This window comes from Nonomuraea sp. NPDC001831 (genome assembly GCF_042892035.1).
Classification (GTDB): Bacteria; Actinomycetota; Actinomycetes; order Streptosporangiales; family Streptosporangiaceae; genus Nonomuraea.
The window spans coordinates 115344-172080 of sequence record NZ_JBIATU010000002.1; the positions used below are offsets into that span (position 1 = coordinate 115344).

Genomic DNA, 56737 nt, shown 5'->3' on the forward strand with positions numbered 1-56737 from the left:
TCCTGATCAACACCCTGTACGGCATGCAGGACGTGGACCCGCTGGCCAAGGAGTCCCTGCGCAGCTTCGGCTTCGGCCGCCTGGCCGTGCTGGCCCGGGTCAGCCTGCCGAGCGCCGCCCCGTTCGTCGCGACCGGCATCAGGATCGCGGCCGGCATCGCGCTCGTGCTCGCGGTCAGCGCCGAGCTGCTGGCCGGCGGCACGGCCGGGATCGGCGTCTACACGATCCAGGCGGGCAGCGGCAACCGGATGGACCTGATCATGGCGGCGACGTTCTGGGCCGGGGCGTTCGGGGTGTTCGCGAACCTCGTCCTGCTGGCCGGCGAGCGGCGGCTGTTCCGCTGGCACCGCGTCCGGATGGGGGCGTCGGAGTCGTGAGGCGGCTGTCCAGGCTGTGGGTGGTGCCGGTCGTGCTGGTCGTCTGGGAGCTGCTCGGGCGGCTCATCGACGACAGCGACTTCCCGCCGCCGCTCACCATCGTCACCAGCATGTACCAGATGTGGTTCTCCGGACCCGTCTCCCACCTGTTCCTCACCGAGGACGCGATCGGCAACATCCTGCCCAGCCTCGGCCGCATGTTCAGCGGCTGGATCCTGGCCTCGCTGCTCGGGGTGCTGCTCGGCGTGGCGCTCGGCCGTTCCAAGGCGGCCACCGACTACGTGGACGCGCTGTTCGAGTTCGGCCGGGCGATCCCGCCGCCGCTGCTGCTGCCGCTGTTCGTCGCGCTGTTCGCGCGCACCGAGCACGCGCAGCTCAGCATGCAGCTCGCCACGATCGTGTTCGGCGTGATCTGGCCGGTGCTGCTCAACACGATCGAGGGCGTCCGGGCCGTGGACCGCACCTACACCGAGACCGCCACCGTGTTCGGCCTGTCCAAGGCACAGCGCCTGCGCGTGGTCGTGCTCCCCGCCGCCTCGCCGAAGATCTTCGCCGGGCTGCGGCTGAGCCTGTCGCTGGCGCTGATCCTCATGGTGATCTCCGAGCTGTTCGGCAGCACGGACGGCATCGGCTACCAGCTCCTGCAGGCCCAGCGCAGCTTCGACGGGCCGGGCGTGTGGGCCGCGATCGCCCTGCTCGGCATCCTCGGCTACCTGGTGAACTCGCTGTTCGTGCTGGCCGAGCGCCGCCTGCTGGTGTGGCACCGGCAGGCCAACCGCAACGTCTGACTTCTGGAAGGACCCCATGCCGCACTCGGATGACCTCCTCTGGGGGGCCGTGGCCGACATCTCGCGCTTCGCCGCTCTGCTGACCATGGCGGAGCTCGGCCTGGCCGACCATCTCGCCCACGGTCCGCTCACCACCGCCGACCTGGCCGCCCGCTGCGAGGCCGACGCCCCCAGGCTGCGCCGCGTGCTGCGCGAGCTGGCCGGGATGGGCGTGGTCCGCGGCGCCGGGCCGGACACCTTCGACCTGACCGAGCGCGGCACGGCGCTGCGGTCGGACGTGCCCGACTCGGTGCGCTCGTCGATCCGGATGCTCGGCGAGGAGGGCTTCTGGCACGCCATGGGCAACCTGCCCGCGACCGTCCGCGACGGCGGCTCGGCCTTCGCCGCCCGCTACGGCCACCTGTACGACTACCTGGCGGCCAACCCGGGGGCGGGCAAGCTGTTCGACGACTACATGACCGCCCGCGCGATCCCCTTCACCGAGGGCCTGGCCAAGCGGTACGACTTCCCGGCCACCGCGACCATGGTGGACGTGGCCGGCGGCAAGGGCCACATCCTGGCCACGGTCCTGCACGCCAACCCGGACATGCGCGGCATCCTGTTCGACCTGGAGCACGTGGCCGACCGGGCCAGGGAGCTGCTGGCCGCCGAGGGGCTGGGCGAGCGGAGCGAGGTCGTCACCGGCGACTTCTTCACCGAGGTGCCGGCGGGCGGCGACGTCTACCTGCTGGCCAGCGTCCTGCACAACTGGGACGACGAGGACGCCGTCACGATCCTGCGCAACGTCCGCCGGGCGATGAACCCCGGCGGCCGCGTCCTGGTGCTGGAGGTGGTGCTGCCCGACGACGAGGCGCCGCACCTGGGCAAGGACATCGACATGCGGATGCTGGCGATCTTCGACGGCGGCGCCGAGCGCAGCCGGGAGGAGTACACGGCACTGCTCGACCGGGCGGACCTGCGCCTGGCCGAGGTCGTCGAGCTGGGCTCGGGAGCCAGCCTCATCGAGGCCCGGCCGCGCTGAGCACGAGGGGCGGCGGCGGGCCGGATCAGCCGCCGCCGCTCCAGCCCGGCACCGCCATCCTGATCGACAGGGCGTGCTCGACCAGGTGGATCAGAGCGCTCTTGACCGAGTCCTTGGAGCGGGCGTCCAGCCGGACGAGCGGGATGTGGGGGGCTAGCGTGAGGGCGTCGCGGACCTCGGCGTCGCTGTGCGGGTACTGGCCGTCCCAGCCGTTGACGCCCACCACGAACGGCAGCTGCGCCTCCTCGAAATAGTCGATCGCGGGGAAACTGTCGGCCAGGCGGCGGGTGTCGACCAGCACGACCGCGCCGATCGCGCCGCGGACCAGGTCGTCCCACATGAACCAGAACCGGTGCTGGCCCGGCGTGCCGAACAGATAGAGGATCAGGTCACGGTCGAGCGAGACGCGGCCGAAGTCCATCGCGACGGTCGTGGTCGACTTCAGGGGCGTCATGCCCAGGTCGTCGATCCCCGCGGAGGCGTCGGTCATCACCGCCTCGGTGGTCAACGGCATGATCTCCGAGACCGCGCCGACGAACGTCGTCTTGCCCACCCCGAAACCGCCGGCCACCACGATCTTCGTTGAAGTCAAGCCGGGGCTAGAGCCTGCGAAGTCCACTGAGCACCCTTTCGAGCAGATTAACGTCCGGCCTGCCGGCGTCCAGCTGTGGCTGATGCACGCGGACCAGGCCCTCGGCCGCCATGTCGGCGATCAGAACACGCACCACGCCCAGCGGGATCCGCAGCAGCGCCGACACCTCGGCCACGGACCTGACCTGCCTGCACAGCTGGCTGATCGCCTGGTACTCCGGCGTGATGTGGGAGAACTCCCGGTGCTCGGCGGTCGCCGACGACACCAGGGCCTCCATCGCCAGCTTGACCCTGGGCGCCGTCCGCCCACCCGTCACCGCGTACGGGCGGACGGGTGAGGCGGGGTCGGGGTGCAGCTGCGACTGGGGCTGTGGCTTGGGCGGAGGCGCCCAGCCGCCGCTGTTCCATCTCTGGTCCGTCACCTACATCACCTGGTCTGGCTGGCGCGCAACTCGGCCCGCACCGCCGGAGTGAGCACCTGACCGGCGCGATCGACCATCAGGGTCATCTGGTACGCCACCAGCCCCATGTCGCAGTCGGGAGCCGCCAGGACCGCCAGACACGAGCCGTCGCTGATCGACATGATCAGCATCAGCCCGCGCTGCATCTCCACGATCGTCTGGTTGACCGCACCGCCTTCGAAGACCCTGGCCGCACCCTGCGTGAGACTCACCAGTCCCGACGCGATGGCGGCCAGCTGGTCGGCCCGGTCAGCCGGGAAACCCGACGAGGCCGCAAGCGGCAACCCGTCGGACGAGACGACCACCGCATGTGCCACACCGGGGACCGTGCTGACGAAGTCGGTGATCAACCAGTCGACTCCGCGCGCCGCGTGGCTCAGGTCGTTCATGCGCCCTCCTCTCTGTCACTGTTGTGGGCTTCACCGTTGTAGGAGCCGCGAGGGCCCGGCTGGAACGCCCTGCCCTCGGTGATGTCGTCGCGGGCCGCCCGGAAGCCCTGCTGGAAGCTGGACAACCTGTTCCGCACCCGGTCCGGCGAGACCGAGGGCATCGGGGACACGCCCTTGGGTGAGGCGGAGGTGTCGGCCGAGCCCGGCACCAGGTTCGCCTTGGGCACCCGTTTGGGCAGGCCGGCCGCGGTCGTGCCGTCGCGGGCCGGCTCGGTCACCGCCTGAGCCGCGCTCCAGCCGGCGTCGGCCTTCGTGGAGCCCCAGCCGCCCTCGTCGCGCCCGAACCAGGCCGACTCGACGGCGGCGAAGATCGGCAGGTAGTCGTCCCCGGCGGAGGCGGGCGGCACGGGCGGGATCGGGCCGGTGGCCGCCGCCTCGGTCTCGGGGAAGTCGGGCCGCGGGCGCTGGAGGCCGTCCTGCTTCCAGGGCGGCGGGGGCTCGGCCGCGGGACGCCTGGGCAGCCCGCGATCGCCGTTGTTGCGCGGCGGCGACCAGATGTCGTGGCTGTCGAAGCCGCCGCCGTGCGGGTCGGCGGGCCAGCCGTCGGACGACGGCCACTGCGGCCAGTTGCCCCCCGCCTCCGGGTTCGACGGGTACGACGGGTGCGCGGGGCCCATCTGGTAGGTGGGCCGCGGCCAGTCCTGTCCGGCGGCCGGGGGCGCCTGCGGCCAGTCGGCCGCCGGTGTGAGCGGCGCCTGCGGCCAGTCGGCTCCCGGCGCGGGCGGCGCGGGCGGCCAGTCGGCGCCGGCGGAGGCGGCCGCGGGCCAGTCGGCCTCGGGCGGAGCCGAGACCGGCGGCCAGTCGGTGGCCGGTGGCGCCGCGTGCGGCCCCACGTACGGCTCGCTCCCGGACGTGCTCTCGGCCGCCGCCGGCTGCATGCCCGCGAACCCGGGCGGCTGCGTGCCGAGCATGTTCTCCGGGACGAGCACCATGGCGGTCAGCCCGCCCGAGCTGTGCGGACGGAGCTGCACCCTGATGCCGTGCCGGTGGGCGAGCCTGGCGACCACGAACAGGCCCATCCGCCGCGAGACCGACACGTCGACGCTGGGCGAGTCGGTGAGGCGGTCGTTGGCCTGGGCCAGTTCCTCGGGGGTCATGCCGATGCCGGAGTCGGTGATCGACAACATCACGCCGCCGCCGTCGATCCTGCTGCCCGACACCGCCACCCGGGTCTCGCGCGGCGAGAACGACAGCGCGTTCTCCACCAGCTCGGCCAGCAGGTGGATGACGTCGTTGACGGCCTGGCCGGCCACCGAGACGCCGTCGGGCACCTGGAGCACGACGCGCTCGTAGCTCTCGACCTCCGACAGGGAGGCGCGGGCCACGTCGACCAGCTTGACCGGCTGGCTCCAGCGCCGCGGCGGGTCCTGACCGGCCAGCACCAGCAGGTTCTCGCTGTTGCGCCGCATACGCGTGGCCAGGTGGTCCAGCTTGAACAGGTTGCCGAGCCGCTGCTCGTCCTGCTCGCCCTGCTCCAGGCCGTCGATCAGGGTGATCTGCCGCTCCACCAGCGTCTGACTGCGCCGCGACAGGTTCACGAACATCGCGTTGACGTTCGAGCGCAGCCGCGCCTCCTCGCCGGCCAGCCGGACCGCCTCGCGGTGGACCTCGTCGAAGGCGCGGGCCACCTCGCCGATCTCGTCGTGGGTGTCCACCCCGATCGGCGGGACGGGCCCGACCTTGCCGTCCCCCGCCTCGCGGAGCGCCCGCACGGTCTCCGGCAGGCGTTTGCCGGCGATGTCCAGGGCCTCGCCGCGCAGCCGGCGCAGCGGCCGGATGAGCGAGCGGGCGATGAAGGTGATGATGATCAGCACCACGATCAGCAGGATCATGATGAGCACGCCGGAGATCAGCGCCGACCGGTTGGCCGCCTCCTCCAGGGCGCGGGCCCGCAGGATGACCGAGGAGGCCAGCGACTTCTCCACGCTGCGCAGGGCGTCGATCTTGCCGGTGCTGACGTCGAACCAGGTGCCGACGTCCTTGTCCGGCCGTACGCCGATGCTCAGGGGCTTGGCCTCGACGGACTGGGCCATGGCCCGCAGCCGGAACAGGTCGGTCTGGTCGACGTCCCTGCCCACCACGGTGTCCCGGTAGAGCTCCAGCTGGTCGATGCTGGCGAGGGTGGCGAACAGGGTCTCCTCGCTCTCCTCGCGCGCCTTGGCGTCGGAGAGCGCGTCGAGCTCGCCGCTGTCGAAGCTCTTCTTGTCCAGGGCGCTGGCCAGGATGCCCCGCTGCTTGGACGCCTGCTCCTTCGCGCGCGCGATGGCCGCCATGGAGCTGGCGCTGTGGGAGATGTCGTCGTCCACCGCGACCTGTCCCACCTGGTCGTGGAACTGCAGGAGGGTGGAGATGATCTGGGAGTACTTCTGGATCATCGGCAGCGGCTGGATCTTGCCCTTGACGGCGGTGTCGCGCAGGGTCTGGATCTCCTCCAGGCGGCGCAGCACCGGGCGTACGGAGTCGGCGTGGGTGTCGGTGAGGGCGCCGGCCCGCACCTTGGCCTCGTCGATGAGGTTGTCGACCCCGCTGTAGGTGGTGCGGAGCTGGGCCGCGCGGCTCTCCGGACGACCTTGGGCGATGTAGAGAGCGGTCTCGTCCCGTTCGAAGGCCAGTTCGTGCGTGACGGCGCCGAGCTGCTCGCTGAGCTCGGCCACCTCTCTCAGTGTCTGGTAGGTGTTGGCGTCCCTGAGGGAGGTGATCACGTTCAGCCCGCCCAGGCCCACCGCGACAGCCGTGGGCACGACGATCAACGCCACGAGGCGCGATCGTACGTGCCAATTGCCCAATCCGAACCTGTTAGAAGCAGGTTTGGGCAGCCGTCGCTTCTGGTGCCCGTGCGGCTCGCGGTCAGCGGAAGCTTCAGCGCTCTGCGTTCTCACTTGCCTCGCAACCTCTCGCCCCGGAGGGGAATTCTCGAAGACCATGCAGGTAAATGCACGTGGGGCAATATGTACAATCGAGATGAGGGCCATTTGAGCACAGGTGCCGGTCAGGACCAACCACCTATAGTGCCCCTCTGAGGCTTATATCCCGGATTGTCCAAAAATTGTGACAAAATTGGTAGACCGCCGTTTACCTGCAAAAACGGGCAGCCGAAACGTGTTCCGCAAGCCCCCTTCCGCCCGCGGAACGATCCACATCAGCTAGTCCCACCAGTAACAGACGCCCCGGTCGCCACCCTCTTTCCCAAAACGGACAAAGACATCTCACGCCTCTATTTACGATAGAGCGGCAAACGGACATTGCAACCACAAGAGTCATTTTCTTGATAATGACTGCCAATGTGGTGCTACGGTCGATTCCTGCTTGTTCGTCAGGCACTCAGCCCCGGGGGCAGTTCAGCCACCCGGTCCCCCCGGCTCCACGTCTTGAAGGGAGTCCCTGACATGAGGCTTGGCCGCTCCGCCAAGGCCGCCATCATCGGGTTCGCTGTGACTTTAGGCGCCGTAGCGTGCAGCACCGGCGGCTCAACCACCGCCAGCGCACCACCCTCCGCCTCCGCGAACGGCGGCGGCGGCGCCTTGGAGAAGACGAAGCTCAAGATCGCCACCCTGCCCGCCATCGACAGTGCCGCCATCTACGTCGCCATCGACCAGAAGCTCTTCGAGCAGGAGGGTCTCGACGTCACCCCGCAGGTCGTCCAGGCCGCCCCCGAGGCGATCCCCATGCTGGTCAACGGCGAGATCGACGCCATGTTCGGCAACTACGTGTCGATGTTCCAGGCGCACGACAAGGGGGCGATCAAGATCCACGTGCTCGCCGAGGGCTCGCGGGCCGCCCCCGACTCGCTCAGCATCATGGCGCTGCCCAACTCCCCCATCAAGACGCCGAAGGACCTCGCGGGCAAGACGATCAACGTCAACGTCCTGCACAACTTCCAGGAGCTCGCGCTCACCCAGGTGCTCAAGGCCAACAACATCGACCCCGCCACGATCAAGTACGTCCCCGTGACGTTCCAGAACATCATGGCCTCGTGGAAGAGCGGCCAGATCGACGCCGCCTACCTGGGCGAGCCGCAGGTCACCGCGGCGACCTCGTCGATGGGCGCGCGCAAGATCCTCGACCCGGCCTCCGGGCCGGCGGCGGAGTTCCCGATCTCGGGATACATCAGCACCCAGGACTGGTACGAGAAGAACCCGAGGACCGCGGCGGCCTTCCAGCGGGCCATCCACAACGCGGCCAAGCTGATGGAGAACAACCGTGAGGTGGTGGCCAAGGTGCTGCCGAACTTCACGCAGATCGACGCGTCCACGGCGGCGACGGTCACCTTCCCCTACTTCTCCAGCTCCGACAACCCGGTGCGGCTGCAGCGGGTGGCCGACTGGATGTGGGAGGCCAAGTGGCTGGGCAAGGAGATCGACGTCAAGACGTTGATGTCGCCGACGACGTCGGGGTGAGCAGTACTGCGACGGGCGTCGTCCGCCGTCCGGCCGGCGCCGCCACGCGGTGGTCGCGCCGGGCGGCGGGGGCGGCCGGCTTCGCCGTCCTCGTCGAGCTGCTGAGCCGGTCGGGGCTGGTGGACGCCGAGGTGCTGCCGCCGGCCACGCGGATCGTCGGGCGCGGCCTGGCGCTGCTCGCCGATCCGGCCTTCCTGACCCATGCCCGCACCAGCCTGCTGGCCTGGGCCCTCGGGCTCGGCCTCGCGGTGCTGGTGGCGGTGCCGCTCGGGCTGCTGCTCGGCAGCGTGCCGGTGATCGACGCGGCCACCCGCTCGGTGGTGGAGTTCCTGCGGCCGATCCCCTCGGTGGCGCTGATCCCGCTGGTCGCCCTCGTGATCGGCACCGGCCTGCAGCTCCGCGTCACGCTCGTGCTCTACGCCGCCATGTGGCCCATCCTCTACAACACCATGTACGGCCTGCGCGGCGTCGACCCCGTGGCCAAGGAGACCCTGCGCTCCTACGGCTTCGGCCCGCTGTCGGTGCTGCTGCGCGTCAGCCTGCCGTCGGCGGCGCCGTTCATCGCCACGGGCGTGCGGCTGGCGGCGTCCGTGGCGCTCATCCTGACCGTCAGCACCGAGATCGTGGCCGGGCGCGGGGAGGGCATCGGCGTGTTCATCTTCTTCGCCGGGATCGCGGTCCCGGCCAGGATGACCGACATCCTGGCCGGGGTGTTCTGGGTGGGGCTGTTCGGCGTGCTGGTCAACGCGCTGCTGGTGGCGGCCGAGCAGCGCGCCTTCCGCTGGCACCACGCCCGGCTGACGGAGGGGTCGTGACCGGGCGCGGGCCGTCGGCGCGCGGGCGCACGCGCGGCACGGCGTTCCGGGTGGCCGTGCTGGCCGTGCTGGTCCTGGCCTGGGAGGCGGGCACGCGCCTGGCGGCCAGCTCGTTCTTCCCGCCGCCGACGACGATCGTGGCCCGGATGCACCAGATGTGGTTCTCCGGCCCGCCCGGCAGCCTGTTCCTGACCGGCGCGGCGATGGACGACGTCCTGCCGAGCCTGGGCCGGATGGCCGCCGGGTTCGCCGGCGGGGCGGTGGCCGGGGTGGTGCTCGGGCTGGCGTTCGGACTGTCGGCGCGGGTCTACGACTATCTCGACGGCGTGCTGCAGTTCCTGCGCGCGATCCCGCCGCCCGCGCTGGTCACCGTGTTCCTGGTGGTGTTCGGCTTCGGGCTGCGCATGCAGCTGGCGTTCATCATGTTCAGCGTCGTGTGGCCGGTGCTGCTCAACACCGCCGACGGCGCGCGGGCGGTCGATCCGCTGCACCTGGACACCGGGCGGGTGTTCCGGCTGTCGCGGACCGAACGCCTGCTGCGGGTCGTCCTGCCGTCGGCGCTGCCGAAGATGTTCGCCGGGCTGCGGCTGTCGTTGTCGCTCTCGCTGATCGTCATGGTCTTCGCCGAGCTGCTGCCGGGGGCCTCCAACGGCATCGGGTTCCAGCTCACCACCGCGTACTCGACGTTCGACCTGCCCGCGATGTGGGCCGGGATCGTGCTGCTCGGCGTGCTGGGCTACCTGCTCAACGAGCTGTTCCTGGTGGCCGAGCGGCGGGTGCTGGCCTGGCACCTCGGCGCGCAGCGGCTCACGGAGCAGTGAACGTGCCGGCGGCGACCGGACGGCTGCGCGGCGGCTCGTAGGCGCCCGAGTCGATGCCCCACGACGCCACCGCCAGCGGCATGATCTCCACCCACACCGGCTCGTACCCGGGTTTCAGCCGTTCGCCGCCCTTGGCGTGGACCCGCCCGACCCCCTGGACGAGGACGCCGCGCGGCCCGTCCTCGGTGAAGTCGTCCACGACGAGCGAGACCTCGGGGTTGTCCCGGACGTCGCGGCGGTACCGCCGGGGACGCACGCCGCCGGGCAGCAGGCGGGAGCCGACCGCGATCATGCCGCGGTCCGGCTGGAGATGGATGCGCACGGGCACGACGTGCGGCGTTCCCCCTGCTCCCGCCGTGGCGAGCCGCGCCAGGTCGTGCTCGAGCAGGTAGGCGAACTCCCCGTCACTGAATCCGCGCATCACACACCTCACACCCAGATAGGAACGAGGTTAATGGGATAACTCTGGTCTTCGGCCTGCAAAGGGCGAGAAACTTATCGTCATGTTCCCCGTCAGGGACACGTGGGACCGGATCGAGACCACTGGGGGCGACGTGAGGACGATGGTCGTGGGCGCCGGGATCGGCGGGCTCACCACCGCGCTCAGCCTGGCGGCGGCCGGGCTGGAGTGCGTGGTCGTGGAGGCGGCCGCCACGCTGAGGCCGCTCGGCGTCGGGATCAACCTGCAACCGCACGCCGTACGGGAGCTGACCGAGCTGGGGCTGGCCGGCGAGCTGGCCGCGCTGGGCGTGGAGACGACCTTCATGACCTTCGCCGACCGGCACGGCAACGTGATCCTGGCGCTGCCGCGCGGGCGCTCGGCCGGCTACCGCTGGCCGCAGTACAGCATCCACCGGGGCGAGCTGCAGATGGCGCTGCTGGCCGCGGTCGAGAAACGCGCCGTCCCGGTGCGGACGGGCGTCCGGCTGGAGGGCTTCGAGCAGGACGGCGGGGAGGTCCTCGTCCGGCTCCGGCAGGGCGGCGAGCTCGTGGAGGAACGCGTGGACGTGCTCGTCGGCGCGGACGGCGTGCAGTCCACGGTACGGGCGCTGCTGCACCCGTCGGACGACCCCCTGCTGTGGGCGGGCATCAGGATGTGGCGCGGGGTGGCCGAGGCCGACCCCGTCCTGGACGGCGCCACCGTGCTGGTCGGCGGCTCCAACCGGGCCGGGAAGTTCGTCACCTACCACATCTCGGCCAGGAACCCCCGGCTGGTCAACTGGGTGGCCGAGGTCAAGGTGGCCGAGCCCGGCGTCGCCGCGGAGGCCGACTGGTCGCGCGAGGGCCGGCTGGAGGAGGTGGCGGCGCACTTCGCCGGCTGGCGGTACCGGCCGGCCGACGTCCAGGGGTTGCTCGCGGCCTCCCCGCGCATCCTGGAGTACCCGATGGTGGACCGCGACCCGCTGCCCGTCTGGGGAGAGGGCCGGGTGACGCTGCTGGGCGACGCCGCGCACCCGATGTACCCGATCGGCTCCAACGGCGGCTCGCAGGCGGTGCTCGACGCGCGGGTGCTGGCCCGGTGCCTGGCGACGTGCGGTGACCCGGTCACGGCGCTCAAGGCGTACGAGGAGGAACGGCGTCCGCCCACGTCGGCGCTGGTGCTGGCGCATCGGGCGTTGCCCATCGAGGATACGATCGGGCTGGTGACCGAGCGCGCGCCCGACGGGTTCGCCGACATCGCCGACGTGCTGACGGAGGCCGAGCTGGCCGCCATGGCCGGGGCGCAGCGGCGTATCTCCGACGCCGACGTCCGGGCGCTGAACGAGCGGGAGTCGTGGAGCGTACGCATCCCATGACAGCCGCGAAGACTCAAGGGTAAGATCCGACACCGTAGAGCCATACCGACATTTCCGGCTTCCCGAGTCGGTCCTCCGCTCGCGGCCTCGCCCCCTAGGACATCCATGCTCGAGATCGAGAACCTCTCCCACGTGTACGGCGGCGGTGGCCCCAACGCTCACCACGCCATCGAAGGGCTGAACCTGAGCGTCGCCGCGGGCGAGCTGCTGTGCATCGTCGGGCCGTCGGGGGCCGGGAAGTCGACCCTGCTGCGCTCCATCGCCGGGCTGATCAGGCCGACGGGCGGCGAGGTCAGGGTCGAGGGCGAGCTGGTGCGGCAGACCCCCGACAACCTGGCGGTGGTCTTCCAGGACTACAGCCGCTCGCTGTTCCCGTGGATGTCGGTGGCCGACAACGTGGCCCTGCCGCTGCGCCGCAGGGGCATGGACAAGCAGCAGCGCCGCGAGGCCGCCCAGGAGGCGCTGGAGTCGGTCGGGCTCCAGGGCGCCGAGAAGAAGTACCCGTTCCAGCTCTCGGGCGGCATGCAGCAGCGGGTGGCGATCGCGCGGGCGCTGGCCTACCGGCCCTCGCTCATGCTCATGGACGAGCCGTTCGGCTCGGTCGACGCCCAGACCCGCGAAGACCTGGAAGACCTTGTGCTGAAGGTGCGCGGCCACCACCAGATGACGATCGTGCTCATCACCCACGACATCGACGAGAGCGTCTACGTCGGCGACCGCGTCGTGGTGTTGTCGAAGGCCCCCGCGCACGTGGTCGGCGACCTCAAGGTCGACCTGCCCGCGCCGCGCGACCAGATCACCACCCGCGAGCACCCCGACTTCGTGCACCTGCGCGCCGAGGTCGGCCGTCTGGTGCGCGGCCACGCCGCCACCGTCTGACCCGCGGGCGGGCGCGCGGTCTCAGCCGCGGGTGCGGGCCACCAGCAGGGCGATGTCGTCCTCCGGTGGCCGGTCGCCGGTCATGGCGCTGATGACCGAGGTGCAGAAGTCGTCCAGCCCGGGAGCTGCGGTCACGGCTGCGGTCAGCGCGGCGGCCAGGCGGTCGATGCCCGCCTCGATGTCGGCCTCGCGGGTCTCGATCAGGCCGTCGGTGTAGAGCGCGATCAGGCTGCCGGGGCGCAGTTCCAGGTCGAGCGGGCGGAAGTCGCCCAGGCCCAGGCCGATCGGGGTGCCGGTGGGCGGGCGCGGGAAGGTGACCGCGCCGTCCGGGGTGACGATCGCCGGGGGCGGGTGGCCGGCCGCCGCCATCGCGCAGCGCCGGGTGGCGGGGTCGTACACGGCGTACAGGCAGGTGGCACCGGTGAGGTCGGGTGGCAGGCCGCCGGCGTCGGCGTCCTCCTCGGCCAGCCGGACGACCAGGGCGTCGAGGTGGGCGAGCAGTTCGTCCGGGGGCAGGCCCACGTAGGCGAGGGTGCGCACGGCGGTGCGCAGGCGTCCCATGGTGGCGGCGGCGTTGATGCCGTGCCCGGTCACGTCGCCGACGACCAGGGCGACCCGCCCGCCGCCCAGCGGGATCGCGTCGAACCAGTCGCCGCCGACGCCCTCGTGGACGTCGGCGGGCAGGTAGCGCGTGGCCAGGTCCACCGCGCCGCCGCCGGTCAGGTTCCGCGGCAGCAGGTCGCGCTGGAGGGCCAGCGCCGCGTTGCGCTCGCGGGTGTAACGCCACGCGTTGTCCAGGCTCAGCGCCGCCCGCGTGCCCAGCTCCTCGGCGAGCAGCAGGTCGTCCCTGGTGAACGGCTCCCGGTTGTCGGTGCGGACGAACACCGCGATCCCCAGCACCTCTCCCCTGGCCGCCAGCGGCACGATGATCAGCGTGTGCATGCCGGTGGCGCGGATGACCCTGGCCCGCTCGGGATCCTGGTCGAGCCAGGTGCCGGGCGAGGTGTCCAGCACGGGCTCGAAGTGCGCCCGCCCCGACGCCAGGACCGCCGTGAACGGCGACGACGGCGGCACGAACACCGCCTGCCCGCGCGGCCAGAGCGATTCGGGCACGCCTTGGTGGATCGAGGCCACCCCCGCCCGGCGGAACACCGGCACGCTCGTCGCCGTGGCGGCCAGCCGCTGCAACGGCACGGTGTCGGGCAGCACCTGTTCGGCCAGGTCCACGGTGACGTAGTCGGCCAGGTCCACGGTGACGTAGTCGGCCAGCACCGGCACGGCCAGCTCGGCCAGCTCCTGGGCGGTCTTCCAGACGTCCAGGGTGCTGCCGACGCGCACGCTGGCCGCGCGCAGCAGGGCCAGGCGGTCGCGGGCGCGGCTGTCGCTGATGTCGATGGCGACGGAGTGCACGCCGAGCGGGCGGCCGTCCACACCTTCGAGGCGGAACAGGGAGGTCGACAGGGTGCGTTCGACGTGCCGGTCGGGTGATGTCCAGCGCGCCTCGCGGTCCACCTGCGGGACGCCGTCGGCCAGCACCCTGCGCATGGCCTCCACGGCGGAGCGGGTGTCGGCGCCGGGCAGCGGATCGGTCAGCGCGCGGCCCACCTCGTAGTGGGGGAAGACCACGCGCAGGCGCCGGGCGGCGTCGTTCAGCCAGACGCAGCGCAGGCCGAGGTCCCAGATCGCCATGCCGACGGGCGTGCGGCTCATCAGCGACTCCAGCACCGGACGGCCGCCGCCGGCCACCGGCCGGACGGTCAGCAGCCAGGACGCCCGGCCGTCGAGCGTGCGCAGCCGGGCGCCCTCGACGTGCGCGAGCAGCCGGGAGCCGTCGCGGCGGCGGATCTCCTGCAGCCCCGACCAGTGCTCCGGCCAGTGCTCCGGCCGCTGCCCCGACCAGTCCTCCGGCCAGTGCTCCGGCCGCTGCCCCGAGCAGTGCTCCGGCCCGGCCCGCAGGGGTGATCGCGCGTCGTCCGGCGCGAGCAGCAGGCCGAGGCCGTGGCCGAGCACGTCGGGGGCCCGGTGGCCGAAGAGCTGCTGCGCCGCGCGGGTCCAGCCGACCACGACGCCCTCGGCGTCGGCCACGACGACCGCCGTGGGGTCCGCCTCGCTCTCAGGTGTGGACATGCCGTCATTCGTTCCCCACCCGCGGCCCGTCCATCGGCACAGGTCGGCGCAGGTCGGCGCAGGTCGGCGCAGGTCGGCGCAGGTCGGCGCGGCTGCCGCCGCGTCAGCGGGCGCGCGCGGATCGGGATGCGCGCGCCCGGGGCGCGTCGGGCTATACCGGCGTGGTGGAGTGGCGGGTGAGCGCGTGCTCCACCAGCGTGATCAGGGTGGATTTCACCGTGTCGCGCTGGCGGGCGTCGAGGCGGACGATCGGGATGTGCCCGCCGACGGACAGGGCCTCGCGGATCTCGTCCTCCGCGTGGGCGAACTGGCCGTCCCAGCCGTTGATGCCGATGACGAAGGGCAGCTTGGCCTCTTCGAAGTAGTCGATGGCGGGGAAGCTGTCCGCCAGACGGCGCGTGTCCACCAGCACGACGGCGCCGATGGCGCCGCGCACGAGGTCGTCCCACATGAACCAGAACCGGTGCTGTCCGGGCGTGCCGAACAGGTAGAGGATCAGGTCGCGGTCCAGCGACACACGTCCGAAGTCCATCGCCACGGTGGTGGTCGTCTTGTTCGGCGTGAGCGAGACGTCGTCGACGTGGGCCGAGGCGTCCGTCATGACCGCTTCCGTGGTGAGCGGCAGGATCTCCGAGACCGCTCCCACGAACGTCGTCTTCCCCACGCCGAAGCCCCCGGCCACGACGATCTTCGTCGAGGTCAGACCGGGGCTAGAGCCTGCGAAGTCCACTGAGCACCCTTTCGAGCAAGTTGAGGTCCGGCTTTCCCGCGTCCAGCGCAGGCTGGTGCACGCGGATCAGGCCCTCCGACGCCATGTCGGCGATCAGCACCCGGACCACACCAAGGGGCTGGCGTAAAAGGGCGGAGATCTCGGCAACCGACCGGACGTTCCGGGTCAGCTGGATGATCGCCTGATACTCCGGACTCAGTAGGGAAATGTCTTGGTATTCCGACGTCACGGAGGACACCAAAGCCTCCATGGCGAACTTCATCCGCGGCGCGGTGCGCCCCCCGGTCACGGCATAGGGCCGTACCAGGGAACTCGGCTTCTGCGGACGAGGGGCCGCCGGATGCGGCGGAGTGCTATCACCAGCCCAACCCTGACCTGACACCATGATCTCCTGTCACCGCCCGCTAGCGGGGGCGGGCCGCTTGCAGCTCAGCGCGTACGGCCGGGGTGAGCACCTGACCGGCGCGCTCGACCAGCAGCGTCATCTGGTAGGCCACGAGTCCCATGTCACAGTCGGGAGCCGCGAGGACGGCCAGACAGGACCCGTCGCTGATGGACATGATCATCAACAGCCCGCGCTGCATCTCGATGACGGTCTGGGTGACCATGCCGCCCTCGAAGACCCGCGCGGCGCCCTGCGTCAAACTGATCACGCCCGAGGCGACCGCGGCGAGCTGGTCGGCCCGGTCCTTGGGGAAACCCTCCGAGAAGGCCAGCGGCAGGCCGTCGGACGACACCACGACGGTGTGCGCGACGCCCGGCACGTTGTTCACGAAGTCGGTGATCAGCCAGCTGATGCCACGCGCTCCCTGGCTCATCTCTCTCATTTGTCCTCCTCATTCTCTTCTCCGCGGGTGAACGCGCGGCCTTGCCGCACTCCCTGCTGGAAGCTGGAGAGCCTGCTGCGCAACCGCTCGGGCGAGATCTGCGGCGGCGGCGACGTGGGCTGCGGCTCGGCGAGACTGGCCGTACCGGGCACGAGGTTGGCCTTGGGCACCCGGCGCGGCAGGCCCGAGGACGTCGTGCCGGCCTGGGCGGGCTGCGCCGCGGCCTGGGCCGCCTGAAAGCCGGAGTCGGCCGGCGAGGACCACGACGCGCCGGCGCCCGACTGGCCGGGCCTGCGCTGCGGCAGCCCGGACCGGCCCACCGCCGGGGCGGCGGGCGGCGCGGCCGCAGGAGGATCGGCGGGCACGGCCGGATGCACGGCGGTGATCTCGTGCTCGGGCTCCTGCTCCTGCTGGCGCAGCTGCTCAGGGTCGGGCCTGCGGAACCAGTCCGAGCCGACGGACGAGAAGATCGGCAGGAACTCCTCGCTCTGCTCCTCCAGGGGCGAGGTGCGCACCACGGGGAGCGGGCCGGTCAGGTCCTGGGAGGAGTAGTCGCCCTGGCCGAACGGGCCGTAGGCGCCCGGCCGGCTCTGCTCGTACTGGTCGGCGGGCTTGGGCTCCTCCGCGCCGAACCCCGGCAGGTCGCCGAACGCCGCCCGGTAGGGCTCCTCGCCGAACGCCGAGGGGCGCGGCGGGTCGACCGACTCGAACAGGGACCGCCGCGGCGGCTCCTCGTTGAAGGTCGACTGGCCGAGCGAGGTGTCGCCGAAGGACGGCGAGCCGAAGGAGGACCAGCGGGGCTCCTCCGTCCCGCTCTGCGGCGGCTCGGTGGCGAAGGACGGCCAGCGGGGCTCGTCGTCCTGCAGCGGCGGGGGCTGCTCGGCGAAGGAGGGCCAGCGCTGCTCGCCCCACGGGGACTGGGCCTGCGGCTGCGGCTCGGGCTGGGCCGCGGGCGGCTCGTCGGCGAAGAACGGCTTGGGCGCATCGCCGAAGGCCGGCTTCGGCTCCTCGCCGAAGAACGGCTTGGGCTCGTCGCCGAAGAACGGCTTCGGCTCCTCGGTGAAGGAGGGCTTGGGCTCCTCGGCGAACGACGGCCAGCGCGGCTCGTCCCGGGCCGGCTCCTCGCCGAAGGATCCCCAGCGGGTCTCCTCCTGGGCCGGCTCGTCGGCGAAGGAGGGCCAGTTGCCGGTGCCCGGCGCGGGCAGCGAGCCCGGCCACTGCGTGTCCAGCACCCGGTCGGCCGCGTCGGGCGCGGAGACGGGCGCGCCGTTCTGGCTCGCCTCGGCGGGCGCGGCGGCGATGCCGAACTGGCTCGGGTCGAACGTGGTGAACGCCTCGTACTGGCTGCCGGGCTGCTGCGGCATGCCGGCGCCGCCGCTGATGAGCATGTCGGGCATCATCACCAGCGCGCTCAGGCCGCCGGTCTCCCGCATGCTGAGCTGGACGCGGATGCCGTGGCGCAGGGCCAGGCGGCCGACCACGAACAGGCCCATGCGGCGGGAGACGCCGACGTCCACGACGGGCGGGTTGGCCAGGCGCCAGTTGGCCTCGGCGAGCTCCTCGGGGCTCATGCCGATGCCCAGGTCGTTGATGGAGATCATGACGCCGCCGTCGGTGGCCACGCTGGAGACCTCGACCTTGCTCTCGCGCGGCGAGAAGGAGATCGCGTTCTCGATCAGCTCGGCGAGCAGGTGGACGGCGTCGGTGACGGCCGGGCCGACGATCAGCGTGCCGGACGGGATCTTGATCTGGACGCGCTCGTAGTTCTCGACCTCCGACAGCGAGGCGCGGGCGATGTCGACCAGCGGCACCGGCTCGCTCCACTTGCGCGCGGCCTCCTGGCCGGCGAGGACCAGGAGGTTCTCGCTGTTGCGGCGCATGCGGGTGGCCAGGTGGTCGAGGCGGAAGAGGTTGGCGAGCCGCTGCTCGTCCTCCTCGCCCTGCTCCAGGCCCTCGATGAGCTGCAGCTGCCGTTCGACCAGCGTCTGGCTGCGGCGGGAGAGGTTGACGAACATGGCGTTGACGTTGGCGCGCAGCTTGGCCTCGTCGCCGGCCAGCCGGAGCGCCTCGCGGTGGACCTCGTCGAAGGCCCGCGCCACTTCACCGATCTCGTCGCGGGTGTTGACGCCGACCGACGGCACTTCGGGCATCTGCGCGCCGTCGCCGGACTCGCGCAGGATGCGGACGGTCTCGGGCAGCCGGGTGGTGGCCACCTGGAGCGCCTCGGCGCGCAGCCGGCGCAGCGGGCGGACCAGCGAACCGGCCACCCGGGTGGTGATGATCAGGACGAGCAGCAGCAGCACGAGGATGGTCGCGCCGCTGATGATGGCGTTGCGCTGCTCGGTGTCGCTCAGCTCGCGGGCCCTGGCCACGATCTTGGTGGCCAGGGAGTCCTCGACCTTGCGCATGGTGTTGCCGGCCAGGGTGGTGCTGTCGTACCAGCGGCTCAGGTCGCGGGCGGAGGTGACGTCGAGGTCACGGATCCGGTTGTACTCGCGGACCTGGGCCAGGGCGCGCTGCCGCATGGCGTCGGCGCGGTCGATGTCCGGCCCGCGCATGGTCTTCTGGTACGCCCGCAGGTCCGCCGGGTCGGCCTCCCGCTCGAAGGCGGTCAGCTCGGCCTGCTGGCGGCTCCACGAGCCGAGGAACTCCGACAGGTCGTCGTAGTCCAGCTCACGCTCGATGAGCGCGATCATGAGAATGGCCTGCTGCCTGGAGACTTCCTCCTTGACCCGCTGCAGCGAGCCGAGGGCGGCCACGTCACCCTGGAGGTCGTCGTCGTTCACGCCGTCGCCCAGGTCGCCCTGGATCGCGGAGAAGACGCCGATCATGGTGGTGTACGTGGTGATCGCGGCTCGCGGGGGCACGCCCTCGGCCACCATCGACGCGCGGAGGCTGTCGAGGCCGGTGAGCCACCGGCGCATGTTCTCCACACCGTCGCGGATACGGGCCGAGTGCGCGGCGTCGATGGCGTTGGCCGAGGCCAGCACCTTCTTCTTGGCCGCGTCGACGGCCAGGCGCTGGGTCTTGAGCTGACCGAACCGCCCCGCCTTCGACTGGTCGGTGACGTACCACGCGGTGAGCGTGCGCTCCTTGGCCAGCTCGTGGTTGAGCCCGCCGATGCGCTGCACCAGCTCGGCGACCTGGGTCAGCCGGCGGTACTCGGAGCTCGTCCCGATGGCGTTGGCGAGCTGCACGCCCGCGAGGAGCACGCCCACGATGGTGGGGATGAGGATCAGCGCGATCAACCTCGAGCGCACACGCCAGTTCCCCAGCCGGAACCTTCCGCCTGTGTACTCCCCTGACCTCGTGTGCCTGGGGTTTTCCGTCCTCACTGACTCTCGCTACCTCTCGCCGGTACGTGCTCGAAAGAAATCAGACACGCGTGTGGCGCATGGGATTCTGTCCGGCTGGGTAATTGGAACACAGTCCGTACCAGACGGCCAACCGTACATTTCCCACTAAATGCACCCAAAGCGACACTTTGGGCGTCATATCGCCGTACACGTTTTCAGGCGGGCCGGAACGAATCCCGCTCCACGGGTGCCGCGTGCTTGACCATGAGATGCCGCGTCACCGAATATTCCTGCACCGCCTCCTGGCTCATGTCCTTGCCGAACCCGCTGCCCTTCACGCCGCCGTGCGGCGCCTCGCTGGCGATCGGCAGGTGATCGTTCACCCAGGTCACACCCACGTCGAGCCGATGCGACACGCGCATCGCCCGCGCGACGTCGCGCGACCACACCGACGAGGCGAGCCCGTAGGGGGTGTCGTTGGCCAGCCGGACGGCCTCGTCCTCGCCGTCGAACGGCAGCGCCACAAGGACCGGTCCGAAAAGTTCACCTTGGACGATCTCGCTGTCCTGTGCGACATCGGTCACAAGCGTCGGCGGGTAGAAGAACCCGGGCCCCTCGACGGGCGCGCCGCCGTGCACGATCCGTCCGCCCGAGCGCGCGACGAAGCCGTGCACGCGCTCGCGGTGGGCGGCCGAGATCAGCGGGCCGATGTCCGTCGCCGGGTCCCAGGGGTCGCCCACGGTGATCTCGGCGAGAGTCGCGCGGATGGCCTCCACGGCGTCGTCGTAGATCTCGCGGGCGACGTAGACGCGGGTGGCCGCGGTGCAGTCCTGGCCGGTGTTGTACGTGGCGCCCATGGCCACGCCGCGGGCCATCTCGGCCAGGTCGGCGTCCTGGAAGACCAGGGCGGGCGCCTTGCCGCCGAGTTCGAGGTGCACCCGCTTGAGGGTGGCCGCCGCGCCGGTCATGACCGCCCGGCCGGTGCCGGTCGAGCCGGTGACGCTGACCATGTCCACGCCCGGGTCGGTCACCAGCGCCTGGCCGACCTCGGCGTCGCCGGTGACCGCCTGGACGAGCCCTTCGGGCGCGCCCGCCTTGGCGAACAGCTCGGCCAGGCGCAGCGTCGTCCGCGGCGTCTGCGGCGCCGGCTTGATGACCACGGCGTTCCCGGCGGCCACGGCCGGGCCGACCTTCCACACCGCCATGACGAACGGGAAGTTCCACGGCGCGATCGACCCCACCACCCCGACCGGACGGCGCAGCAGCACCGAGGTGTAACCGGCGCTGAACACCCCGGCCCCCGACCCTTCGAGCGAACGGGCGGCGCCGGCGAAGAAGCGCAGGTTGTCGACGGCGAAGGGCAGCTCGCCGTCCCTGAACACGGCCGCCGGCTTGCCGGTCTCCTCCACCTCCAGCCGGGTCAGCTCCTCGGCGTCGGCCTCCACCAGGTCGGCCAGGCGCAGCAGCAGCCGCTGGCGCTCGGCGGGGGTGGTCTGCGCCCACTCCTCGAACGCGCCCCGGGCGGTCCGGACGGCCGCCGCCACGTCGGCCACCGGGGTGTCCGGGATCTCGGCGCACGGGAGGCCGGTGGCGGGGTTGATCAGTTCACGCATGGAAAGTCCTCGAAATCCCTACTGGCCGAGCTGTTCGATCAGGTCGGCGGCCTTGCGCAGGCCGTCGCGGCGGCGGATCTCCTCGCCGGCGGCGGCGAGCCTCGCGCGCATCTCGGTGTCGCCGAGCAGGCGCTCCACCGCGCCGGTCAGCTCCTCGTCGGTGAAGGTGTAGGTCGACAGCCGGACACCGTAGCCCAGCTCGTCCACCCGCTGGGCGTTGTCGTACTGGTCCCAGAACAGCGGCAGCACGATCATCGGCTTGCCGAAGTGCGCCGCCTCGGTGGTGGTGTTGTTGCCGCCGTGCGTGATGACCAGGTCGCACAGGGGGATGATCTTCGTCTGCGGCAGGAACTCGGCGCCGTACATGTTGTCGGCGAGCTTGATCTCCTCGTGCAGCGGGCCCTTGGAGACGATGTACTGGTGCCGCGTGCCGGCCAGGATGTCGATCACGCGCTGCATCAGCTCCACGTCGGAGGAGCCGAGCGAGCCGAGCGAGAAGTAGATCAGCGAGCCGTCGTTGCGCTCGAAGGGCAGCGTGAAGTCCTCGTCGGTCTCGCGCACCGAGGAGTCGAGCCGGTGCCAGCTCGGGCCGAGCGGGCGGGCGTCGGTGTAGTCGAGGATCTCGGGGAAGACGTACAGGTTCAGGTCGCCCTCGTGGATGAAGTCCAGGTCGGGCAGCGGGGCGGTGCCCTGCTCGACGCACCACTCGTTGAAGGCGGTCCAGATCTCGCGGTGGGTGCGCTCGTACTCGGCGCGGAAGGCGTCCCAGCCGGAGCGGTCGTCGGCGGGCAGGCCGGAGAAGACCGGCGCGACGTTCTCGCCGCGCACCTCCAGCGGGTTGCAGGAGACGATCCGGACGAACTTCTTGCCCGCCGTGAGCAGCGCCGGGAACGTGATCACGTTGTCCTCGACGATCACGTCCGGGTTCACCCGCTCGATGATGGCCTTGAGCTGCGGCTCGCAGTACTTGGCGCCGTCGATGAGGGAGTCCCAGATGGGCTTGATGACGGTGTCGAGCTGCTCCAGCGTGCTCTTGCGGTACTCCGGCGCGGTGTCGCGGATGAAGTCCTTCCAGAACTGGCCGGCGTCCTGCTCCTCGGCGTTCTCGGGCGGCGGGGCCAGGTCGACGAGGTCCTCCTCGAAGCCGAGCGCTTCGAGCTTGCCCTTCCAGGACGACTCCGCGGCGAAGACGACGCGGTGCCCGCGACGGCGGAGAATGTCGCCGACGCCGATGCAGTTGTTCGTGGGGCCGTACGCGCTCTCTGGCATGAACAGGATGGTGAGGGACATCGTGAACTCCGGGGGAACTCGTCAAATTGAAGAGGAATTCAAATACTCATCTAGCGTGAAGCGCAAGTTAAGTGCACTATGGTCACGGCCGATCTGAATGGTGACCAAACGCACGGGGGGTGGTGGTCGTGGCCCAGCGCAAAAGCCGTAGTGACCGGCGCATCGACTTGATCGAGGCCGCGCGCCGAGCCATCATCCGCCACGGGATCGACGGCGTGCAGCTCTCGCACGTCGCCGAGGAGGCCGGTCTGACCTCCGGAGCCGTGCTCTACCACTACCCCGACCTGGGCGAACTGCTGGTCGAGGCGCAGCACGCGGGCATGGAGCGGTTCTACGAGCTGCGCATGCGCCGCCTGGCCGACTTCACCGACCCGGTCGAGAAGCTGGTCGTCACGATCCGGTCGGGGTTGCCGACCGGGCCGCTCGACCCCGACGTCCGCCTGCTCAACGAGCTGGGCGGCGCCGCGGGCCGCAACCGGGTCTACGGCGTGCTGCTCACCTCGCTGTACGACCGCCAGGTGTCGATGTACCAGGCGATCCTGGACACCGGGGCCGCGCTCGGGGTCTTCCGGCTGACGGCCGACTCCGTGACCATCGCGCGCAACCTGGTGGCCCTGGAGGACGCCTACGGCTACCGCATCACCGCCAGGCATCCGCTGATCGGCCCCGACGAGGCGGCCGAGCTGATCCTGTCGTACGCGCGGGCGGCGACGGGCAACGACCTGGCTCATTGATCGACCGCCATGATGACGGCGTCCTGGGCCTCCCAGCGCACCTTCACCTTGGCGCCGGGCTGCACCGTGCTCGCCCCCTGCACCGCGGCGAGCACGGGCTTGGCCCGTCCGGGCACGTCCACGGAGATGTGCGAGACGCCGCCGTAGAAGCTCACGTCCAGGACGCTGCCCTTCAGGCCCCGCGCCGCGTTCTCGTCGGCCAGCTCGATCTTCTCGGGCCGCACCGCGAGCAGCGCCTTGGTGTCGGCGGCCAGGTCCTCGAGCGGCGTGCCGGCCAGCATGCCGAACTCCTCGCTCTTGATCCCGTCCAGGCCGGTGCAGACGCCCTCGAACAGGTTGTTCGCCCCGACGAAGTCGGCCACGAACGGCGAGCGCGGGCGCTCGTACAGCGCCACGGGGGCGTCCACCTGGCGCACGCTGCCGCTGTCGAAGACCGCGATGCGGTCGGCCAGCGACATGGCCTCCTCCTGGTCGTGCGTGACGACCACGAAGGTGATGCCGACCTCGCTCTGCAGCCGCTTGAGCTCCAGCTGCATGTCCGCGCGGACCTTCTTGTCCAGGGCCGACAGCGGCTCGTCGAGCAGCAGCAGCCGCGGCCGCTTGACGATCGACCGGGCCAGCGCGACCCGCTGCCGCTGGCCGCCGGACAGCTGGGCGGGCTTGCGCGAGGCGTGCGCCGACAGGCCCACGGTCTCCAGCACCTCGCCGACCCGCTGCTTGATCTCCTGCCGGGGCAGCTTCTCCCGCTCCAGGCCGTAGGCCACGTTCTTGGCCACCGTCATGTGCGGGAACAGCGCGTATGACTGGAACATGAGGCTGATCGGCCGCCGGTTGGGCTGCTTGGACAGCAGGTCCTCGCCGTCGAGCGTGACCGTGCCGGCGTCCGGCGTCTCGAACCCGGCGATGATGCGCAGCAGGGTGGTCTTGCCGCAGCCGGAGGGCCCGAGCAGGGCGAAGAACTCGCCCTGCTCGATCTCCAGCGAGACGCCGTCGAGCGCGGTGACGTCACCGAACCTGCGGGTGACCCCGTCAATCCTGAGCACGTGATTTCCCGATCTTGGTCATCCGCTGCCCGGCGATCACCGCCGTGAAGCTCACGAGGAGCAGGATCGCGGCCAGCGCGTTGATCTTCGGGGTCACCCCGAAACGAACCATTGAGTAGATGACGATCGGCAGCGTCGGCTCGGCGTTGCCGATCGTGAAGAAGGCGATCACGAACTCGTCCAGCGACAGCGTGAACGCCAGCAGCGCCCCGGCGACGATCCCGGGCAGCAACTGCGGCAGCGTGACCTTCATGAACGTGACCACCGGCCCGGCCCCCAGGTCGCGCGAGGCCTCCTCCAGCGAGGTGTCGGCGTTGGTGAGCCGGGTGCGCACCACCGCCGCGACGAACGCCAGCGAGAACACGGCGTGCGCGATGGTCACCGTGGGCAGGCCGAGCGCGAACTGGGCGTCCCACTGGGCCAGGAAGGTGTTGATCAGGGCGTACAGGACCAGCAGCCCGATCCCGAGCACCAGGTCGGGCAGCACGGCCGGCATGAGCGAGATCGCGTCGAGGATCTTCGACTTGGTGTACCGGGCCAGGCCGACGGCCAGCAGCGTACCGAGCACGGTGGCGATCGCCGTCGAGCCCAGGGCCACGATCAGGGTGTTGACCAGGCCCTCCCTGATCTTCTCGTCGGCGGCCAGCTCGCCGTACCACTTGAGGCTGAAGCCCTCGTAGGTGTAGGCCGACTTGCCGGAGTTGAAGGACATGACGACCAGGACGATGATCGGCACGTACAGGAAGGCGTAGGTCACCCAGAAGGGCACGTACAGCAGCTTGGGTCTACGCACGGCGGGCCGCCCACGCCTGCACGAGCAGCAGCAGGATCAGCACCGCGATCAGCGCCAGCACCAGCGCCGAGCCGAACGGCCAGTCGCGCGCGACCAGGAACTGGTTGCGGATCAGGTTCCCCACCATGATGGACTTGTTGCCGCCGAGCATCTCGGGGATGACGAAGTTGCCGAAGCTCGGCACGAACACGAACATCGCCCCGGTCAGCGCGCCGGGCAGGGTCAGCGGCAGCGTCACCTTCCTGAACGTGGTGAACGCCGAGGCCCCGAGGTTCGCCGACGCCTCGCGCAACTGCGGGTCCAGCTTCTCGATCGAGGAGTACAACGGCAACACCATGAGCGGCAGGTACGAGTAGAGCAGCCCGGTGACGATCGCGCCCTGGGTGTACAGCAGCTCCATCTCCTTGCCCAGCAGGGAGCTGAGCAGCCCCTGACTGCTGAGCATGATGATCCACGCGTAGACGCGGATGATGAAGTTCGTCCAGAAGGGCAGCACGACCGCCACCAGGGCGATCGTCTTCCACTTCGGCGGGAGCTGGGCGATCAGGTACGCCGTCGGGTAGCCGAGCAGCAACGCGATCAGCGTGGCGATCGTGGCCATCTTCAGCGAGTCGCCGACGACGTTCAGGTAGAGCGAGTCGAACAGGCGCTGGAAGTTCTCCAGCGTGAACTCGTAGACGATGCCCCCGAAGCGCCCCCGCTGGAAGACGGTGTAGCTGAGCACCAGCGCCAGCGGCACGAGGAGGAGCACGACCAGGTACGTCAGACCTGGCGAAAGGAAAACGAACGCGCCCAGCCGGCGACCCCGCTGACGGGACACCGGCCGGGCCTTGACCTCGGATCTCACTGCACCAACGACTATCCGGCCGTGACTTCCTGCGACAGGCGGCTGAACTTGGTCGACGCCTGCCCCAGGTCGATGATCGACTCACCGTTGAGCAGTTCCGCCGGCTTGATGTCCAGCAGCGAGCCCTTGGGAATGGTCACCTTGTCCATGGCGGCCTTGTTGGGGACCTTGTAGTTGATGTTCTCCGCCGCCCAGCGGTGGATCTCCGGGTCGAGGATCATGTTGATGAAGGCGTGGGCCGCCTCCTTGTTCTTGGAGGACTTCATGATCACCATGGTGTCCACCCAGAGGTCGCTGCCCTCCTTCGGCACCACGAACTTGATGTTCTGCTTCTCGTCCGTGGTCGGGCACCAGCCGTCCCACGCCTCGACCATGATGGCCTCGCCGGACTTCAGCCGGTCGCCGAAGGTGGTGTCGTCGTAGCGCAGCAGGTGCGGCTTCTGCGAGACCAGGAGCTCCTTGGCCTTGGCGATCTCCTCGTCCTTCTCGGTGTTGACCGAGTAGCCGAGCGCCTTGAGCGCGGGCAGGACCAGCCAGCGCTCGGTGGTCATCATGGTGACCTTCTTCTCGGCCCAGGAGGGAGGCTTGAGGATGTCGTTCCAGCTCGTCGGCGGCGTCTTCACCAGGTCACTGCGGTAGCAGATGCCGGTGGTGCCCCAGGTGTAGGGCACCGAGTACTTGTTGCCCTTGTCGTAGGAGAGCTGGGTGGCCTCGGGGTAGAGATTGGCCAGGTTGGGGATCAGCTCGGGGTGGATGGGCTCCAGCAGGCCCTGGGCGTTGAGCGCCTGGGCGTACTGGCCGGACACGAACGCCACGTCGATGCCGCTGTCGCCGGAGGCGGTCAGCTTGGCCATCGCCAGCTCGTTGGTGTCGTGGTTGGTGATCCCCATCTCCTTGACCTTGAGCTGCTGCTTGACCTTCTGCGGCAGCTCCTCCGGGGTGTAGCCCGGCCAGACGGTCACCTGGAGCGACTGCTTGGTCAGGTCGGCGTTGGGCTGGAGCTGTTCGGCCTTGGCCGCGGTCGTGCCGTCTGAGCTGCTCGACGACCCACCGCCGCACGCCGCGACGGCTAGCGCGAGGCCGGCCACCGCCACGGCGGCCGGAAGACGACGGGTGAACCGGTTACGGGACACGGCCGCTACTCCTTCTGGTGCTGAGGATTGAGGGGTCGCGCGACCTTACTGGACACGGCAGACCAGAGCAGGAGTGTTGCAGCAGAAATCAACATGAGCAAGACTTTTCCCGACATTGCTACCAGGAAGTTTGATCAGAGTGTTGAATCGAGATTCAATAACGGAGTCGCCTCATCCCGATCCGTGAGGGACCTCTCACCTCGCGTACGGACCGCCTTTGGGCCGCGCTCTTCGCGCCATCTCTCCCAGCCGTAATCTATCGGCTCAGGAGCGTGCGATCCCTGGCGGGTGCTCAGGAAACGGGCGAGGGATCCCGATCCGCCCACGGCGGGTTTCGGTCACGGTGACGGCCGCGCGGAACCCGCTCGCACACGGAGGCAGGGGCGACCCGGCGAGAGCACCGGGGGCGGGACCGTACCCTCCTGACCGGCGCAGGCGCTTTTCCCCTAATGCGCGGACGGGCTCCGAAGAGGGCGAAGTTGCAGCGGATATCAACATGAGCGAGACTTCCTTCCACACGTCGATCGGGAACGATGGTCAATCTGTTGAACTGGGATTCAATTGCGCCCCGGCTCGCCGCCCTCGCGGCGGAGCCCGTCTCCGACCGGGATCACGGCCTGTCCACGAGCCTGCTGCGGGCCCTGGCGCACGACCCGCCGCGCCCGTTCGCCGTCCGCCGCTTCCATGACCTTCCCGTCCTTGCGGCGACGGCCGCCGAGCGCGGCTTCGGGCCGCACGTCGACCAGACCAACCACTCGGTCGTGGTGGACGAGCGGATGGTCGTGAAGTGGCTGAGCCCGCCCGTCCCGCTCCCCCACCCGACGCCCGAGATCTTCGCCCACCTCGTCGAGGTCGGCTTCACCGGCACCGCGCCCCCGTACCTGGCCCTGACCCGCGCCTCGGACGCCGGCGAGGAGCTGATCGCGCTGGTGACGGGCTACCTGCCCGAGGCGCGCGACGGCTGGGAGTGGTGCGTGGACGAGGCCGAGTCCGGCGGCACCGAGTTCGTCGGCGAGCTCGGCCGGCTGGCCGCCGACCTGCACGTCGCGCTGTCCACGCTGCCCGGCGGCTCGTCCGCGCGACAGGCGGACCCGGCGGCGCGGGCCGCGGACGCGCTGGCCGAGGCGCTCGCCCTCACCGGCGGCGCCGACGGCGAGTGGCTGGCCACGCGGGCCGGCGCCCTGGTCGGCGAGCTGGAGCCGTTGCGCGCGGGCTTCGCGGGCCCGGTGATCAGGATCCACGGCGACCTGCACGTGGGCCAGATCCTGCGATGGCGCGACGGCTACGCCGTGATCGACTTCGACGGCAACCCGACCGTGGCCGACACCGGCGTGCGCCAGCCGGCCGCCAGGGACGTCGCCCAGCTCACCACGAGCCTGGAGCACGTGGCCCAGGTCGCCGTCAGGCGCCGGGGCACCCCGCCCGCCCACGCCGCGGCCTGGGCGGCACGGGCCCGCGCCGGCCTGCTGGACGCCTACCGCGACCGCCTGTCCGGCCTCGGCCGGTCCGACCTGCTGGACGAGACCCTGATCCGCCCGTTCGAGGTCGAGCAGGAGTGCCGCGAGCTGATCTACGCCGCCCGCCACCTGCCCCGCTGGCGCTACGCCCCCATGGGCGTGCTGCGCACCTGGTACCCCGAGGAGAACCTGCCGTGAATCCCGAGCTCTACCTGGCCGACCTGGAGGCCAAGCCCGCCGCCCTGGCCGCCCTCGCCGACGGGCTGCGCGCGGCCGACCCCTTCGCCGGGCTGCCCGAGGGCGTGCGCCGGGTGCTGTTCCTCGGCATGGGCAGCTCCCGGTACGCCGCCGGGGTGGCGGCCCTGCGCCTGCGCGCGGCCGGCGTGGACGCCTACGCCGACTACGCCTCGGCCGCGGCGACCTACCCGGCCGGGCCGGACACGCTGGTCGTGCCGATCTCGGCCACCGGCGGCAGCCGCGAGACCCTCGACGCCCTCGCCCGCTACGCCGGGGGCCCGTCGTACGTGGCCGCGATCACCAACGTGCCCGGCTCGCCCGTCACCGAGGCGGCCGACCTGGTCGTCCCCATGGGCGCGGGCGAGGAGCGCGGCGGCGTGGCCTGCCGGACGTTCCAGCACACGCTGGCCCTGCTGCTGGCGCTCGAGGCCCGGCTCACCGGCGCGGACGGCGACCTGCCCGCGCTGCTCACCCGGGCCGCCGAGGCCACCCGCGACCTCCTGGACCGCCGGGACGAATGGCTCCCGCTGACCATGGAGCTCCTCGACGGGCCCGACGGCGTCTACACGATCGCCCCCGCCGAGCGGCTGTCGTCGGCCGAGCAGTCGGCGCTGATGTTCCGCGAGGGCCCGCGCCGCGCGGCCGACGCCTGCGAGGCGGGCGACTGGTCGCACGTCGACGTCTACCTCACCAAGACCCGCGACTACCGGGCGCTGCTCTTCCCCGGCTCCCGCTACGACGAGCAGGCCATGGACTGGGTGCGCGAGCGGGGCTCCACGGTGATCTCCGTGGGCGGCGAGGTGAAGGACGCCGCGGCGGCGATCCGCTACGCGCACGACGACGACCCCGGCGTGGCGCTGCTCACCGAGACGCTGGTGGCCGAGCTGGTGGCCGCGTACTGGTGGAACGCTCAGTAGGGGCGGCCGCCGATCACGTGCTCGACCAGGGTGATCAGGGTGTTCTTGACCGACTGGCGGGCACGCGCGTCCGTGCGCACGATGGGCACCTGCGGTGAGAGCGTGAGCGCCTCGCGCACCTCGCTCTCCACGTGCGGGAAGCGCCCGTCCCAGCCGTTCAGGCCGACGACGAACGGCAGCCCGGCCTCCTCGAAGTAGTCGATCGCGGGGAAGCTGTCGGCCAGGCGGCGGGTGTCCACCAGCACGACCGCGCCGATCGCGCCGCGGACCAGGTCGTCCCACATGAACCAGAACCGGTGCTGCCCGGGCGTGCCGAACAGGTAGAGGATCAGGTCGCGCTCGAGCGAGACGCGGCCGAAGTCCATCGCGACCGTGGTGGTGGACTTGCCCGGCGTGTGCGCGAGGTCGTCGATGCCGGCCGAGGCGTCCGTCATGACGGCCTCCGTCGTGAGCGGCACGATCTCCGACACCGCGCCGACGAAGGTGGTCTTGCCCACGCCGAAGCCGCCCGCCACGACGATCTTCGTCGAGGTGAGCGTCGGGCTAGAGCCGGCGAAGTCCACTCAGGACCCTCTCCAGCAGCCTGCGGTCCGGCAGCCCGGCCTCCAGCTGCGGCTGGTAGACCTTGACCAGCCCATCGGCCTCCATGTCGGCGACCAGCACCCGCGCCACGCCGAGCGGCACGGCCAGCAGCGCGGAGATCTCGGCCACCGAGCGCACCTGGCGGCACAGCTCGCTGATCGCCCGGTACTCGCGGGTGTAGGTCATGCCGAGCCGCGCCGAGGTCGCCGACGAGACCAGCGCCTCCATGGCCAGGCCGGTGCGCGGCGCCGTCCTGCCGCCGGTGACGGCGTACATGCGCACCAGCGAGCTGCGCTGGGGCTCCGGCTCCTCGTCATGCCACGATGCCAACGTCCACTCCCATCACCAGGGGCGCGCGGATGACAACTCCGCCCGTACGGCAGGGGTCAGCACCTGCCCCGTGCGTTCCACCAGAATCGTCATCTGGTACGCCACCAGGCCCATGTCACAGTCGGGCGCGGCCAGCACCGCCAGGCACGAACCGTCGCTGATCGACATCACCAGCAGCAGCCCGCGTTCCATCTCCACCAGGGTCTGCGTGACGCCGCCGCCCTCGAAGACCCGCGCCGACCCCTGCGTCAGGCTGACCAGCCCGGCCGCGATGGCGGCGAGCTGGTCGGCGCGGTCCTTGGGGAAGCCGCGGGAGAAGGCCATCGGCAGGCCGTCGGCGGAGACGACCACGGCGTGGGCCACGCCGGGCACCTCCTCGACGAACGCGCTCACCAGCCAGTTGATGTCCCTGGCCCCCTGGCTCAGTTCCTTCATCAGTCCTCCTCTAGCTCGGCCCGGCCCTTGCGCACGCCCTGCTGGTAGCTGGCCAGCCGGCTGCGCAGCCGGTCAGGGGACGGCGGCGGAACCGGCGCGGGCGGCGGCTGGGGAACCGCGGTACCCGGTACCAGATTCGCTCGCGGCGTGCGCTTGGGCAGGCCGGAGTTCGTGGTGCCGCCCCTGGCGGGCTCGGCGGTCGTGCTCGCCGCCTGCCAGCCCTGGTCGGCGGGCGATGACCAGGCGGGGTCCCGGCGGTCGGCGGTCGGCGCGGCCTTGCTGAACCAGCTGCTCTCCTCGACCGAGGCGAAGATCGGCAGGAACTCGTTCCCGGCCGGCGGCTCGGCCCCGGCCGGCTCGGGCCCCGTGGCGAACGACGGGTAGGACGCGCCGGACGCCGGCGGCTCCGGCTGCGGCGGCTCGACCGACTGCGAGGAGGACGAGGTGAACCACGACGACTCGGACGCGGACGGCATCGGGTCGAACGACGGGTGCCCGTAGGCCGGCATGGGGGCCGTGGGCGGCGCGTACGACTCGGCGCCCCGGAACGGCTCAGCGCTCTGGAACGACTCGGCGCTCTGGAAGGGCTCGGCGCGGCCCTGGTCCGGGCGGCCCATGGCGGACATGGCCGGGGCGTGCCCGGCCGTGGCCATCGAGCCCTGCAGGTGCCCGGGCACCGAGCCGGGCACGGCGGCGAGCAGCATCTCCGGGATCAGCACCATCGCGGTCAGCCCGCCGACGTCCTGGCGGCGGAGCTGCACCTTGATGTTGTGCCGCAGCGCGAGCCGCCCGACCACGAACAGCCCCATCCGCCGCGACACGGACACGTCCACGACCGGCGGGTGGGCCAGGCGCCAGTTGGCCTCGGCCAGCTCCTCGGGGGTCATGCCGATGCCGTTGTCGGTCACCGAGACCATCAGGCCGCCGCCGTCGATGCGGCTGCTGGAGATGATCACCTTGGTGTCCCTGGAGGAGAACGAGACCGAGTTCTCGACCAGCTCGGCCAGCAGGTGCACCACGTCGGTGACGGCCTGCCCGGCGATGGCGACGTCCGACTGCGCCTGGACGCTGACCCGGTCGTAGCTCTCGACCTCGCCGAGCGCCGCGCGCACGATGTCCATGAGCTCGACCGGCTCGCTCCACTTGCGCGCGGCCTCCTGACCGGCCAGGACCAGCAGGTTCTCGCTGTTGCGGCGCATGCGGGTGGCCAGGTGGTCGAGCTTGAACAGGTCGCCGAGGCGCTCGTCGTCGCGCTCGCCGCGCTCCAGGCGCTCGATCAGCGTGAGCTGCCGTTCGACAAGGGTCTGGCTGCGCCGCGACAGGTTGACGAACATGGCGTTGACGTTGGAGCGCAGCCGCGCCTCGTCGCCCGCCAGCCGGACGGCCTCGCGGTGCACCTCGTCGAAGGCGCGGGCGACCTCGCCGACCTCGTCCCTGGAGAAGATGCCGATGGGCGGCACCTCGGCGTCCACCGCGCCGTCGCGCGACTCGCGCAGGTGCTGGACGAAGTCCGGCAGCCGGCGTCCGGCGATCTCCAGCGCCTCGCCGCGCAGCCGGCGCAGCGGCCGGACCAGCGACCTGGCCACGCCGGTGGTGATCAGCAGGACGGCGACCAGCAGCGCGAGCACCGCGCCCGCGATGACCAGCGCCCGCCGCTGCTCCTCGGCGCTGAGCGTGGCGCTGCGCGCCACGATCCCGGCGGCCTGGCGCTGCTCGACCTTGCGCATGGAGTCCACGACGACGTTGGAGGCGTCGAACCACTCCTTGGCGTCGTCGTGCTTGGCCAGGTCGAGGCCGCGCAGCGGCAGCCCGGCCGAGACCCTGATGAGCACCAGCTCGCGCAGGAACAACATGCGGTCTGCGCTGCGGCCGTTGACGGTCTCGTCGAAGAAGCGGCGCTCGTCGGCGGTGGCCTCGGCGGCGAAGCCCCTGCGCTCGGCGGTCTCGGCGGACAGCTCGCCGAGGAAGCGCTTGAGCTGGTCCTGGCCGAAGGCGCCCTCGACGAGGACGGTGGTGAGCAGCGCCTGCTGGTAGGAGACGCTCTCCTTCGCCCTGGCCAGGCCGTCCAGCATGCGGGTCTGGCGGAACAGCTCGTCGTCGGAGCTGCCCTTGATCAGTTCGGTGTGGATGGACAGGAGGTCGCCGATCACCGTCGTGTAGAGGTCGACGGCCGGGCCGGGCAGCAGGTCGGCGTCCATCGCCTGCTCGCGCAGCGAGGTCAGGTCGTCCAGGCGGGAGAGCATGTTCTCGATCTGGTCGGCGGTACGGCCCTCGACGTCGGCCAGGATCTGCTGGGCGGTGCCGCGTACCTCCCTGATGGCGACGTCCACCTGGTCCATCTGGGACCGCACGCCGCCGAGGCCGTTCACGGGCCGGTTCCTGGCGATGTACCAGGCGGTCTTGGCCCGCTCGCCGGCGAGCTGGTGGGTCAGGTCGCCCACCTGCTCCGACAGCACGGCTAATCGGTTCGTCCGGTCGTAGTCGGCGGCGGCGCCCGTCGAGGACAGCACCTGGACGCCGCCCAGCAGCACAGCGGCGGCGGTCGGCACCAGGATGAGGGCGACCAGGCGCGCACGTACGCGCCAATTGCGCAGGCGCCAGTTGCCTTCGACGGCCTGTCGCTCGCCCAGCTGTGTTGTCACCGAACGCACCTCGCCCGAATCGGCGTATTTGTCAGGGCTGTGGCCCTTGAGAGAAATCAGCAAGTGCGGGTAATTGGAACACATCCTAAGCGGAGGTGGCCACCCGCACATATCGGTGCGAAATTCAACTTCTGTGCCCAGTGGGACGAAAGCTGGAGCCCCATCTCGCCGTCTCTCCAACCAGAAATAGCCCCCTATACATTCATATGTCCACGTATGGGCGTTTAGTGCGTTCCAAGCGCATAACACGGGAGGAGCAGCCAGGTCTCTCACAGGTCACAGCGTTGAGATTTGCGTTATTCACCGCATATGTTGAGCCCCCGGCAATCGAGGAGGCGAGGGTGCGGGATTCTCCCGACAGCGCGGCCATCAGCGTCGAAGGGCTTTGGAAGATCTTCGGATCCAGGGCGCAAAAGGTGCTGGACAGCGAGGACAGACACCTCGACCCCGCCGCTCTGCGAGAGAAGACCGGGTGCACCACCGCCGTCCGCGACGTGAGCTTCGAGGTGCGCCCCGGCGAGGTCTTCGTCGTCATGGGCCTGTCGGGAAGCGGCAAGTCCACCCTCGTACGCTGCCTGACCAGGCTCGTCGAGCCCACCGCCGGCCGCATCAGCATCGGCGGCGAGGACGTCGGCCGCGCCTCCCCCGCCCGGCTGCGCGAGCTGCGCCGCCACCGGGTCAGCATGGTCTTCCAGCACTTCGGCCTGCTGCCGCACCGCAGGGTCATCGACAACGTCGCCTACGGCCTGGAGATCCAGGGCACCCCCAGGGCCGCCAGGCACGCCCGGGCCGCCGAGATCCTCACCCTCGTCGGCCTCGACGGGTACGCCGCCTCCTACCCCGACCAGCTCTCCGGTGGCATGCAGCAACGCGTCGGCCTGGCCCGCGCGCTGGCCGTCGATCCCCAGGTCATGCTGTTCGACGAGCCGTTCAGCGCGCTCGACCCGCTGATCCGGCGCGACATGCAGACCGAGGTGATCCGGCTCCACCGCGAGGTCGGCAAGACGATGGTGTTCATCACCCACGACCTGTCCGAGGCGCTCAAGCTGGGCGAGCGCATCGCCATCATGCGGGCCGGCTCGATCGTGCAGCTGGGCACGGCCGAGGAGCTGGTGGGCGCGCCGGCCGACGACTACGTGGCCGACTTCGTCCGCGACGTGCCGCGCAGCCACGTGCTGACACTGCGCTGGATCCGCCGCGCCCCCGAGCCCGGCGAGCCGCTGGACGGCCCCCAGCTCCCCGCCACCACCCTGGTCAAGGACGCCATCGCCGCGGCCTCGGCCTCCTCCCGCCCGATCCGGGTGATGGACGGCGACGAGCTGACCGGCGTCGTGGACCGCGTGGACCTGCTGTCCTTCCTCGCCGGCGCGGACGCCGCGGTGAGGGCGGGCGCGTGAGCACCACCGCGGTCAGCGCCCCCGCCAGGCTCAGGATCCCCAGATGGGCCGCTCCCGCCGGGGTCGCGATCCTGTTCGCCGTGGCGTACCTGGTCTTCCGCGGCACCGGCACGCTGCCGCACGACAAGGAGGCGCCGCAGTTCCTGGCGGTCACCGAACTGCGCGAGTGGATCGACGACCACCGCAACGAGAGCCCGCTCTTCCTGTACTTCCTCAACTACATCCGGCTGTTCGTCGACGGCGTCTACACCTTCTTCCAGACCGCGCTCACCGCCCTGAACTGGCCCGGTCTCATCGGCGTCCTGGCCGCGCTGGCCTGGCTGGCCGGCGGCTGGCGCATCGCGCTGCTCGCGGCGGCGGGCGTGGGCGCGTTCGGGGTGCTCGGGCTGTGGCAGTCGAGCGTGGACACGCTGGCGCTGGTGGCGGCCTCGGTGCTGCTGTCGCTGGCGGTCGGCGTGCCGCTCGGCGTCTGGGCCGGGCTGTCGGCGCGGGTGCGCCGGGTGCTGACGCCGGTGCTGGACGTCATGCAGATCATGCCGACGTTCGCCTACCTGGCGCCGCTCGTGCTGTTCTTCCACATCGGCGCGCCGGCCGGGGCGATCGCGACGATGATCTACTCGATCCCGCCGGCGATCCGGATCACCGCGCTGGCCGTCCAGGAGGTCTCCGCCACGGCGGTCGAGGCGTCGGCGTCGCTCGGCGCCACCCGCCGTCAGACGCTGTTCAAGGTGCAGCTGCCGCTGGCCCGCCCGACGATGGCGCTGGCGGTGAACCAGACCATCATGATGGCGCTGTCGATGGTGGTGATCGCGAACCTGATCTCGGCCCCCGGCCTGGGCGGCGACATCATCCGCGGTCTGTCGCGGGCCCAGGTCGGCATGATGCTCCCGGCGGGCCTGGCCATCGTGGTCATGGCCGTCGTGCTCGACCGCATGCTCATGTCGGTGGCCCGCCGCCAGGCGCACGCCTCGCTCGGCCGGCCGGACCTGGCCGTCGCGGCGGCGCTCGCGGTCGCGGGCGTGGCGGCCGGGCTCGCGCTGCCCGCGGGCTGGCCCGCCGGCCTGACGGTCACCTTCGCCGGGGCGGTGAACGACGCCGTCCGCTGGGCGGAGACGACCTGGTACCCGGTCACGACGTTCGTCAAGGACCTGACCTCGGCCTTCCTGCTCAACCCGCTGGAGGGCCTGCTCACCTCCGCCCCGTGGTGGCTGGTCGCCCTCGCGGTGCTGGCCCTGGCCTGGCGGTTGAGCGGGGTGCGCCCGGCGCTGACCGCACTCGGCTGCCTGCTGGCGATCGCGCTGCTCGGCGTGTGGGAGCACGCCATGCAGACGATGACCACGGTCGCGGTGGCGGTGCTCGTCACCCTGGTCGTCGGCCTGCTGCTGGGGGTGGCCGCGGCCCGCTCGCCGCGCTGGTCGGCCGTTCAGCGCCCGCTGCTGGACGCCGCCCAGACCATGCCCGCGTTCGTCTACCTGCTGCCGGCGCTGGCCCTGTTCGAGACGACCCGGTTCACCGCGATCTTCGCCTCGGTGATCTACGCGGCGCCGCCCGTGGTGCGCCTGGTCGAGGACGGCATCAGAGGGGTGCCCGGCACGGTCGTCGAGGCGGCCGCGGCGGCCGGCTCGACCCCGGGCCAGCTCCTGTGGAAGGTGCAGCTCCCGATGGCGCGGCGGGCCATCCTGCTCGCCGCCAACCAGGGCATCGTGATGACGCTGGCCATGGTCGTCGTCGGCGGCCTGGTCGGGGCGGGCGCGCTCGGCTACGACGTGGTCGTCGGCTTCTCCCAGCGCACGGATTTCGGCATGGGCTTCGTGGCGGGCATCGCGACCGTCCTGCTCGGAGTCATGCTCGACCGCATCACGCAGGGCGCCGACAGGCGCCCTTCCCCCCGAAAGAGGAAGCGCACATGAAGATTCGCCTGCTCGCAGGCCTGCTCGTTGTCGGCCTCACCGCCGTGGGTTGCGGCGGTGGCGCCAAGGTGGAGACCTCCCCCAGCTCCGCCGCCCCGTCGGCCGCCGCCTCCGGCGCGGCGACGACCGGCACCGTCAAGATCGCGATCAACCCGTGGGTCGGTTACGAGGCCAGCGCGAACGTCGTCGCCTACCTGCTGAAGAACGAGCTCAAGTACGACGTGCAGCTGCCCGAGATCAAGGAGCAGGTCGCCTGGGAGGGCTTCGAGACGGGCGACGTGGACGTCATCATCGAGAACTGGGGCCATCCGGACCTGAAGAAGAAGTTCATCGACGAGAAGAAGGTCGCGCTCTCGGCGGGCTCCACCGGCAACAAGGGCGTCATCGGCTGGTACGTGCCCAAGTGGATGGCCGACAAGTACCCGGACATCACCGACTACAAGAACCTGAACAAGTACGCCGACCTGTTCAAGACGTCGGAGTCCGGCGGCAAGGGCCAGCTCCTCGACGGCGACCCGAGCTACGTCACCAACGACGAGGCCCTGGTCAAGAACCTCAAGCTGAACTACAAGGTGGTGACCGGCGGCAGCGAGGCGGCCCTGCTCAAGGCGGCCGAGCAGGCGCAGGCGCAGAAGAAGGCGCTGCTGTTCTACTTCTGGACGCCCCACTGGCTGTTCGACAAGGTCGAGCTGGCCCGGGTGAACCTGCCCCCGTACACCGAGGGCTGCGACGCCGACGCCAAGAAGGTCGCCTGCGACTACGCCGAGCTCGACCTCGACAAGATCGTCAGCAAGAAGTTCGCCGACACCGGCGGCAAGGCGTACGAGCTGGTCAAGAACTTCAGCTGGACCAACGAGGACCAGAACGCGGTCGCCAACGACATGACCAACAACGGCCTGACCGGCGAGCAGGCCGCCAAGAAGTGGGTCGAGGCCAACACCGCCAAGTGGCAGGCCTGGCTCCCCAAGTGACCCCTCTTGACCGCGTCCCTCCCGGCCGGGCGGGGGCGCGGTCGCGGAGACCTCTCATGCGAACCAAGAAGCTGACCGGGCCGCTGCTCGCGGCCCTGCTCCTGACGTCCTGCTCCGGCGGCGCCCCCGAGACCGGGGTCGCCGCCAGGGGCACGGTCAACATCGACGTGCACGCCTGGATCGGGTATGAGGCCCAGACCGCCGTCCTGGCCTATCTGCTCGAACACGAGCTGGGCTACAAGGTCAACACGCGCCGGATGGAGGAGAAGAAATCCTGGGGCGATTTCGAATCCGGCAAGGTCGACGTGATCGTCGAGAACTGGGGACACAACGACCTGAAGAAGATCTACATCGAGCAGAAGAAGGTGGCGCTGTCGGCCGGGCTCACCGGCAACAAAGGCGTGATCGGTTGGTACGTCCCCGAGTGGATGGTCAAGAAATATCCTGACATAACCGACTATCGGAACCTGAACAAGTACGCGCACCTATTCCGGACCTCCAAAACTGGAAATTTGGGTCAGGTGCTCGACGGGGACCCGACATTCGTCACCAATGACGAGGTTCTCATCAAGAACCTCGACCTCGATTACAAGGTCGTCTACTCCGGCAGCGAGGACGCACTGATCAAGGCCGCGCAGACGGCGGCGCGCACCCGCACACCCCTGCTCATGTATTTCTACGAACCGCAATGGCTGTTCACCAAGGTCAAACTGGTCAAGGTCAACCTGCCCCCGTACGCGGTCGGGTGCGACGACGTGCCCGCCAAGGTCGCCTGCGACTACCCGCCGTACCTGCTGGACAAGATCGTCAGCAAGCGGTTCGCCGAGCGCGGCGGGAAGGCGTACGAGCTGGTGCGCAACTTCACCTGGACCAACGACAACCAGAACGCCGTGGCCGCCGAGATGATCAACGGCAAGAAGACCGCCGAGCAGGCCGCCCGGCAGTGGGTGGAGGAGAACAAGATCGTGTGGAAGGACTGGATCCCGCGTTGAGCTTCGACTTCGTCATCGTGGGCGGCGGCTCGGCCGGCTGCGCGCTGGCCAACCGGCTGAGCGCCGATCCGTCGGTGTCCGTGCTGGTGCTGGAGGCCGGCCGGCCCGACTACCTCTGGGACGTCTTCATCCACATGCCGGCCGCGCTGATGTTCCCCATCGGCAGCCGGTTCTACGACTGGAAGTACGAGTCCGAGCCCGAGCCGCACATGAACGGCCGGCGCATCTACCACGCGCGCGGCAAGGTCCTGGGCGGCTCCAGCAGCATCAACGGGATGATCTTCCAGCGCGGCAACCCGCTCGACTACGAGCGCTGGGCCGCCGATCCCGGCATGGAGAACTGGGACTACGCCCACTGCCTGCCCTACTTCAAGCGCATGGAGAACTGCCTGGCCGATCCCGGCTCGCCCTTCCGGGGCGACGACGGCCCGCTGAAGCTGGAGCGCGGCCCGGCCCGCGGCCCGCTGTTCGAGGCGTTCTTCGAGGCCGTCCAGCAGGCCGGCCACCCGCTCACCGACGACGTGAACGGCTACCGCCAGGAGGGTTTCGCCGCCTTCGACCGCAACGTCCACCGGGGCCGCCGGCTCAGCGCGGCCCGCGCCTACCTGCATCCGGTGCGCCGCCGTCCCAACCTCACCGTCAGGACGCGGGCCCACGTGGAGAAGGTGCTCTTCGAGGGGACGCGGGCGGTGGGCGTCCAGTGCGGCGGCGAGCGCATCGAGGCGCGCGAGGTCGTGCTGTGCGGCGGCGCGATCAACACCCCCCAGCTGCTCCAGCTGTCCGGGGTCGGGCCGAAGGCGCTCCTGGAGTCCGTGGGCGTGCAGGTGGTCCACGACCTGCCGGGCGTCGGCGAGAACCTCCAGGACCACCTGGAGGTCTACGTCCAGCACGCCTGCACGCAACCGGTCTCCCAGCAGCCGTCGCTGGCGATGTGGCGGCGGCCGTTCATCGGCGCCGACTGGCTGTTCCTGCGGCGCGGCCCCGGCGCCACGAACCACTTCGAGGCGGGCGGGTTCATCCGCTCGAACGACGACGTCGCGTACCCCAACCTGATGTTCCACTTCCTGCCGATCGCCGTGCGCTACGACGGCTCGGCCCCGGCCGGCGGGCACGGCTACCAGGTGCACATCGGCCCGATGTACTCCGACGCCCGCGGCTCGGTGCGGATCCGCTCGGCCGACCCCCGCGCCAAGCCCGCGCTGCGCTTCAACTACCTCTCCACCGAGCAGGACCGCCGCGAGTGGGTGGAGGCGATCAGGCACGCCCGCGCCATCCTGTCCCAGCCCGCCTGGGCCGGCCTGGACGGCGGCGAGATCTCCCCCGGCCCGGACGTCCGGACCGACGAGGAGATCCTGGCCTGGGTGGCCAAGGACGGCGAGACCGCCCTCCACCCGTCGTGCACCTGCAAGATGGGCGTGGACGACCTGGCCGTGGTGGACCCCGGCACCATGCGCGTGCACGGCCTGGACGGCCTGCGCGTCGTGGACGCCTCGGCCATGCCGTACGTCACCAACGGCAACATCTACGCCCCGGTCATGATGCTCGCCGAGAAGTCCGCCGACCTGATCCTCGGCAACACCCCCCTCGCCCCCGACACCACGGCCTTCCACCGCCACGCCTGAACCGGGCTAACGGTCCAGTCGCTGGTACAGGCGGACGGACAGGACGAAGAACACGACGGTGATCGCCACCGGCCACAACACCGCCATCGTCACGGCGTGCTGGGCCACCCACGAGTCGCCGCCCCAGCCCGGGTTGCCGAACAGCTGCCGGGTGGCGGCGACCGTGGAGGACAGCGGGTTCCACTCCGAGATCGCGCCCAGCCAGCCGGGCATGGTGCCGGGCGCGACGAAGGCGTTGGACAGGAAGCCGATCGGGAACTCCAGCGTCTGGATGGCGACCACCGCGCCCGGCTCACGGGTGAGCAGGCCGAGGTAGATGCCCGCCCACAGCAGCGCGAAGCGCAGGAGCAGCAGCAGGCCGATCGCGCCCAGCGCGCCCCCGGCCGAGGCCGGCCGCCAGCCCACCGCCAGGCCGCACAGCAACAGCCCGCCCAGGATCAGGACCGAGTTGAGCAGGTCGGCCACCGCCCGCCCGGTCAGCACGGCCGAGGGCGCCATGGGCATCGACCGGAATCGGTCGGTGACGCCCTTGGAGACGTCGGACGAGACGGCCACCATGGTGGAGCTCAGGCCGAAGAGCATCGTCATGCCGTACATGCCGGGCATGAGGAAGGCGAAGTAGTCGGCCCCCGCGGGCACCTCGACCGCGCCGCCGAACAGGTAGCCGAAGGCCAGGGTGATCACCACGGGGAAGAGCACCCCGAAGACCAGCGTCATGGGCTGGTTGGCCCAGTGGATCAGGTCGCGGCGGGCGACGGTCCAGCCGTCGGCCAGCGCCCATCTGAGTGCGGTCATCGATCGCCTCCCACGGTCGTCAGGTTCAGGAAGACCTCGTCGAGGGTCGGCCGGCGCAGCGCGACGTCGGCGGCCTCGATGCCGGCCGCCGCCAGCGCGGGCAGGACCCGGGTGAGCCCGCTCACCCGGTCGCCCACCGGGGCGCTGACATGCCGGGTGTCCCGGTCGATCTCGGCGGGGCCCGCGGAGGCCCCCGAGAGGATCGCTGCCGCCTCGTCGAGCCGCGCCGGGTCGTTGATCACCACGTCGAGCCGGTCGCCGCCGAGCTTGGACTTCAGCTCCTCCGGCGTGCCCTCGGCCACCAGCCGGCCCGAGTCGATCACCGCGACGCGGTCGGCGAGCTGGTCGGCCTCCTCCAGGTACTGGGTGGTCAGCAGCACGGTCGTGCCGCCCGCGACCAGCTCGCGCACCGCGTTCCAGATCCCGGCGCGGCTGCGCGGGTCGAGGCCGGTGGTGGGCTCGTCGAGGAAGAGCACGGGCGGCGCGAGGATCATGCTCGCGGCCAGGTCGAGCCGGCGGCGCAGGCCGCCGGACAGCTCCTTGGCCGGGCCGTCGTGCCCGGTCAGGCCGAAGCGCTCCAGCAGCTCGGCGGCCCTGGCGCGGGCGGCCGGCGCGCTCAGGTGGTGGAGGCGGCCGAACAGCTCCAGGTTCTGCCGGCCGGTCAGGATCTCGTCCACGGCCGTCTGCTGGCCGACCAGGCCGATGGCGGCGCGGACCCGACGGGGCTGGGCCGTCACGTCGAAGCCGGCCACCTCCGCCCGGCCGGCCGAGGGGCGCAGCAGCGTGGTGAGGATGCGGACGGCGGTGGTCTTCCCGGCGCCGTTGGGCCCGAGCAGGCCGTAGACGGTGCCCGCGGGCACGTCGAGATCGACGCCGTCGAGCGCCGTCTTCGAGCCGTAGGTCTTGCGCAGGCCCTGGGCGAGCACTGCGGACATGGCCACCTCCCTATCGAATCGTACGACGTACCGTACAGCATACGCTCGACGCACGCAACCGTACGGTGTACCGTACGAGGGTGACTGTTGAGTACCCGGGCAAGGGCGACCCGGCCCGCAGCCTCGCGCTGCTGTGGCGGACGAGCGAACGGGCCAGCCGCAAGGGCAAGCCGGAGCTGAGCGTCGAGCGCATCGTCCGCGCCGCCATCGACGTGGCCGACGCCGAGGGGCTGGCGGCGCTGTCCATGCGCCGGGTGGCCGAGAAGCTGGGCGTGGGCACGATGTCGCTCTACACGTACGTGCCCGGCAAACCCGAGCTGCTCGACGTCATGCTCGACACCGTCTACGGCGAGACCGCCCGCCCCGAGGACGTGCCGGGCGGCTGGCGGGCCCGGCTGGAGCTGATCGCCCGCGAGAACTTCGCCCTCTACCTGCGCCACCCATGGCTGCTCCAGGTGGCGGCGAGCCGCCCGGTCCTCGGCCCCAACGTCACCGCCAAGTACGACTACGAGCTGCGCGCCATCGACGGCATCGGCCTGACCGACCTGGAGATGGACTCGGTGATCACGCTGGTCACCGGCTTCGTGCACGGCACCGCGCGGGGCGCGGTGGAGGCGGCCCAGGCCGAGAGCCAGACCGGCATGACGGACGTGCAGTGGTGGGCCGCGCACGCGCCCTTCCTCAGCCGGATCTCCGACCCGGCCATGTTCCCCACGGCCTCGCGCGTCGGCCAGGCGGCCGGGGAGGCGCTGCAGGCCGCCTACAGCCCCGAGCACGCCTTCGAGTTCGGCCTCCAGCGTGTGCTCGACGGCGTCGAGGTGCTGGTGAACAGCCGGTCAGCGGGCTGACAACGCCTGCTCGTAGGCCAGCAGGGTGCGCACGAACGTCTGCCGCTCCTGCGGCGTCAGCGGGTCGAGCGCGGCCCGCCAGGCCGTGGCGCCATAGCCGAGCCATTCGGTGATCGCCTCCTGGTGGGCCGGGGCGATGCTGACGATCGTGCGGCGGCGGTCGGCGTCGTCCTCGCGGCGTTCCAGCACGCCCTTCCTGCTCAGCTCGCCCACCATCAGGCTCACGGTGGCCGGCGCCACCTCCAGGCGCCCGGCCAGCTCGTTGACCGTCGTCGGGCCGTCGAACAGCAGGTAGGCCAGCATCGACAGGTGCCGGGGGGCCAGCGACAAGGACCGCAGCGCCTCGGGCACCTTGAGCCGCTTGGCCCGGCCCACCATGCGCGGCATCAGGAGCAGCAGCGTCCTGATGCCTTCGTCCACGCTCAAGCCGTCGGTTGACATCGCCAATACCTTGCTGTCTAAATTAGCTTTGTTCACAAAGCTAATTTGTCGTCGTCTGAGCAAAGGATAGTGACATGGACGAGCGGGTGCGGGCCTTCGGCGACGAGCTGGTCAAGGTGCACGACTGGTTCAGGGGCGAGCTGGCGAAGCTGCGCGCGGGCGGGGCCGTCACCGACGACCTGCGGGCGCACTGCCTGACCTTCTGCGACGCGCTGAGCTTCCACCACTCCGGCGAGGACCGGGTGGCGTTCCCGTTCCTGGAGGGCACGCGCCCGGAGCTGAAGAAGGCGCTCGACCGGCTGCGCCGCGAGCACGAGGTGATCGCGGCACTGGTCGAGGAGCTGCGAGCGGCGAGCGACCCGGCGGCGATCGAACGCGTCGCCGCCGAGCTGGAGAGCCACTTCGACGTCGAGGAGCGGGCGCTGGTGCCCGTGCTCAACTCGCTGGAGAGCGTCCCGTGGGCGGTCGGCGGCTAGCGGACGGGGGCCGCGCGCAGCCGTACGACGTGCTCGACCAGCGAGATCAGCGTCGTCTTGACCGACTCGCGGTTGCGGGCGTCGGTGCGCACGATCGGCACGTGCGAGCCCAGCGCGAGCGCCTCGCGCACCTCGTCGTCGGTGTGCGGGAACTGCCCGTCCCAGCCGTTGATGCCCACCACGAACGGCAGCTTGGCCTCTTCGAAGTAGTCGATGGCGGGGAAGCTGTCGGCCAGGCGGCGGGTGTCGAGCAGCACGACCGCGCCGATGGCGCCGCGGACCAGGTCGTCCCACATGAACCAGAACCGGTGCTGTCCGGGCGTGCCGAACAGGTACAGGATCAGGTCGCGGTCGAGCGAGAGCCGGCCGAAGTCCATGGCGACGGTGGTGGTCTGCTTGTTCGGCGTCAACCCGAGGTCGTCGATGCCCGCGGACGCGTCGGTCATCACCGCTTCCGTGGTGAGCGGGAGGATCTCGGACACCGCCCCCACGAACGTCGTCTTGCCGACGCCGAACCCACCAGCGACGACGATCTTCGTCGAAGTGAGCCCGGGGCTAGAGCCTGCGAAGTCCACTGAGCACCCTTTCGAGCATGTTGAGGTCTGGCTGTCCCTGGCTGAGGCGTGGCTGGTGCAGGCGGACGAGACCTTCGTCTGACATGTCCGCCACTAGCACCCTCGCCACGCCCAGCGGGACGCGGAGCAGGGCCGAGATCTCGGCGACCGACCGGAACGTCCTGCAGAGCTGCATGATGGCCTCCTGCTCGGGGGTGAGCATGGCCATCTCGTCGTCCGGGATCGACATCGACGAGATCAGCGTCTCCATCGCGAGGTGATACCGCGGCTCGGAACGGCCGCCGGTCACCGCGTAAGGACGGAACAGGGGCTCGTCGTCCCCGGTCCCGTCACTGCCGTACACGGCCCTCTCCCATCAGTTCCATCACATCACCGGGTCCTGGCGGCCTGGAGTTCGGCGCGCAGGGCCGGCGTGAGCGCCTGTCCCGCTCTGTCTACCAGCAGCGTCATCTGGTACGCCACCAGCCCCATGTCACAATCAGGACCCGCCAGCACCGTGAGCACGGAGCCGTCGCTGATCGCCATGACCAGGAGCAGCCCGCGCTGCATCTCGACGACCGTCTGCGACACCGCGCCGCCCTCGAACACCCTGGACGCGCCCACCGTCAGGCTCAGCAGACCGGCGGAGACCGCCGCGAGCTGGTCGGCCCGGTCCGGCGGGAAACCCTCGGAGGCGGCCAGGCACAGGCCGTCCGCCGAGACGACGACGGCGTGCGCGACCCCCGGAGTGTTGCGCACGAAGTCGGTGATCAGCCAGTCGAAGCGGTGCGCTTCATGGCTCAGCGTTGTCACGCATCCTCCCCAGCGGGACGCTTACTCACTCTGTTCCTCCTGTCCACGTACTTCCTGGCGGCCCCGTCGCACACCCTTCTGGTAACTGGCCATGCGGCTGCGCATCCGGTCGGCTGAGACCGGTGGCGCCGGCGGCGGCGACTGCTGAGCCTGCTGCTGAGCGGGCTGGCTGGCCGTGCCGGGGACCAGATTGGCCTTGGGGGTGCGCTTGGGGAGCCCCGCGGCGGTCACGCCGCCGAGGCTGGGCTCGCTGGCTTTGGCCGCCGCACGCCAACCGGCGTCCGCGGCCGTCTGCCACGCTTCCTCCCCAGAGGGTACGGCTTGCGCGGGCCTCGCCTCACCGCCGTTCTCGCCGGACGAGGGCGCCTCGGGCGCCGACTCCCCCGGCGGCCTGCGGAACCACGCGGACTCCACCGACGCGAAGATCGGCAGAAACTCCTCCTGCTCCGGCTCCATCGGCGAGACGTCCACCGAGGGCGTCGGATCGGGACGACGCACGTCGTTCGTCCCGTAGTTGGTCGCGTACGGCGGCGGCGTCGGGAACGTCCCGCCGCTCGCCGGGTACGACGGGAACGAGCCGTTGCCCGACGACAACGACGGGTAGGCCCCGGAGTCGAACGAGGACGGCTGCCGCCGGTAGGAACCGCCGTCGGTGTCGGCCGTGAAGCCGTTGACCGGACCGCCCGGGTCGGAGTTGAACGCCCCGAGCCCGTGCCGGGGCGCGGGCGGCGGCGGGTTGTCGAAGGACGGCGGCCCGGAGGGAGCGCTGTTGAAGCTTCCGGAGGGCGCCGAAGGCCCGGTGCCGAACCTGGCCGGGTCGCCCGGAGCCGGCCTGGCCCCGTTCGCCCCGTTCGCCTCGACCGAGTCGAAGCTGCCGAACGACCGGAACGAGCCGTTCGGCGTGGGCGGCGGCACGGTCCCGCCGCCGAACGCCGGGCGCTGCGGCAGCGGCTGCTGCATGTTGTCGGCGATCAGCGTGGGCGGCAGCAGCACCATGGCGATCAGGCCGGTGCCCTCGCCCTTGCGCAGCTGCACCCGGATGCCGTGGCGCAGCGCCAGCCGGCCGACCACGAACAGGCCCATGCGGCGGGAGACCGACACGTCCACGACCGGCGGCTCGGCCAGGCGGCGGTTGGCCTCGGCCAGCTCCTCCTCGGTCATGCTGATGCCGGAGTCGCTCACCGACAGCAGCGCGCCGCCGCCCTCGATGAGGCTGCTGGAGACCAGGACCTGGGAGTTGCTCGGGGAGAACTGGATCGCGTTCTCGACCAGCTCGGCCACCAGGTGGACCAGGTCGTTGGCGGCGCTGCCCTGCACGGACGTGGCCCGGTGGACCTTGACCTGGACGCGCTCGTAGCCCTCGACCTCCGACAGCGCGGCGCGCACGACGTCGACCAGCTTGGCCGGCTGGCTGCGCCGGCGGGTGGCCTCGTGGCCGGCGAGGACCAGCAGGTTCTCGGAGTTGCGGCGCATGCGGGTGGCCAGGTGGTCGAGCTTGAACAGGTCGGCCAGCCGGCCGCCGTCCTGCTCGCCCTTCTCCAGGCCGTCGATCAGCGAGATCTGCCGCTCGACCAGCGTCTGGGTGCGGCGCGAGAGGTTGACGAACATCGAGCTGATGTTGCTGCGGAGCTCGGCCTCCTCACCGGCCAGGCGCACGGCCTGGCGGTGGACCTGGTCGAAGGCGCGCGCGACCTCGCCGATCTCGTCCTGGCCCTCGACCTCGATCGGGCGCACCTCGGTGCTGGCCTCGCCGGAGACGCGGAGCTGGCGGACCACGTCGGGGAGCCGGAAGCCGGCGATCTCCAGGGCCTCCGTGCGCAGCCGGCGCAGCGGGCCGACCATCGAACGGGCGATGGCCACGGTGAGCAGCAGCACGATCAGCAGCAGCGCCAGGATCAGCACACCGGCGATGATGGCGTTGCGGATCTCGGACTCGCGCAGCTCCTGGCTGCGCAGGTTCACCTTGTCGGCGAGGTCCTTCTCGATCTCGTGCAGGACGCCGATCGCGACCTTGTTGTCGTTGAACCACTGCTCGCGGGCGTTGGACCGGGAGGAGATCAGGTTGTCGGCGATCCGCACGCCCGGGGCCCGGCCACTGGCCAGGGTGACCGCGCGGGCCTTGGTGAGCTGGACGTTGACGTACTCGTTCTTGCCGGTCAGCAGCTTGGACAGCTGCAGGCCGATCTCGACGCCGGCCTCGGCGCCCACGGTGGCGATGTCGCTCTGCTCGCGGGCGTTGGAGGCGATGAACCGCTCGACCTCCTTGGCGTCGACGCGCTCGACGTTGTAGGAGTTCTTCAGCAGCTGCACGCGCTGGCGGGACATCTCCTCCTTGGCCTGCGCGAGCGCGCTCAGGGCGCGGAAGTGGCCGATGATCTGGGAGTCGTCCGACAGCAGCGCGAGCTCGTCGTGCAGCTTGAGCAGGGTGTCGGTCAGGAAGTCGTACCGGATGGTGTCGGCCTGGCCCTCGGCGCGGATCTTGCTCAGCCGGTTGAGGTCGTACTTGGCCTGGCCGGCGGCCTTGACGACGCGATCGCCGTAGGACCCGTCCATGGTGTCGAGGTCGGCGCGGACGCTGGTGACCAGCTTGTCGACCGCGGCCTTGTACTCGGCGAGTTCGCCGGCCTTCGACTTGCGCAGCTTGGGATAGGCGCCGATCCAGCCCCCCGTGTCACGCTCCAGGCCGAGTGCCTGCACCAGGTCGCGGATCCGGCCGGCCTGCTCGGCCGCGGTGGCCGTGCGGTCGTAGTCGCCGATGCTCTGGACCGAGCCGACCACGCGCGCTCCCCCGAGCACGACGCCGGCGATGGTGGGCACGAGGATGAGCGCCGTCAGACGCCATCTCACGCGCCAGTTCCGCAGGCCGAGGCGAGGCAGCGACCGCTTCCCGCGGTCCCGCCTCGCGGCATGGCCGCTGTCGGAGTTCCCCGTGATCACTGCTTTCGCTACCCCTCAATCGTCCCGTGCAACGACGGGTGTCAAAGCCGTCCACAAGGTATCCGCAGCATCCGACTTAACAGGCATTTCGGACACAATCGTTACATATGTGACCGACAGTTGTTCACTGTTGGTTATCGCAGTGCGGCCAGCACCTGATCGCGGACTTGAGCTCGCTGCGCGCTGTCGCTGAGGGGGCGACCGGCGCGGTCCACGACATAGAAGACGTCCACCGCCTCCGCGCCGAGAGTCTCCACGCGGGCGGCTCTCACGTCAAGACCGCACTCCCCGAACGCCCGTCCGATGCGCCACAGGAGCCCCGGCCTGTCATGGGCCCTGACTTCCACCACGGTGGCCGTCGCGGAGGCGTCGTCGACCAGTGTCACCCGAGGTGGAGCCACAGGTACCCGCGGCGCCCGCACGGACCTGGCCCGGCGGGCCAGCCGCTGCTCGATGTCAAGACGCCCGGCAAGGACCAGGCGGAGGTCGGCCTCCAGGGTGGCGGGGTCGGGCGGCGAGCCGTACTCGGGCACGACGGCGAACTCGATCACCGCCGTGCCGCCGGCCGAGGCCGCCGACGCCGAGCGCACGACCATCCGGTGGGCGGCCAGCACCCCGGCGGCGCTCCACAACAGCCCGGCCCGGTCGGGCGCGACGACGGTGACCGCCCCGCCGTTGACGCGCACCGCGCCGCCGCCGTGCCGGGCCAGCGCCGCCTGCTCGGGCGGGATCGAGGGCGCCTTGGGCGGCGGCGCGCCCGACAACACCGACCTGACCCGGCGGACGAGGTCGGCGACCAGCCCGGCCTTCCAGGCGTTCCACGCGGCCGGCCCGGTCGCGTTGCCGTCGGCGACGGCCAGCGCGGCCAGCAGGTCGAGCACCTCGCGGGAGCCGACCGTGGCGGCGACCTTCTCGATCGTGACCGGGTCGTCGAGGTCCCTGCGGGTGGCGGTCTCGGGCAGCAGCAGATGGTGGCGCACGACGGTGGCCAGCGTCTCGACGTCGCGGGCGGGCAGCCCCATGCGGCGGGCGAGGTCGCGGACCACGACCTCGCCCGTCGCCGAGTGGTCGCCCGGCCAGCCCTTGCCGATGTCGTGCAGGAGCGCGCCGATCAGCAGCAGGTCGGGACGGGATACCTCGCGGGCGTGGCCGGCGGCGTTCGCGGCGGTCTCGATCAGGTGCCGGTCGACGGTGAAGCGGTGGATGGGGTTGCGCTGCGGACGGTGCCGCACGCGCTCCCAGTCAGGAAGCAGCTTGACAAGGACGCCCGCCTGGTCGAGCTCCTCCCACACCGGCACGGCGGCCCGTCCCGCGCCGAGGATCGACACCAGCGCGTCGCGCGCCTCCTCCGGCCACGGCACCGGCATCGAAGCCGACTGAGCAGCAAGGACGGACACCGTCGCGGGCGCCAGCGGCAGCCCCGAGCCGGCCGCCGCGGCGGCGGCCCGCAGCACCAGGACGGGGTCCTTGCGCGGGTCGGCGCCCCTGGCCAGCACCACCTCGCCGCCGTGCTCGACCACGCCGTCGGCCAGCGGACGGCGCCCGCGCGGGACCGGCCCTGACAGCAGCCTGTCAACCGTGCGCCAGGTGGCGTCGAAGGCGTGGGAGACGGTCCGGCCCGCCTCGGCGAGCCGGCGCATGAGGGCCTCGGCGTCCAGCAGGCCGAGCAGCCCGGCCACCGCGTCCTGCTCCTGGAGCACCAGCCGGTCGGCGCCGCGCGCGGTGACGACGTGCAGCGCGTGCCGCACGTCGAGGATGAACTCGTGGGCCTCGCGCGCCCGCGGTCCCGGCGCCGAGGCGACCCACGCCGCCGCCACGGCCTGCATCGCCTGGACGTCGCGCAGCCCGCCGCGGCCGTCCTTGAGGTCGGGTTCGAGGAGGAAGGCCAGCTCGCCGCTGACCTGCGCCCGCCGGTCGGCCGACGCGCGCAGCTCGGCCAGCCTGCGCCGCGAGTCGGCCCGCCACTCGGCCAGCACCGCCTCCCTGGCCCTGCGGGTCAGCTCCGGGTCGCCGGCGACGTGCCTGGCCTGGATGAGGCCGAGCACGGCCTTGAGGTCCTGCCCGGCCACGGCCACGGCCTCGGCCACGGTCCGCACGGAGTGGTCGAGGCCGACGCCGGAGTCCCAGATCGGGTACCAGATGCGGTCGGCGATCCGCGCCACGTCGGCCCGCCCGTCGTGCAGCAGGACCAGGTCCAGGTCGCTGCCGGGGGCCGGCTCGCCGCGGCCGAGACTGCCGACGGCGACCAGGGAGACCTGGTCGCCGTCGCTCGCCGTCCTGAAGAGGTCCTTGAGCCAGCGGTCGGTGTCCGCGGTCCGCTCCTTGCGGGCCGCGGCGTACGAGCGCGCCTCTCCTCTCACAGGGCCTCCGGCCCTCGCTCTCCGGTGCGTACGCGCACGGCCGTGTCGACGGGCACGGACCAGACCTTGCCGTCGCCGATCTTGCCGGTGTGCGCCGCCTTGACGATGACGTCGATGACGTCCTCGGCGTCGTCCTCCTCGGTCAGCACCTCCAGGCGCACCTTCGGCACCAGGTCCACCTGGTACTCGGCGCCGCGGTAGACCTCGGTGTGGCCGCGCTGGCGGCCGTAGCCGCTGGCCTCGCTGACCGTCATGCCCTTGATGCCGAACTGCTCCAGCGCCGCCTTGACGTCGTCGAGCTTGAACGGCTTGATGATCGCGGTGATGAGCCTCATGCCTCCACCTTCTTGGGAGCCGGTGCCGGGGTGAGGGGACCGTTCGGGGTGGTCACGCCGGAGGCGTAGACCGTGCCGAGGTCGTACCCGGTCTCGGCGTGCGTGGTGACGTCGATGCCGGTGAGTTCGTCCTCGGCGGGGATGCGGAAGCCCATGGTCCTGTCGATGAGCTTGCCGACGATCCAGGTGGCGGCGAACGAGTAGCCGCCGATCGCGACCGGGCCGAGCACCTGCAGCCCGAGCTGGCCGAGGCCGCCGCCGTAGAACAGGCCCTTGCTCTGCTGGTCGAGGAAGGGATAGGCGGCCAGGAAGCCGAGCGAGACGGCGCCGATGACGCCGCCGACCAGGTGCACGCCGACCACGTCGAGCGAGTCGTCGAAGCCCAGCCGGTACTTCAGTCCGACGGCGTAGGCGCAGACGGCCCCCGCGGCCAGGCCGATGACCATCGCGGCCCACGGGTCCACGAAGCCGCAGGCCGGCGTGATGGCGACCAGGCCGGCGACCGCGCCGGAGGCGACGCCGAGGCTGGTGGCGTGGCCGTCGCGCAGCTTCTCCACGACGAGCCAGGCCCCGGCCGCGACCGCCGTGGCGATCTGCGTGTTCATGAACGCAAGACCGGCGGTGCCGTCCACGGCCAGCTCGGAACCGGCGTTGAAGCCGAACCAGCCGAACCACAGCAGGCCCGCGCCGAGCAGGACCAGCGTGAGGTTGTGCGGCCGCATCGGCTCCTTGCGCCAGCCCTGGCGCTTGCCGATCACGAGGGCCAGGGCCAGCGCCGCGGCGCCGGCGTTGATGTGGACGACGGTTCCGCCGGCGAAGTCCTCGATGCCCATGGTGTTGAGCCAGCCGGTGCCCCACACCCAGTGGGCGACCGGGAAGTACACCACGGTGGCCCAGATGACGCTGAACAGGATCCACGCGCCGAACTTCGCCCGGTCCGCGATCGCGCCGCTGATCAGGGCGACGGTGATGATGGCGAACGTCAGCTGGAAGGCCGAGAAGACCAGGCTCGGCATGCCGGTGCCGTCGTCCTTGGTGGCCGTCTCCACCAGGCTCTGCAGGCCCAGGGCGTCGAAACCGCCGACGACGTTGTTCAGCAGCGAGCTGCCGTTGTCGGTGAAGGCGAGCGAGTGCCCGAACAGCACCCAGGCCACGGTGACCGTGATGATGGCGCCGAAGGACATCATCATCATGTTCAGGACGCTCTTGGCCCTGGTCATGCCCCCGTAGAAGAACGCGAGACCCGGAGTCATCAGCAACACCAGCGCGGTGGCCGCGAGCATCCAGGCTGTGGTGCCGCTATCGATCTTCACGACGCGACCCTCCTTACGTGTGACGTGTTGCCACAGCGTGTTCGGCCGGGGTTTCGTGCCTCGACCTGCAGTGTTTCGCGCCGGTGAATCTCGCCGGCACGGTGTTTCGGGTAGGTTTCGGCCCCTTCACACGCGCCGATCCGGTCATGAGATACTTAGGATTGCCTAACCTAATAGATCAAGGAATCCCTCATGCGTCTCCGGCTTCTGGCCCTGCTCCCCGTCCTCGCCCTGGCCGCCTGCGGCACCTCGACCGGCACGGAGGACGCCGGCCCCACCCGGACCGTCAAGCACGCCATGGGCGAGACGAAGGTGCCGATGACCCCCAAGCGGGTGGTCGTGCTCGACACCGACAAGCTGGACACGATGGTCTCCCTCGGGATGGCCCCCGTCGGCGCGGCCCAGGCGGGCGAGAACCAGACCTGGCCGGAGTACCTCGGCTCGGCGTTGTCGGCCACCAAGCCGGTCGGCACGCTCCAGCAGCCCAACATCGAGGCCATCATGGCTCTCAAGCCGGACCTCATCCTCGGCTCGAAGTTCCGCCAGGCCGCCTTCTACGACAAGCTCAGCAAGATCGCGCCGACCGTGTTCACCGAGAAGGTGGGCGTCACCTGGAAGGAGAACTTCCTGCTGGACGCCGACGCCCTGGGCAAGAAGGAGCAGGCGTCCGGGCTGCTGTCGGCCTACGAGCAGCGGGCCAAGGCGCTGGGCGGGAAGTTCGGCAAGCTGTCGGTGAGCATCGTGCGCTTCATGCCCACCGAGATCCGCATGTACGGCCCCGAGTCGTTCAGCGGCATCGTGGTCGCCGACGCCGGCGTCCAGCGGCCCGAGGCCCAGCGCCTGGCCGACCAGGACGACAAGCGCTTCGGCAAGCTGAGCCAGGAGAACATCGCCAAGGCCGACGGCGACGCCGTCTTCTACAGCGCCTACGGCGAGGCCGCCGCCAAGTCGCAGGCCACGGTGACCGGCGGCCCGCTGTGGAAGAACCTGGCCGCGGTGAAGGCCGGCCACGCCCACGACGTGGACGACGAGATCTGGATGACCGGCATCGGCGTCACCGCCGCCGGCAAGATCCTCGACGACCTGGAGAAGTACCTCAGCCCGCTGGCCTGACCCGGTCGCCCCGGGCGATCCGGCCGGGGCGCAGCACCCGCGCGTAGACGCCCGCGCACGCCTGGAGCCCGGCCTCCAGCACCTGGACCCGGTTGTGCCGGGCCACCACGCGCAGCGCCTCGGTGTCGCGGCCGAGCCCGCCGTGGGCGAGCGTCGGCACCGCGCAGCGCGGGCTGGCCACGATGACCTGGAGCACGACCTCGTCCCCGACGTGCAGCTCGCGTCCCACCCAGTCGTTCTCCACGAAGCCCTCCGCGTCCGTCCTGATGACCAGGTTGGGCCGGTAGCGGAGGGCTTCGACGTGCCCCCGCGGGCTGAGCTCGCCGATGCGGTCGATCGTCGAGGTGGAGATCAGGTGCAGGGGCGCGAAGTCGAAGAAGGTGCCCTGCGGCGAGGCCCCGCCGAGTGTGCCCACCGTGTACGGCACCTCCGCCTCGATGCCCTCGGCCAGCACCCGCTCGGGCACCGACCGCTCCAGCTCGGCCCCCTCCGGCGGCACGTCGATCAGCCGCACCTCGCGGCCGAGCAGCTTCGACAGCTCCTCGTCGCCCGGCGCGCGGGCGCCTTCGACGGTCAGCAGGTCGCGCCAGAGCCGCGGGTTCTTGGCACTGGCGATCTTCCCCGTGGCGACGTCGAGCACCGCCCTGGCCCGGTCGCCGGCCAGGCCGCGCTCGGTCACCTCGCTCTCGGCGACCTCCTCGCCCAGCATCGACTTGACCGGGTAGCGGCGCAGCGTCTCGACATGCATGATCGAGAGCTTAGGCCCGGCCCCAGAAGCGGCGCAGGTGGGGGACCAGCTCGGCGGCCCGCTCGTCGGGGAAGAACAGCCGCCCGCCCTCGATCTCGACAACCTCCCGCACGCCGGGGATCGTGTCGCGCAACCAGCGGGCCCAGCTCACGTCGAAGAACACGTCGCCGGTGCCCCACACGACCAGCGTCGGCACGGTGAGCACGGTGAGCCGCGGCTCGATGGCGACCATGTCCGCGGCGTCGATCGAGGCCAGCAGGCGTTCGAAGGCGCGGCCGCCGTCCGGCTTGGCCAGGATCGGGCGCAGGTAGGCGTCCACCAGCTCGGCGGGGTCGTCGATGTGCTCGTAGCCGGCGCCCAGGGCGGTCCCGGCCAGCAGCTCGGGGTGGTCCAGCACGGCGGCCACCAGCCCGGCCAGCTCGCCCCTGACGGCCAGCTCCACGGTGTCCTTGAACGCCTCCGGCGGGGTGTTGGTGTGCACGTCGCAGTTGGTGAGGGTGAGCGAGCGCAGGCGTCCGGGGTGGCGCACCGCGAAGACCTGGGCGACGGCGCCGCCGGTGTCGTTGGCCACGAGGTCCACCTCGTCCAGGCCGAGCCCGGCGCACAGCTCCTCCACGGCCTCGGCCAGCGCGGGGATGGACAGGTCGTCGCGCGGCTCGCTGCCGCCGTGCGCGGGCAGGTCCAGGGCCACGCAGCGGCGCTCGTCGCGCAGCTCGGCGATGACGTTGCGCCACAGGTACGAGCTGGTGCCCACGCCGTGCACGAACAGGGTCACCGGGCCCTGGCCCACGTCCACGTAGCTGATGCCGTCCATGCCGACTCCCTCTCGATTACAGACCGACTGTCGGTCTATGAAATTACCGACCGTTGGTCGGTTTGTCTAGAGTGAGGGCATGAACCTCAAGGCGGAGCGCGGCGCGGCCACCCGCGACAAGGTCCTGGCCATCGCCACGCGGCTGTTCGCCGAACGGGGCTACGACGACACGTCGATCGAGACCGTGCTCCAGGAGTCGGGGCTGAGCCGCGGAGCCCTCTACCACCACTTCGCGGGCAAGGACGCGCTGTTCGAGGCGGTGCTGGAGGCCACGGAGTCGGCCATCGGCGTCAAGATCGCCAAGGCGGTGCGCGGCATCGCCGACCCGGCGGCGGCGCTCCTGGCCGGCGTGCTGGCCTGGGTCAGGCTGGCAGGCGATCCGGTGATCCGGCGCATCGTGCTCATCGACGCGCCCGCGGTGCTGGGCTGGGAGAGCTGGCGGGCGATGGAGGAGCGGTACTCGTTCGGCATGCTGAAGGCGGCCCTGCAGGCGACCGGCGCGGTGCCCGACTCCTACGTCGACCTGCACGCCCACATGCTGCTGGCCGCCGTCAACGAGAGCGCCCTGCTGGTCGCCAGGGGCGGCGACACGGCGACGGCGGAGGCCGCCGTGGAGGAGTTCCTGCGCCGCGTGCTCAAGCCGTAGCAGGCCCGCAGGGCGCTACGACACGGCCCTGGAAAACGGCGGCGCCCAAGAGGCCGGGCGGCGGAGCCCCGGAGACGGCGGCGCCCCGGAAACGGCGGCGCCGCCCGGAAGGCCGGGCGGCGGGGCCGGAAACGCGGAGAAAGGTCAGGCGGCGGCGTTGGCCATGCGGCGCAGCCGGGCCAGGGCGTCGCGCTCGATGCGGCGGGCGCGGTCGCGGCCGATGCCGTAACGCTCCCCCACCTCGGTCAGCGTGTGCTCGCGCCCGTCGACCAGCCCGTAGCGCCAGCGCAGCATCTCGCTGGTGTCGCCCTCCAGGCCGGTGAGCCACTGGTCGAGCCGCTCGCGCTCCAGGATGTCGATGGCCTGCTGCTCGGGGTCGGCCCACGTCTCGTCGGCGATCATGTCACCGAGCTCGGTCTCGTCCTCGTCACCCACGCCGAGCTGCAGCGACACCGGGTCGGAGGCCCAGCGGCGCAGCTCGCGCACCCGCTCGATCGGCAGGTCGAGGATCTCGGCGAGGTCGCCGTCGGTCGGCTCGGCGTCGAACTCGGCCAGCATGTCGCGGCGCACCCGCATCAGCCGGGTCATCTGCTCGCCGGCGTGCGTCGGCAGCCGGACCGGACGGGCCTGCTCGTGGATGGCCCGTCCGACCGACTGCCTGATCCACCAGGTCGCGTAGGTGGAGAACTTGTACCCCCGGCGGTAGTCGAACTTCTCGACCGCTCGGACCAGGCCCAGGTTCCCCTCCTGGACCAGGTCGATGAGCGGCATCCCCCGGCCCGAGTACTTCCGGGCCACCGCCACCACCAGGCGCAGGTTGGCCTGGATGAACTCGTCCTTCGCACGCTGGCCCGAGACGGCCAGGCGCTCCAGCTCCTCGTCGGCCGCGTCCCCGATGCGCGGCTCGGAGCCTCCGCTGTCAAGAAGCTGCTCGGCGAACAGGCCCGCCTCGATCCGCTTGGCGAGCTCCACCTCTTCCTCCGCCGTGAGCAGCGGGACCCGGCCGATCTCGGCCAGATACGTCCCCAGCAGGTCGCGGTCAGCGACGTGCTGCTCCTGCGTGCGACTCCCCGTAGGCCTTGCCATCCCCTGGCACCTCGTTCCGCAGCTGCGTCCTATACCCGGCCAACGTCCGGCCGGAAGCAAAGATTCCCTAAACAGCTACGCCACAGGGAGGGTCTTAAACGTCCTCCTGAAGGAGGAGACCGGACTGAAACACCTGGTGGACAAGGGGAACACCGGGCCGGTACGCCAGATGGACGTAGGAGGGGGCGTCGAGCACGACGAGG

54 protein-coding genes (2 of these 54 only partly in view) are annotated in these 56737 nt (G+C 71.0%); 20 read left to right on the top strand and 34 right to left on the bottom strand.

The features are described 5' to 3' along the window. The 3 genes in view from ACFYYW_RS06070 to ACFYYW_RS06080 are tightly spaced (at most 16 nt apart) and all read left to right on the top strand, a layout consistent with a single transcriptional unit that may run on beyond the window. Positions 1-377 carry the 3' end of an ABC transporter permease gene (locus ACFYYW_RS06070; RefSeq protein WP_358283732.1) on the top strand. It extends 400 nt beyond the left edge of the window, so the window shows 377 of its 777 coding nt (coding positions 401-777); the start codon falls outside the window, past its left edge; the stop codon is at positions 375-377. Beyond that, complete coding sequence (locus ACFYYW_RS06075) at positions 374-1165, top strand: ABC transporter permease subunit (protein ID WP_352329412.1); 792 nt, start codon at positions 374-376, stop codon at positions 1163-1165. The genes ACFYYW_RS06070 and ACFYYW_RS06075 overlap by 4 nt, the downstream gene beginning before the upstream one ends. A 16-nt stretch (positions 1166-1181) precedes the next feature. Continuing rightward, positions 1182-2186, top strand: coding sequence for a methyltransferase (locus tag ACFYYW_RS06080; protein ID WP_352329410.1), 1005 nt, complete (start codon positions 1182-1184; stop codon positions 2184-2186). A gap of 25 nt (positions 2187-2211) precedes the next feature. Here ACFYYW_RS06080 and ACFYYW_RS06085 read toward each other — a convergent pair whose 3' ends face one another. The 4 genes from ACFYYW_RS06085 to ACFYYW_RS06100 form a co-directional block, all read right to left on the bottom strand. Continuing rightward, positions 2212-2778 carry an ATP/GTP-binding protein gene (locus ACFYYW_RS06085; RefSeq protein ID WP_352329408.1) on the bottom strand — a complete coding sequence of 189 codons (567 nt, stop codon included), beginning with the start codon at positions 2776-2778 and terminating at the stop codon, positions 2212-2214. 7 nt (positions 2779-2785) lie between these two features. Then, positions 2786-3133, bottom strand: coding sequence for a DUF742 domain-containing protein (locus tag ACFYYW_RS06090; RefSeq protein WP_352350491.1), 348 nt, complete (start codon positions 3131-3133; stop codon positions 2786-2788). A 71-nt stretch (positions 3134-3204) separates the two neighbouring features. Next, a complete protein-coding gene (locus ACFYYW_RS06095; protein ID WP_020546542.1) occupies positions 3205-3627 on the bottom strand; it encodes a roadblock/LC7 domain-containing protein in 423 nt (140 codons plus the stop codon). Beyond that, positions 3624-6443, bottom strand: a complete 2820-nt coding sequence (locus tag ACFYYW_RS06100; RefSeq protein WP_364389037.1) for a nitrate- and nitrite sensing domain-containing protein — start codon at positions 6441-6443, stop codon at positions 3624-3626. The genes ACFYYW_RS06095 and ACFYYW_RS06100 overlap by 4 nt, the downstream gene beginning before the upstream one ends. Before the next feature lie 765 nt (positions 6444-7208). On the opposite strand from ACFYYW_RS06100, the gene ACFYYW_RS06105 reads away from it, so the two are divergent. Genes ACFYYW_RS06105 through ACFYYW_RS06115 form a run of 3 tightly spaced genes read left to right on the top strand, consistent with a single transcriptional unit; the run spans position 7209 to position 9720 of the window. Then, a complete protein-coding gene (locus ACFYYW_RS06105) occupies positions 7209-8084 on the top strand; it encodes an ABC transporter substrate-binding protein (RefSeq protein ID WP_364389040.1) in 876 nt (291 codons plus the stop codon). Further along, entirely contained in the window at positions 8081-8899 is an 819-nt protein-coding gene (locus ACFYYW_RS06110) for an ABC transporter permease subunit (RefSeq protein ID WP_352321468.1), read from the top strand. Before ACFYYW_RS06105 ends, ACFYYW_RS06110 begins: the two co-directional genes overlap by 4 nt. Then, positions 8896-9720: an ABC transporter permease gene (locus ACFYYW_RS06115; RefSeq protein ID WP_387645711.1), complete on the top strand. Its 825-nt coding sequence runs from the start codon at positions 8896-8898 to the stop codon at positions 9718-9720. The genes ACFYYW_RS06110 and ACFYYW_RS06115 overlap by 4 nt, the downstream gene beginning before the upstream one ends. Here the strand turns inward: ACFYYW_RS06115 and ACFYYW_RS06120 are convergent. Continuing rightward, positions 9707-10141 carry a pyridoxamine 5'-phosphate oxidase family protein gene (locus ACFYYW_RS06120; protein ID WP_364324477.1) on the bottom strand — a complete coding sequence of 145 codons (435 nt, stop codon included), beginning with the start codon at positions 10139-10141 and terminating at the stop codon, positions 9707-9709. The two genes, ACFYYW_RS06115 and ACFYYW_RS06120, sit on opposite strands and share 14 nt — an antisense overlap. A gap of 82 nt (positions 10142-10223) precedes the next feature. Here ACFYYW_RS06120 and ACFYYW_RS06125 point away from each other — a divergent pair, with 82 nt between their 5' ends. Continuing rightward, positions 10224-11516 carry a flavin-dependent oxidoreductase gene (locus tag ACFYYW_RS06125; protein WP_387645714.1) on the top strand — a complete coding sequence of 431 codons (1293 nt, stop codon included), beginning with the start codon at positions 10224-10226 and terminating at the stop codon, positions 11514-11516. Positions 11517-11621: 105 nt separating this feature from the next. Further along, positions 11622-12395 carry an ABC transporter ATP-binding protein gene (locus ACFYYW_RS06130; RefSeq protein WP_352350276.1) on the top strand — a complete coding sequence of 258 codons (774 nt, stop codon included), beginning with the start codon at positions 11622-11624 and terminating at the stop codon, positions 12393-12395. Between the two features lie 21 nt (positions 12396-12416). Here the strand turns inward: ACFYYW_RS06130 and ACFYYW_RS06135 are convergent, their stop codons facing one another. The 7 genes from ACFYYW_RS06135 to ACFYYW_RS06165 all read right to left on the bottom strand — a co-directional run bounded on the left by ACFYYW_RS06135 (position 12417) and on the right by ACFYYW_RS06165 (position 22278). After that, entirely contained in the window at positions 12417-14522 is a 2106-nt protein-coding gene (locus ACFYYW_RS06135; protein WP_387645717.1) for a SpoIIE family protein phosphatase, read from the bottom strand. 151 nt (positions 14523-14673) lie between these two features. Beyond that, on the bottom strand, positions 14674-15225 hold the full coding sequence (locus ACFYYW_RS06140; protein WP_352321483.1) for an ATP/GTP-binding protein: 552 nt from the start codon (positions 15223-15225) through the stop codon (positions 14674-14676). A gap of 7 nt (positions 15226-15232) precedes the next feature. Next, complete coding sequence (locus ACFYYW_RS06145) at positions 15233-15637, bottom strand: DUF742 domain-containing protein (protein WP_055507219.1); 405 nt, start codon at positions 15635-15637, stop codon at positions 15233-15235. Between the two features lie 19 nt (positions 15638-15656). Then, positions 15657-16070 (bottom strand): roadblock/LC7 domain-containing protein, encoded by a 414-nt coding sequence (locus tag ACFYYW_RS06150; RefSeq protein ID WP_201760494.1) that lies wholly within the window; start codon positions 16068-16070, stop codon positions 15657-15659. 5 nt (positions 16071-16075) lie between these two features. Continuing rightward, the gene (locus ACFYYW_RS06155) at positions 16076-19339 is read right to left on the bottom strand and encodes a nitrate- and nitrite sensing domain-containing protein (protein ID WP_387645720.1); all 3264 of its coding nucleotides are present in this window, start codon (positions 19337-19339) and stop codon (positions 16076-16078) included. A gap of 251 nt (positions 19340-19590) precedes the next feature. Beyond that, a complete protein-coding gene (locus ACFYYW_RS06160; protein WP_352321455.1) occupies positions 19591-20988 on the bottom strand; it encodes an aminobutyraldehyde dehydrogenase in 1398 nt (465 codons plus the stop codon). Positions 20989-21006: 18 nt separating this feature from the next. Further along, positions 21007-22278 carry a glycosyltransferase gene (locus ACFYYW_RS06165; protein ID WP_387645724.1) on the bottom strand — a complete coding sequence of 424 codons (1272 nt, stop codon included), beginning with the start codon at positions 22276-22278 and terminating at the stop codon, positions 21007-21009. Between the two features lie 128 nt (positions 22279-22406). Here ACFYYW_RS06165 and ACFYYW_RS06170 point away from each other — a divergent pair, with 128 nt between their 5' ends. Then, on the top strand, positions 22407-23012 hold the full coding sequence (locus ACFYYW_RS06170; protein WP_352321451.1) for a TetR family transcriptional regulator: 606 nt from the start codon (positions 22407-22409) through the stop codon (positions 23010-23012). Here ACFYYW_RS06170 and ACFYYW_RS06175 read toward each other — a convergent pair. The 4 genes from ACFYYW_RS06175 to ACFYYW_RS06190 form a co-directional block, all read right to left on the bottom strand. Further along, entirely contained in the window at positions 23006-24055 is a 1050-nt protein-coding gene (locus tag ACFYYW_RS06175) for an ABC transporter ATP-binding protein (protein WP_352321449.1), read from the bottom strand. The two genes, ACFYYW_RS06170 and ACFYYW_RS06175, sit on opposite strands and share 7 nt — an antisense overlap. Beyond that, entirely contained in the window at positions 24042-24848 is an 807-nt protein-coding gene (locus ACFYYW_RS06180) for an ABC transporter permease (protein ID WP_352321447.1), read from the bottom strand. The genes ACFYYW_RS06175 and ACFYYW_RS06180 overlap by 14 nt, the downstream gene beginning before the upstream one ends. Then, entirely contained in the window at positions 24841-25599 is a 759-nt protein-coding gene (locus ACFYYW_RS06185) for an ABC transporter permease (RefSeq protein WP_352321445.1), read from the bottom strand. Before ACFYYW_RS06185 ends, ACFYYW_RS06180 begins: the two co-directional genes overlap by 8 nt. A gap of 107 nt (positions 25600-25706) precedes the next feature. Further along, positions 25707-26828 carry a spermidine/putrescine ABC transporter substrate-binding protein gene (locus tag ACFYYW_RS06190; protein ID WP_352321443.1) on the bottom strand — a complete coding sequence of 374 codons (1122 nt, stop codon included), beginning with the start codon at positions 26826-26828 and terminating at the stop codon, positions 25707-25709. 545 nt (positions 26829-27373) lie between these two features. On the opposite strand from ACFYYW_RS06190, the gene ACFYYW_RS06195 reads away from it, so the two are divergent. Both ACFYYW_RS06195 and ACFYYW_RS06200 read left to right on the top strand, forming a co-directional pair. Next, positions 27374-28483: a hypothetical protein gene (locus ACFYYW_RS06195; protein ID WP_387645729.1), complete on the top strand. Its 1110-nt coding sequence runs from the start codon at positions 27374-27376 to the stop codon at positions 28481-28483. Next, positions 28480-29439 carry an SIS domain-containing protein gene (locus ACFYYW_RS06200; RefSeq protein WP_387645732.1) on the top strand — a complete coding sequence of 320 codons (960 nt, stop codon included), beginning with the start codon at positions 28480-28482 and terminating at the stop codon, positions 29437-29439. Before ACFYYW_RS06195 ends, ACFYYW_RS06200 begins: the two co-directional genes overlap by 4 nt. On the opposite strand, the gene ACFYYW_RS06205 is transcribed toward ACFYYW_RS06200, so the two are convergent. The 4 genes from ACFYYW_RS06205 to ACFYYW_RS06220 all read right to left on the bottom strand — a co-directional run bounded on the left by ACFYYW_RS06205 (position 29433) and on the right by ACFYYW_RS06220 (position 33428). After that, positions 29433-30002 (bottom strand): ATP/GTP-binding protein, encoded by a 570-nt coding sequence (locus tag ACFYYW_RS06205; protein ID WP_364416874.1) that lies wholly within the window; start codon positions 30000-30002, stop codon positions 29433-29435. The two genes, ACFYYW_RS06200 and ACFYYW_RS06205, sit on opposite strands and share 7 nt — an antisense overlap. Further along, entirely contained in the window at positions 29983-30297 is a 315-nt protein-coding gene (locus ACFYYW_RS06210) for a DUF742 domain-containing protein (RefSeq protein ID WP_229824241.1), read from the bottom strand. The genes ACFYYW_RS06205 and ACFYYW_RS06210 overlap by 20 nt, the downstream gene beginning before the upstream one ends. 66 nt (positions 30298-30363) lie before the next feature. Beyond that, positions 30364-30786, bottom strand: coding sequence for a roadblock/LC7 domain-containing protein (locus tag ACFYYW_RS06215; protein ID WP_352321436.1), 423 nt, complete (start codon positions 30784-30786; stop codon positions 30364-30366). Then, the gene (locus tag ACFYYW_RS06220) at positions 30786-33428 is read right to left on the bottom strand and encodes a nitrate- and nitrite sensing domain-containing protein (RefSeq protein WP_387645736.1); all 2643 of its coding nucleotides are present in this window, start codon (positions 33426-33428) and stop codon (positions 30786-30788) included. Before ACFYYW_RS06220 ends, ACFYYW_RS06215 begins: the two co-directional genes overlap by 1 nt. 341 nt (positions 33429-33769) lie before the next feature. Between ACFYYW_RS06220 and ACFYYW_RS06225 the strand changes: the two genes are divergently transcribed. The 5 genes from ACFYYW_RS06225 to betA are packed head-to-tail and all read left to right on the top strand — an operon-like array spanning position 33770 to position 40320. Further along, entirely contained in the window at positions 33770-34825 is a 1056-nt protein-coding gene (locus ACFYYW_RS06225; RefSeq protein WP_387645739.1) for a glycine betaine/L-proline ABC transporter ATP-binding protein, read from the top strand. Further along, a complete protein-coding gene (locus ACFYYW_RS06230) occupies positions 34822-36735 on the top strand; it encodes an ABC transporter permease (RefSeq protein ID WP_387645742.1) in 1914 nt (637 codons plus the stop codon). The genes ACFYYW_RS06225 and ACFYYW_RS06230 overlap by 4 nt, the downstream gene beginning before the upstream one ends. Next, on the top strand, positions 36732-37706 hold the full coding sequence (locus ACFYYW_RS06235) for an ABC transporter substrate-binding protein (protein WP_387645745.1): 975 nt from the start codon (positions 36732-36734) through the stop codon (positions 37704-37706). Before ACFYYW_RS06230 ends, ACFYYW_RS06235 begins: the two co-directional genes overlap by 4 nt. 56 nt (positions 37707-37762) lie before the next feature. After that, entirely contained in the window at positions 37763-38698 is a 936-nt protein-coding gene (locus tag ACFYYW_RS06240) for an ABC transporter substrate-binding protein (RefSeq protein WP_387645748.1), read from the top strand. Further along, a complete protein-coding gene (betA, locus tag ACFYYW_RS06245) occupies positions 38674-40320 on the top strand; it encodes a choline dehydrogenase (RefSeq protein ID WP_387645751.1) in 1647 nt (548 codons plus the stop codon). Before ACFYYW_RS06240 ends, betA begins: the two co-directional genes overlap by 25 nt. Before the next feature lie 6 nt (positions 40321-40326). On the opposite strand, the gene ACFYYW_RS06250 is transcribed toward betA, so the two are convergent. Further along, complete coding sequence (locus ACFYYW_RS06250) at positions 40327-41115, bottom strand: ABC transporter permease (RefSeq protein ID WP_364420438.1); 789 nt, start codon at positions 41113-41115, stop codon at positions 40327-40329. Beyond that, the gene (locus tag ACFYYW_RS06255; RefSeq protein WP_387645754.1) at positions 41112-42050 is read right to left on the bottom strand and encodes an ATP-binding cassette domain-containing protein; all 939 of its coding nucleotides are present in this window, start codon (positions 42048-42050) and stop codon (positions 41112-41114) included. Before ACFYYW_RS06255 ends, ACFYYW_RS06250 begins: the two co-directional genes overlap by 4 nt. 80 nt (positions 42051-42130) lie before the next feature. On the opposite strand from ACFYYW_RS06255, the gene ACFYYW_RS06260 reads away from it, so the two are divergent. Continuing rightward, positions 42131-42898, top strand: a complete 768-nt coding sequence (locus ACFYYW_RS06260; protein WP_387645757.1) for a TetR/AcrR family transcriptional regulator — start codon at positions 42131-42133, stop codon at positions 42896-42898. Here ACFYYW_RS06260 and ACFYYW_RS06265 read toward each other — a convergent pair. Then, the gene (locus tag ACFYYW_RS06265) at positions 42887-43339 is read right to left on the bottom strand and encodes a MarR family winged helix-turn-helix transcriptional regulator (RefSeq protein ID WP_352321416.1); all 453 of its coding nucleotides are present in this window, start codon (positions 43337-43339) and stop codon (positions 42887-42889) included. The two genes, ACFYYW_RS06260 and ACFYYW_RS06265, sit on opposite strands and share 12 nt — an antisense overlap. A gap of 74 nt (positions 43340-43413) precedes the next feature. Between ACFYYW_RS06265 and ACFYYW_RS06270 the strand changes: the two genes are divergently transcribed. Beyond that, positions 43414-43815, top strand: a complete 402-nt coding sequence (locus ACFYYW_RS06270) for a hemerythrin domain-containing protein (protein ID WP_387645760.1) — start codon at positions 43414-43416, stop codon at positions 43813-43815. Here the strand turns inward: ACFYYW_RS06270 and ACFYYW_RS06275 are convergent. From ACFYYW_RS06275 to ACFYYW_RS06305, 7 genes are all read right to left on the bottom strand, one after another. After that, entirely contained in the window at positions 43812-44390 is a 579-nt protein-coding gene (locus ACFYYW_RS06275) for an ATP/GTP-binding protein (protein WP_352321413.1), read from the bottom strand. The genes ACFYYW_RS06270 and ACFYYW_RS06275 overlap by 4 nt on opposite strands. Next, the gene (locus ACFYYW_RS06280; RefSeq protein WP_125631446.1) at positions 44371-44733 is read right to left on the bottom strand and encodes a DUF742 domain-containing protein; all 363 of its coding nucleotides are present in this window, start codon (positions 44731-44733) and stop codon (positions 44371-44373) included. Before ACFYYW_RS06280 ends, ACFYYW_RS06275 begins: the two co-directional genes overlap by 20 nt. Positions 44734-44759: 26 nt before the next feature. Continuing rightward, the gene (locus ACFYYW_RS06285) at positions 44760-45182 is read right to left on the bottom strand and encodes a roadblock/LC7 domain-containing protein (protein ID WP_185844483.1); all 423 of its coding nucleotides are present in this window, start codon (positions 45180-45182) and stop codon (positions 44760-44762) included. A 21-nt stretch (positions 45183-45203) separates the two neighbouring features. Further along, positions 45204-48029 (bottom strand): nitrate- and nitrite sensing domain-containing protein, encoded by a 2826-nt coding sequence (locus ACFYYW_RS06290; protein WP_387645764.1) that lies wholly within the window; start codon positions 48027-48029, stop codon positions 45204-45206. A 224-nt stretch (positions 48030-48253) separates the two neighbouring features. Beyond that, on the bottom strand, positions 48254-50479 hold the full coding sequence (locus ACFYYW_RS06295; RefSeq protein WP_352321408.1) for a [protein-PII] uridylyltransferase: 2226 nt from the start codon (positions 50477-50479) through the stop codon (positions 48254-48256). Then, a complete protein-coding gene (locus ACFYYW_RS06300) occupies positions 50476-50814 on the bottom strand; it encodes a P-II family nitrogen regulator (RefSeq protein ID WP_352321406.1) in 339 nt (112 codons plus the stop codon). Before ACFYYW_RS06300 ends, ACFYYW_RS06295 begins: the two co-directional genes overlap by 4 nt. After that, positions 50811-52127 carry an ammonium transporter gene (locus ACFYYW_RS06305; RefSeq protein ID WP_352321404.1) on the bottom strand — a complete coding sequence of 439 codons (1317 nt, stop codon included), beginning with the start codon at positions 52125-52127 and terminating at the stop codon, positions 50811-50813. Before ACFYYW_RS06305 ends, ACFYYW_RS06300 begins: the two co-directional genes overlap by 4 nt. A 192-nt stretch (positions 52128-52319) precedes the next feature. Here ACFYYW_RS06305 and ACFYYW_RS06310 point away from each other — a divergent pair, with 192 nt between their 5' ends. Beyond that, complete coding sequence (locus ACFYYW_RS06310) at positions 52320-53240, top strand: ABC transporter substrate-binding protein (RefSeq protein ID WP_387645768.1); 921 nt, start codon at positions 52320-52322, stop codon at positions 53238-53240. Here the strand turns inward: ACFYYW_RS06310 and ACFYYW_RS06315 are convergent. Next, positions 53224-53988: an MOSC domain-containing protein gene (locus ACFYYW_RS06315; protein WP_387645770.1), complete on the bottom strand. Its 765-nt coding sequence runs from the start codon at positions 53986-53988 to the stop codon at positions 53224-53226. The genes ACFYYW_RS06310 and ACFYYW_RS06315 overlap by 17 nt on opposite strands. 10 nt (positions 53989-53998) lie before the next feature. Further along, positions 53999-54802, bottom strand: a complete 804-nt coding sequence (locus ACFYYW_RS06320; RefSeq protein WP_387645773.1) for an alpha/beta fold hydrolase — start codon at positions 54800-54802, stop codon at positions 53999-54001. Between the two features lie 79 nt (positions 54803-54881). On the opposite strand from ACFYYW_RS06320, the gene ACFYYW_RS06325 reads away from it, so the two are divergent. After that, positions 54882-55448 (top strand): TetR/AcrR family transcriptional regulator, encoded by a 567-nt coding sequence (locus ACFYYW_RS06325; protein WP_387645775.1) that lies wholly within the window; start codon positions 54882-54884, stop codon positions 55446-55448. Positions 55449-55592: 144 nt separating this feature from the next. Here ACFYYW_RS06325 and ACFYYW_RS06330 read toward each other — a convergent pair whose 3' ends face one another. Next, positions 55593-56534 carry a sigma-70 family RNA polymerase sigma factor gene (locus tag ACFYYW_RS06330; RefSeq protein ID WP_352350215.1) on the bottom strand — a complete coding sequence of 314 codons (942 nt, stop codon included), beginning with the start codon at positions 56532-56534 and terminating at the stop codon, positions 55593-55595. 94 nt (positions 56535-56628) lie between these two features. Further along, positions 56629-56737, bottom strand: partial view of an imidazolonepropionase gene (hutI, locus tag ACFYYW_RS06335; protein ID WP_387645778.1) — the final stretch only. The gene runs 1049 nt beyond the window's last position; the window shows 109 of its 1158 coding nt (coding positions 1050-1158); its start codon lies beyond the right edge, outside the window; it ends in the stop codon at positions 56629-56631.

Bases quoted from the DNA above. Each gene is read 5' to 3' on its own strand.
- ACFYYW_RS06080 (WP_352329410.1), top strand. From the start codon at position 1,182: ATGCCGCACTCGGATGACCTCCTCTGGGGGGCCGTGGCCGACATCTCG.
- ACFYYW_RS06095 (WP_020546542.1), bottom strand. From the start codon at position 3,627: ATGAACGACCTGAGCCACGCGGCGCGCGGAGTCGACTGGTTGATCACC.
- ACFYYW_RS06120 (WP_364324477.1), bottom strand. From the start codon at position 10,141: ATGCGCGGATTCAGTGACGGGGAGTTCGCCTACCTGCTCGAGCACGAC.
- ACFYYW_RS06125 (WP_387645714.1), top strand. From the start codon at position 10,224: ATGTTCCCCGTCAGGGACACGTGGGACCGGATCGAGACCACTGGGGGC.
- ACFYYW_RS06130 (WP_352350276.1), top strand. From the start codon at position 11,622: ATGCTCGAGATCGAGAACCTCTCCCACGTGTACGGCGGCGGTGGCCCC.
- ACFYYW_RS06135 (WP_387645717.1), bottom strand. From the start codon at position 14,522: ATGTCCACACCTGAGAGCGAGGCGGACCCCACGGCGGTCGTCGTGGCC.
- ACFYYW_RS06145 (WP_055507219.1), bottom strand. From the start codon at position 15,637: ATGGTGTCAGGTCAGGGTTGGGCTGGTGATAGCACTCCGCCGCATCCG.
- ACFYYW_RS06150 (WP_201760494.1), bottom strand. From the start codon at position 16,070: ATGAGCCAGGGAGCGCGTGGCATCAGCTGGCTGATCACCGACTTCGTG.
- ACFYYW_RS06160 (WP_352321455.1), bottom strand. From the start codon at position 20,988: ATGCGTGAACTGATCAACCCCGCCACCGGCCTCCCGTGCGCCGAGATC.
- ACFYYW_RS06165 (WP_387645724.1), bottom strand. From the start codon at position 22,278: ATGTCCCTCACCATCCTGTTCATGCCAGAGAGCGCGTACGGCCCCACG.
- ACFYYW_RS06210 (WP_229824241.1), bottom strand. From the start codon at position 30,297: ATGTACGCCGTCACCGGCGGCAGGACGGCGCCGCGCACCGGCCTGGCC.
- ACFYYW_RS06215 (WP_352321436.1), bottom strand. From the start codon at position 30,786: ATGAAGGAACTGAGCCAGGGGGCCAGGGACATCAACTGGCTGGTGAGC.
- ACFYYW_RS06235 (WP_387645745.1), top strand. From the start codon at position 36,732: ATGAAGATTCGCCTGCTCGCAGGCCTGCTCGTTGTCGGCCTCACCGCC.
- ACFYYW_RS06240 (WP_387645748.1), top strand. From the start codon at position 37,763: ATGCGAACCAAGAAGCTGACCGGGCCGCTGCTCGCGGCCCTGCTCCTG.
- ACFYYW_RS06250 (WP_364420438.1), bottom strand. From the start codon at position 41,115: ATGACCGCACTCAGATGGGCGCTGGCCGACGGCTGGACCGTCGCCCGC.
- ACFYYW_RS06255 (WP_387645754.1), bottom strand. From the start codon at position 42,050: ATGTCCGCAGTGCTCGCCCAGGGCCTGCGCAAGACCTACGGCTCGAAG.
- ACFYYW_RS06265 (WP_352321416.1), bottom strand. From the start codon at position 43,339: ATGTCAACCGACGGCTTGAGCGTGGACGAAGGCATCAGGACGCTGCTG.
- ACFYYW_RS06270 (WP_387645760.1), top strand. From the start codon at position 43,414: ATGGACGAGCGGGTGCGGGCCTTCGGCGACGAGCTGGTCAAGGTGCAC.
- ACFYYW_RS06300 (WP_352321406.1), bottom strand. From the start codon at position 50,814: ATGAGGCTCATCACCGCGATCATCAAGCCGTTCAAGCTCGACGACGTC.
- ACFYYW_RS06310 (WP_387645768.1), top strand. From the start codon at position 52,320: ATGCGTCTCCGGCTTCTGGCCCTGCTCCCCGTCCTCGCCCTGGCCGCC.
- ACFYYW_RS06315 (WP_387645770.1), bottom strand. From the start codon at position 53,988: ATGCATGTCGAGACGCTGCGCCGCTACCCGGTCAAGTCGATGCTGGGC.
- ACFYYW_RS06320 (WP_387645773.1), bottom strand. From the start codon at position 54,802: ATGGACGGCATCAGCTACGTGGACGTGGGCCAGGGCCCGGTGACCCTG.
- ACFYYW_RS06325 (WP_387645775.1), top strand. From the start codon at position 54,882: ATGAACCTCAAGGCGGAGCGCGGCGCGGCCACCCGCGACAAGGTCCTG.
- ACFYYW_RS06330 (WP_352350215.1), bottom strand. From the start codon at position 56,534: ATGGCAAGGCCTACGGGGAGTCGCACGCAGGAGCAGCACGTCGCTGAC.